Genomic DNA, 43,070 nt, shown 5'->3' with positions numbered 1-43,070 from the left:
GCGGGCGGGGGGTGCCCCCGCCGGCTCCGGCTGCGTCAGCGGTTTCACGACGCTGCCGGACAGCCAGACCAATCCGGCCACAGGCCACATTTCCTCGTTCGTGGTCAGCTCGCTCGACCGCACCTACACCGACGTCCTGCCGAGCTTCAACATCGCCTACGACCTGACCGACAGCCTGCTGCTGCGCGGTGCCGCGTCCAAGGTGATTTCGCGTCCGAGCTACAGCGACATCGCTGCCCCCGGCGGCCTGCAGTACTACAGCCAGGAATACGTCAACGACCGTCGCCTGATCGGTGGCGGCGACGAGGTGGGCTGGTACGGCGCAGGCAGCAACAAGAACCTGCAGCCGTACAAGGCCACCCAGTACGACCTGGGACTGGAGTGGTATTTCCATCCCGGTTCCGTGCTCGGCGCCGACCTGTTCCGCAAGAACGTCAGCAACTTCTCGGTGCCGGTGGTGCAGGACGTGTCGATGGATGTCGGCGGCCAGAAGGTGACCGTGCAGAACTACTCGACCACCGCCGGCGGCCGCAACGGTGTGTCCGAAGGCGTCGAACTGTACGCGCAGCACACGCTCGATTTCGGTCTGGGATTCCAGGTCAACTACACCTACAACAAGACCAACGAGGCGGCCATCACCCTCGGCGACGGCACCGCGATCGGCAAGTCGCCGCTGGTCGGCAGTGCCAAGAACCAGGCCAACTTCACCGTGTTCTACGAAACCGCCCGGTTCCTGGCGCGAGCCTCCTACAACCGGCGTGGCCAGGTGGTCGATGGCCTGGTCAACGGCCTCAACGTCTATGAGGAGCCATACCAGCAGATCGACCTCAATGCGGCGTACAACATCACCAAGGCGCTCAGCGCGTCCGCTTCGGTACTCAACCTGACGAAGGAGGAGTCGCGCTCGCATCTGGGCAACGACACCAAGGCCCGTTTCTACTCCAACGGGTACGCCGGCCGCATCGTCTACATGGGTCTGACGTACAAGTTCTGAGGCAACGGATCCTCCCGCGCCGGCAGGGCCTGTACTTTTGCAGGCCCTGCCGTTTTCATTCACGAACCTCATCCCGGGTGCAGGGGCAATGAACGACAACCGGATCAGGAACATCGTCGTCGTGGGTGGCGGCAGTGCCGGCTGGATGGCGGCGGCGACCTTGGCCACCTACGTCGGCGAGGGCGCCACGATCCGCCTGGTCGAGTCCGAGGAGATCGGTATCGTCGGTGTGGGCGAGGCCAGCGTGCCGCACATGCAGGCGTTCAACAGCACGGTTCTTGGCATCGAGGAGCGCGAGTTCGTGGTCCGTACCCAGGCCACGTTCAAGCTCGGCATCCAGTTCAACGACTGGGGGCACATCGGCGAAAGCTACATCCACGGCTTCGGCAAGATCGGCCGGGGGCTGGGGCCGCTGCCGTTCCACCAGTTCTGGCTGAAGCTGTTCCTCGGCGGGCGCGCGGGACCGATCGGCGCCTATTCGCTGCAGACCGTGGCGGCACCGATGGGCCGTTTCATGGCGAGTGCCCGCGACGTTCCGCCCGGCTCGCCGCTGAGTGACATTGCCTACGCCTACCACTTCGACGCGGCCGCGTACGCCCGCTACCTGCGCGGCCTGGCCGAAGGGCGCGGTGTGCAGCGGGTGGAAGGCAGGATCGTCTCGGTGAGCCGGCGCGCGGGCGACGGATTCGTCGATGCGGTGGTGATGGAAAGCGGCGAGCGCATCGAGGGCGAGCTGTTCATCGACTGCTCGGGCTTCCGCGGTCTGCTGATCGAGCAGGCGCTTGAGACCGGCTACGAGGACTGGACGCACTGGCTTCCATGTGACCGCGCGATGGCGGTGGCGTGCGAGTCTGTCGGCCCCCCGTTGCCATACACCCGCGCGACAGCGCGGCCGGCCGGCTGGCAGTGGCGCATCCCGCTGCAGCATCGTGTCGGCAACGGCTACGTGTACTCCAGTCACCGGATCAGCGACGACGAGGCAGCCGCGACCCTGCTGGCGAACCTGGACGGCCCGGTCTTGGGCGATCCACGTCCTTTGCGCTTCACCACCGGTCGACGCAATAGGTTCTGGGACCGGAACGTCGTCGCACTGGGGCTCGCCGCCGGCTTCATGGAGCCGCTGGAGTCGACCAGCATCTACCTGATCCAGTCGGGCCTGCAGCGGTTGCTGGGCCTGTTCCCCGATCGCGATTTCGACCCGATGCTGGTCGAGCGCTACAACCGCGAAACGATCTTCGAGTACGAAAAGACCCGAGACTTCCTGATCCTGCACTACAAGGCGACGGAGCGCGACGACACCCCGTTCTGGGATGCCTGCCGCACCATGGAAGTCCCCGCCTCGCTGCAGGAGAACATCGACCTGTTCCGCGCCAGCGGCCGCTTCTTCCGCGATGCAGAGGAATTCTTCGCGCTGCCGAGCTGGGTCCAGGTGATGCTGGGGCAGGGCATCGTGCCGCGCAGCTACCACCCGGTGGTCGACCGCATGCCCGAGGACGAGCTGGTGCAGTTCGTCGAGCGCGTGCGCCAGTCCATGGCGGAAGCCGCGGCGGCGATGCCGATGCACCAGGTGTTCATCGACCGCTACTGCAAGGCGCCGGCCCCTTGAGCCCCGCACGCCTTGCTGCGGAAGGTCAGACCTCGACCGAGGCCGCGTGCTCGCGCGTGGCAGAGAAGCGCACGTTCGGCCAGCGCTCCTGCGCCAGCTGCAGGTTGACCCGGGTCGGCGCGATGTAGACCAGCTCGCCGGCCGCATCCAGTGCCAGGTTCATCGCGTTCTTCTCGCGGAACTCGGCCAGCATCTTCTCGTCGTCGCAGTGCACCCAGCGGGCGGTGGCCACGCTGACCGGCTCGAAGCTGGCGTCGACGTTGTATTCGTCCTTGAGGCGATAGGCCACCACGTCGAACTGCAGTACGCCGACCGCACCCAGGATCAGGTCGTTCGACATCAGCGGGCGGAAGAACTGCGTGGCGCCTTCTTCCGACAGCTGCGCCAGGCCCTTCTGCAGCGCCTTGGCCTTCAGTGGGTCGCGCAGGCGCGCGCGGCGGAACAGTTCCGGCGCGAAGTTGGGGATGCCGGTGAAGCTGAGCAGTTCGCCTTCGGTGAAGGTATCGCCGATGGTGATGGTGCCGTGGTTGTGCAGGCCGATCACGTCGCCCGGATAGGCCGTTTCGACGATCTCGCGGTCGCTGGCCATGAAGGTGAGCGCGTTGGCGATGCGCACGTCCTTGCCGGTGCGCGGCTGGATCATCTTCATGCCGGCGGTGTAAGTGCCCGAGCAGACCCGCATGAAGGCCACGCGGTCGCGGTGCGCCGGGTCCATGTTCGCCTGGATCTTGAAGACGAAGCCGGTGAGCTTCTCCTCCTCCGGCGATACCTCGCGGGTGAGCGTGCCGCGCGGGCGCGGCGAGGGCGCGTGCTCGACGAAGAAGTCCAGCAGCAGCTGCACGCCGAAGTTGTTCACCGCCGAGCCGAAGAACACCGGGGTCAGCTTGCCGGCCAGGTACTCGTCCAGGTCGAAGGCCGGGGCGGCGCCCTGCACCAGCTCCAGCTCCTCGCGCAGCTCGGCCATCGCCTCGGCACCCACCGCTTCGGCCAGGCCGGGAGCATCCAGCCCCTTGAAGATCGTCGAGTCCTGCCGGGTGAAGTTCTTGCCCGGCTCGAACAGGTGCACCTCGTCCAGCAGCAGGTGGTACACGCCCTTCAGGCGCTTGCCCATGCCGATCGGCCAGGTCACCGGCGCGCACGCGATGCCCAGCACCGACTCCACCTCGTCCATCAGTTCGATCGGCGAGCGGCCCTCGCGGTCGAGCTTGTTGATGAAGGTCATGATCGGCGTATCGCGCAGGCGGCACACCTCCATCAGCTTGATCGTGCGCTCCTCCACGCCCTTGGCGCAGTCGATCACCATCAGCGCCGAGTCCACCGCGGTGAGCACGCGGTAGGTGTCCTCGGAGAAGTCCGCATGGCCCGGGGTGTCGAGCAGGTTGACGATCTTGCCCTCGTACGGGAACTGCATCACCGACGAGGTCACCGAGATGCCGCGCTCCTTCTCCAGCGCCATCCAGTCGGAGGTGGCGTGGCGTGCGGCCTTGCGCCCCTTCACCGAGCCGGCCATCTGGATCGCGCCGCCGAACAGCAGCAGCTTTTCGGTCAGCGTGGTCTTGCCCGCGTCAGGATGGCTGACGATGGCGAAGGTGCGGCGGCGGCGGGTTTCGGTCAGGTGGGTGGACATGGGGTATGAGTCGAGCTGGCCAACTGATCATTGTAGCGTGGCCGGGCTGCCATCGGCGGCCGGTCCCCGACCATGTCCGCATCCTTCCGCTCGCCGCCATTTCACACTTCGGCATCCCGCAATCGGGGATGATGGCAATGCCGCCAACGGCAAGACGAATCGATTCAGGAGGAATTGATATGCGCATCATGAGTTTTCCCGCCATGGCCATGGCATCCCTGTTGACCCTGAGCGGAGCCTGTGGGGCACAGGAAGTCCACCAGAACGTGATACCCACCGCAGTGCCGATCACCCCCAGGGCCACCCAGCTCAAGCGCTGCGAGAACTTCGGCAATCTGGTGCGGATGGCGGCCGATGCCCGCGATCGGCACGTACCGCAGAGCCGCTTCACCTCGCGCTTCGGGCCCCGGAAGCTGAGTCAGGGCATGTTGGGCGTGATACACGACGTATATGCAAGCAAGCAGAGCCCCGCGGCCCTGCAGGAGCAGATGCAGAAGCAGTGCGAGGCACGCGTCTCCTGAGCCAGTGCGTGCAGTGTGTATCGCGGTTGGTCGTGACGAAAGGCCCGGCATGCCGCCGGGTCTTTCGTTTTCCGGGGGCAGGCCCCGGCCGGATCACTTGGCCAGCTTGGTCAGCACCTGGTGCCAGAAGTGCAAGCCGGCGCCCACCTCGGAGACAGGCAGCTTCTCGTTGAGGCCGTGGGCGAAGGTGTCGTCGGGCTTGGTGAAGGCCGCGTCGGTGCCGTAGCAGGGTACGCCGGCGTTGCGGAAGTACATGCTGTCCGATGCCCCGGCGGACATGCCCGGTACGATCTCCACGTCGGGGAAGCGCGCATGCACCGCCTCGGTCACCGCGGCGATCACATCCGGGCGCAGCGGTGAGGCGGGGCTTTCCACCGGCTTCGGATCGAGCACGGTAATGGTCGCCGTCGGGTCGTCGATCACCTTGGTCAGGGTCTCGCGCACGCTGGCCACCGGGGTGCCCGGGAAGATCCGGCAGTTCACGTTGACGCTGGCGCTCTGCGGCAGGGCGTTCAGCGCGTGGCCGCCCTGCAGCATGGTGGCCACGCAGGTGGTGCGGATCTGGCCGACATAGGCGGGGTCGGCCGAGATCGTCGCCGCGGCCTGCGCGTCATCGGGGTGATCGGCGAAGCGGACCATGGCCTGGCCCAGCGCGCCGGGCGTGTGCGCGCCGGTGGCGCGCAGCGAGGCACGGGTGATGTCGTTGATCATCGGCGGAAACTGGTAGGCCGCGACCTTGTCGATCGCGTGCGACAGGCGGTAGATCGCGTTGTCCGGCGAGGGTTCGCTGGAGTGGCCGCCGGGCGAGGTGAAGGTGATGCGGAAGTCCGCGTAGGTCTTCTCGGCAGCCTGGATCTGGTAGACCACCGGCTTGCCGGTGGCCGGGTCCAGCGTGCCGCCACCGGCATCGGCGTTGAGCAGGAATTCGGCGTCGTGGTAACGCCTGGCCAGTTCGCGGGTGGTGGCCATGTCGGTCTCTTCGTCGCCCGACAGCAGCAGCACGATGTCGCGGCTGGGCTTGAAGCCTTCGCGCTTGAGCCGGATCAGCGTCTCCACCAGCACTACTACGGCGGTCTTCATGTCGGCGGTGCCGCGGCCGTAGAGGTAGCCGTTTTCCTGCAGCAGGGTGAACGGGTCGCGGGTCCAGTCCGCACGCTTGGCGGCCACCACGTCCATGTGGCCGGACAGGTAGATCGGCTTGCCGTGGCCGGTGCCGCGGTAGCGGGCGACCAGGGCGGCGGTCTCGCCGACCGGGATGATCTCGACGTCGTCAGCGGCGAAGCCGCCCTCCTTGAGCTTGTCGGCCAGGTAGGCGGCAAGCGCCGGCACCTGGTGGTTGCCTTTGACCGTGGGCACGCTGATCGCGTGGCGCAGCATGGCCATGGCCTCACCCAGTTCCCGGGTCTGCATCGGCGGCCCCGGATGCGCCGCCATCGCGGGAGCGGCGGTGAGGCCCAGAGCCATCAGGACGGCCAGGGGCCGCAGGGTGCGTGCTGCTTTCATTTCGATGGTTCTCCCCATGGTGCGTCGAGTGACGTTCATCCGAGTATGCGTGCCGCCGCGCGCGCTGCCTATGGGGGCCCGGCCCGTGCTGGCGCGTGGGCCGGGAGGACGGCGTCAAAGCTTGTAGTTCACCCCGAACATCACCGTACGCCCCCAGGTGTCGTATTCCAGCGGGCGGGCGACCTGGACGCCGTTGGGCAGGCCGGCGATCTGCTGGGTGGTGTCGGACGAGTTGGTCAGGTTGTTCACCTGCAGCAGCAGCGAGAGCCCCCTCATGCGTCCTTCGTCGAAGGCGTAGCCCAGTTGCAGGTCGGTCTGGCGGTTGGCCAGCACGGTGGTGTAGCCGAGCTGGTCGAACAGCGCGACGGCCTCGCCGGTGAACGAGGAGCGGTAGCGCTCGGCGATACGCGCGGAAAAACCGTACTTCTCGTAGTAGATCGCGAGGTTGGCCACCTTGCGCGACAGCCCGGGCAGGGTGTGCGGACCGCCCGGGATCGAGGACACCGAGCTCTTCGGGATGCTGCTGTTGGTCAGCGAGAAATTGGCCTGCACACCGAAGCCGTCCAGCGCATCGGCGAGCAGCCCGCCCTCCAGCGCGCCGGACAGCTCCAGGCCTTCCATGCGCCCACCGGTGCCGTTCTCCGGCCGGGTGAACGAGCCGTAGTTGCTGGTCGGGGTGAGCGTGGGGTTGTCGTTGGTGTAGTTGGAGAAGTCGTAGTGCAGCGTAGTCTGGTTGTAGATGTAGTTCAGCAGGTTCTTGTTGAACACCGCGACCGCGACGTAGCTGGACTTGCCGAAGTAGTTTTCCCACGACAGGTCGGTGCCGACCGCGACGTACGGCTTGAGCTTCGGGTTGCCGCCGCTGCCCGACCACAGCACCTGGCCGGCCGCCGGACCGTTCTGCACCAGCGACACGCCGGCCGAGGTGGCGACCTTCTCGTCGTCGATCCGGCCGCGGGCCATGGTCTTGGCCAGGCCGAAGCGGAGCACTTGGTGGTCGGTGAGCTGGGCGACCAGGTTCAGGCTGGGCAGCACGTTGGTATAGGACGCGCCGCCGGAGATGTGTCCGACCAGGGTGTCGCCGTTGGTCTGCAGCGCATCGGACGACTGGTTGGTGTGCACCACCTGCACGCCGACGTTGCCACGCAGCGGGATGTCGCCAAGCTGTGTGTCGATGTCGAACTTCACGTAACCCAGCGGCACCTTCTCGCGCACCGTGTAGTTGCGGTTGTAGTCGGCCAGGCCGTTGCGGGCGGTCAGGTAGAACTGGTTGTCCAGCGCGCCGAGCACGTCGTAGTAGACGATGCCGGGAATGCCGCCGTAGGCCAGCGAGGTGGGCGAGCGGATCAGGCCTGCGCTTATCGGTGCGCCGAAGTTGTTGTCGTAGGTGCCGCTGGTCGAGCCGTTGCCGTTGAGCCAGGCGAAATAGACGTCCGCCTGCTTGGTCTTGGTGCGTTCGGACCAGTCTGCGCCCAGCGTGAAGTCGGAGAATATCCAGCCGGCCGGATGCGTTGCCTCCAGCCGGATCGCGCGGATCGTGTCGCGCTGGCGGTCGAACTCCTGGCGGCCGTTGTAGCCGTAGTTGTCCGGATCGGTGAACACCACGTTGGCCGGGTTGGACAGGTCCACGCCGGTGCGGAAGTCCGGGTAGCCGTTGCCCACCGGGGTGTTGAACTGCACGCTGGTGGTGCCGCCGTTGGGCAGGCCGGTGAACAGGTAGGCGTCGCGCAGCTTTCGCTTGGCGGTGGAGTACGACAGGTCGGCCATCGCCTGCCAGCCGTTGCCGAAGTCGTACTGGTTGTTCCAGCCGGCGGAAAACAGCTTGTCGTGCTCGCGGTTGAACTCGTTCTGCATGATCGGCTTGATGCCGTCGATCGTCCCCGAGGTGACCAGTGGATAGGGCTGGTAGGGCGTGACACCGACGTTGCTGTAGGAGATGCCGTCCCACGGGCTGCTCGACCACTGCAGGCCGTTCGTGTACTGCCGCTGGTTGAAGGTCGAGTAGTACATGTCCAGCGTGGAGTGGTAGTGCTCGCCTGGCGCCCACTCGATCACCGCCATCAGGCCGTTGCGCTTCTGCCGCTCGGACTTGGCACGCAACTGCATGCCCTCCTGCGAGATCGCCCCGTCCGGCATGCCGGGCGTGTGCGGTGCGCCCCAGTTCTGTTCGGCGCTGCCCGGACCGTTGTCCACGCTCCACCACCACGCCTGGTACTGCTTCTCCTGGATCGGCGAATCGAGCTGGGCGAAGCCCACCGCCACGCCAAGCGTGTGGTCGAGGAACTGGTCGATGTACGAAGCGCTGGCGCGGTGGCCCATGTCGCCCACGCCGGAGCCCGGATTGAGCTTGCCGTTGGTGGTGTGCTCTCCGCGCACGTTGAGCACGATGGCGCGATGGGGCAGGTCGAGCGGGCGGATCGTGTGCAGGTCCACCGTGCCGGACAGGCCCTGGCCGATCACGCTGGCGTCCGGCGTCTTGTAGACCGTGACGCCGTTGATCAGCTCGGACGGGTACTGGTCGTATTCCACGCCGCGGTTCTCGCCGATGGTGGCCTGCTCGCGGCCGTTCAGCGTGGTGCCGGCGAAGTCGGGCGACAGGCCGCGGATCGAGATCATGTTGGCGCGGCCGTCCAGCCGCTGGGTGGCCAGACCGGGCAGGCGCGCCAGACTCTCGGCGATGCTGGCGTCGGGCAGCTTGCCGATGTCCTCGGCGGAGATCGCCTCGACGATGTCGTTGGCGTTCTGCTTGGTCCTGATCGAACTCTCGATGCTGCTGCGGATGCCGGTGACCACCACGGTCTGCAGGGTGGTGGCGGCGGGTTTGGCGGATTTCCCGGTGGCTGTCGCCGGCGTGCTCTGTCCGGCCGGTGGCGCGGCGGGCATCGCTGGCGTGTCTTGTGCCTGGGCCATGCCGACGCTGAGCAACCCGAGCAGTGCAGCCTGGCACGCGAGCGAGAGCCGCTGCCGGCGGGGCTGTGTGCGAGAGGCGGCGGTCGTGCCGGATGAATGGCCGGTGTGCATGGTGATCTCCCTGTCTGACGACGATTCGATGGGTCCGGCAATCCCCTGCGTCGCCGGTGGGCGCGGAGCATCTGCGAGCGCACTCGGCCTTGTCACCATGCGATGCACCAAGTGATGCGTGGGGCCGCTTGCGCGCCTCGCATGAGTTTGCGAAAGGCTCGATCAACAGCTCGAGACTGCTCCGCGGGCTTTTTCGGTCACCGGCCGTGAAGCCGGTGTAGTTGCGCAGGCGGAGGCCAGCTTCGCCTCCGCGACCATCATCTTGCCTGCCGTGTTCGCCGGCGCTTCCCCGTAGTGATCGAAGATCATCGTGAAATTTCCCGCGGTCGGAGGCAGGCAGTGATGGGAAGGGGCCCGGGGCACTGCACAATCCGACACGGCTAGACCCGCATCTGCGGTGCGGCTTCCATCTGTGTCATGGCGGATGGGGCGTGCATCTGCTTCTGTGGTTGCTGCGCCGGATCCTGCTCCCGCTGCAGGGCAACCTGCAGATACCTCTCGCTGCTCCGCTCCAGCGGCGTGCTGATGGCCTGCAGGGTGGATATTTCGGCTATCCGCTTGAGTGGCGACGTGTGCTGGGCGATGAACATGCTCGATCCGTCCTTGATGTCCGGTAGCAGCGCGTCGATCCGCGTGATGCCGTTGGCGAGCGCGGCGACGGCGGCAAACCCGGCGAGATTGTGGCTGCGCACATCGGGCGCTCGATCATGCTGGGCATCGAGAATCTCAACGTGGGCCTGCGCCTGCTTGAACAGGGCATGCCCGGGATGGTCCGGATCATCCATAAGGAGCGTGCTCCCGGCGCGATGTGCCCCGCTTCGTTCCGAAGCTGGCGCGGACGTTCGCTGGTCGGCATCGGCGCGCGGTTGATGCGCCCTGGCCTCAGCAGTCTCTGCCGCCGGTGAGTTCGCCGACTTGCCCAGCACGCCAGTCACCGAATCCGGCATCGGCCCATACTGCTTCCAGCCACGTTGCTCGTACATCGTCCGGTAACGCTCGGCAATGCTTCGGGGCTCCTGCGCGAGGTTGTCTGCGGCGACGGCGCCCGCCGCGATATCGAGCAGCGCGGCGCGCGCAGGCGTGGCGATGTCGACGCCGTAATGGCTCAAGCCACGCTCGGCGAAGCCGTCGACATACGAGCGTGACCATTGCTTCGTCTGCGCGTCGCGTATCCATGGCGGATCGCCTGGCAGGTTGGGATCCTCCGCGGTCGCTGGCTGGGTAAACGGATCGCCCGGGCTGGCCGGGTGTGCCAGTGCCAGTTCCACCGCCGTCGTGTTGGCCTGATAGTTGAGGCGGTCACCGAGTTCGGCTGGCGCGGGCTCTTCGTGCGTTCGGCTCAGACCGTGCTCGGCGAACGCGTCGGTGATGGTGCGGGTCCAGCCCTGGTGTGGCCTGGAAGGATCGTAGTGCCACGACTTGCCTTGATCATCGCTCTGCACGTAGATCTTGTGATCGTCGTAAGCATCCATCAGCTTGTTGCCACCGAACACGCCGATGCCGCCGCCGATCAGGGCACCTGTCACGCTTCCCGCCGGACCACCGGCACTGCCAATTTCCGCGCCGACCGCCGCCAGCCCGAACCCTGCGACGTTGCGGCTGGCGAAGTGTTCGATCTCGGAGGTGGCGCCGGTCTTGTTGTGCTGACGCAGAAGGTGGGACGCGTGCAAGGCGGTGCTGCCGGCATCGTAGGCCACCGCAACCGTCCCGCCGAGGGCGCCGGTATCGCGAACCAGCTTCGCTAGCCTGGCGTCACGCCCGGCCTGTGCCACTTCGGCCTCCCATGCGTGCCAATGCTGCTGCCCCGCCAGCACGTAGGAGCTGGGCGGCCCCATGCGGTCGGCCAATGGGCGCGTGCCAGTAGCAAAGCCTGGCTTCCGGCCCTGGATGCATGTGCCGACGCAGTACGCACGGCTGTCCAGCATCAGGAGGTCATTGTCACCATGCAATGGCGTGCCGGCATAGTTCACCGCCACGTTCAGTTGACCCACGTTGTCGCGGGCGCGCGCTACCACCATCTCGAAAGCAGCCTGGGTGCCGTGCGAGGCTTGGCGTGCGGCCAGCACGTCACGTGGTACGTCCTCGATGGTGGTGATGTTCGGATTGGCCAGTGCATGCGGCAATTCCACCGCGCCGAATACGCGATCGGGCCGCGCATCGCTGGCGATGATCCGCACTTCGCCACGGGTGGCATCGACGAACCGGGCCGAAGCATCGGCCCAGGGACCTTGCCGGGCGTCATAAAGCCAGTCGGTTGCGGGGCCGCGGTAGGTGCCGTTGATCAGCGGGCGTGCCGGAATTCCGTAGGTCTCAGCTACGGCATGATAAAAGTCGCGGGATTGAAGAAATCTTGCCGCCTGGCTGTTATCGATGACGCGAACGTCTTCGCCGCTGGCGTTCATGGCCTTGATGACATCCGACGACCAGACTTCCTTCGTCGTCGGTCCGCTGTAAAGCACGGTAAGCTTGCCTGAGGCATCTGCATCGATTTGCGACGCCAGTTCGCGCAGGTTTTCGGGTGTGCGATAAGCATCGGGATGCTGGCGCAGTAGCGTGATGGCTTGATCCGAGGTCAGCGGCGTGCTCATAGCGTGCACCCCTCGGCGATGTCGAGCGTGACGCTGTAGTCCGTATTGGTCGAATAGACGCCAAAATCCTTGTATGCGATCAGCGCCTCTTTAAGGATGTCGAGTATCTGTTCCTTTTGCGCCTTCAGATGTGCGGGCAAACCACTGCTGCCGCGGAGCCGTACCAATAACCAATGCGACCAGCCGGGTTCGCCGCGTCCTCCATGACCGTCCAGCAAATCAAGCCGTAGAACCAGCAGATCGCCACGCCAGTAAAGCGTCCACGTGGTCTGGTTGCGGATGTCCGGGTCGCCACCGCCACCGTTTGCGACATTACGGAGATAGATGTCTCGCTCGCGGTCTATAGTCCAGTCGCGTGCGTTGGTTCCGCCGACCACGAAGCGCTTGTCGATCTCGGCGAGGTGGTACTTCTCCACATCCTCGGGCGGGATGAATTCATTCACGAAAGCCATGCTGCCGCTCCTTGATGTGTCATCACGTCGACGTTCTCCCTAGGGCATACCCTTGCCCATGCTGTCAGCTCCCGGGAGTTTCGCCGCATGTCTGTTGCGCGTGCCCTGATCATCTCCACTCATCTGATTCATTGCATCTATTGCATCCGATGACCAGAGTTACGTTGTCGGCGATCGGCTTTGGAGCAGGTTGGGCAGTCTGGGGCACCCGCATCGATCCCGCGGGCCGGTGAACGCAAGTTTTGCGCCGTGCGATAGGCATCAGGTTGCCCGCGAAGCAGTGCTATGGCTTGATCCGACGTCAGTGGCGTGCTCATAGCGCGCAGCCTTCGGCGATGTCCAGCGTGACGCTGTACGAGGCGTAGACGCCCGAGTAGACGCCCGCTGCCTGATAGACAGTCAATGCTTCCTTGAGGGTGTCTAGAATCTGCGTCCTTTGTGACTTCAGATGTGCCGGCAAACCGCTGGTGCCGCAAACCCACACCAGCCGCCAGTGCGACCAGCCCGGCTCACCATGCTCACCGCGACCTTCCAGCAAATCGAGGCGTAGAACCAGCAGATCGCCTTGCCAATACAGTGTCCATTCGGTCTGATTGCGGATGTCGGGGTCGCCGCCGCCGCCTCTCGCTACGTTACGTAGATAAATGTTGCGCTCGCGATCGATGGTCCATTGGCGAGAGCTCGTTCCACCCACGATAGAGCGCCTGTCGATCTCCGCCAGGCGATACTTCTCCACATGCTCGGATGGGGTGAACTCATTCACGAAAGCCATGCTGTCGCTCCCTGATCGGACATCCTCGCCCGCGCCCTGCGGCCAGTGAGGGGCCAAAGTGCAGCGCAGCCGGTTGCGCATCGGATTTCCCCGGGGCCATGAGCAGTCCTTGCCGGAGACGGGATGGATCGGCTGGCAGGATAGCGTTCTGCCTCGGGCGATTCATGGCGAGCAGCCAGATCATTCGTGTAGGGGCATGGCGCTCCCATCATCCGGGTCGATGCCGACACCGGCTTCCGGCGAGCGATACGCACAAAAAAAGCCCGGGGATTGCTCCCCGGGCTTTCTCGGGCAACGGCCGTCAGGCGCGCTGCCCGCGGAAGCGAAGACTTACTTCGCTTCCTTCTCCATCAGCTTGTCGACCAGGTTCGCCGGCACTTCCTCGTAGTGATCGAAGATCATCGTGAAGTTGCCGCGGCCGGAGGTGGCCGAACGCAGGAAGTTGATGTAGCCGAACATCTCCGCCAGCGGCACGAAGCCCTGCACGTAGGCCTGCGGACCCTTCTGGCCCTGCTCGCTCACCGAACCGCGACGGCGGTTGATGTCGCCGATGACGTCGCCGAGGTAGTCGGCTTCGGTCACCACTTCCAGGCTCATGATCGGCTCGAGCAGCTTCGGCTTGGACATCCGCTGTGCTTCGCGGAAGCAGGCGCGGGCGGCGATTTCGAACGCCAGCGCCGACGAGTCGACGTCGTGGTACTTGCCGTCCACCAGGCGCGCCTTGAAGTCGAGCACTTCGTAGCCGGCCACCTGGCCCTGGCGCGACTCCACCTCGATCGCGTGCTGCACGGCCGGGATGTACTCGCGCGGCACGCGGCCGCCGACGATCTCATCGGAGAACACCACGCCCGAACCCGGCTCGCCCGGCTCGAAGATCATCTTCACTTCGGCGAACTGACCCGAACCACCGGACTGCTTCTTGTGGGTGTAGGTGTGCTCGACGGTCTGGCCGAAGGCCTCGCGGAAGCTGACCTTGGGCTTGCCCATGTTCGCGTCCACGCCCAGCTCGGTGCGCATGCGGTCGATGGTGATTTCCAGGTGCAGCTCGCCCATGCCCTTGAGCACGGTCTGCCCGGTTTCCTTGTCCACTTCCAGCTTCAGCGACGGATCGGCCTTGACCATCTTGTAGAGCGCGGTGGACATCTTGTCGACGTCGTTGCGGCTCTTCGGCTCCACCGACACGCTGATCACCGGGTCCGGGAAGCGCATGCGCTCCAGCAGCACCGGATGGCCCGGATCGGTCAGCGAGTCACCGGTCTCGGTTTCCTTCAGCGACACGAACGCGCAGATGTCGCCGGCGCGGACTTCGTCGATTTCCTTGGTGGCGTTCGCCTGCACTTCCACGATGCGGCCGATGCGCTCCTTCTTGCCACGGGTGACGTTCTGCAGGGTGTCGCCCTTCTTGATCACGCCGGAGTAGATGCGGGTGAAGGTCAGGGTGCCGAACTGGTCGTTGATCACCTTGAACGCCAGCGCGCGGGCCGGGGCGTCGTCGGTCACTTCCTGCTCGCCGAGGATGTTGCCGTCCTCGTCCACCAGCTGGATACCGCCGTTCTCACCCGGGAACGGCATGTAGTCGATCACGCCGTCCAGCAGCTGCTGCACGCCCTTGTTGCGGTAGGACGAGCCGCAGAACACCGGGACCAGCTTGCCGGCCACGCAGCCCTTGCGGATGCACTCCTTGAGCTTCTCCAGCGAGGGAATCTCGCCGTTGGAGAGGTAGGCGTCCATCGCCTCGTCGTCCATCTCGACGGCGGTCTCGATGCTCTGCTCGCGCAGCGCGGCGAGGTTGGCGACCCACTCCTTGTCGGCGGTGGCGCTGAGCGCCTGCACGCGCGGGTGGTTGGCCACTTCCTCCAGCGGGATCGACTCCCACTTGCTGTCCTTGTCGTCGCCCTGCCAGATGTAGCCCAGGCCGGCGATCAGGTCGACCATGCCCATGAAATCGTCGTGGCTGCCCAGCGGAACCTGGCACAGCACCACGTTGGCGCCGAGGCGGTTCTTGATGCCGTCGACGCAATGCTTAAAGTTCGCGCCGATGCGGTCCATCTTGTTGACGTAGCACATGCGCGGCACGTTGTACTGGTCGGCCAGGCGCCAGTTGGTCTCGGTCTGCGGCTCCACGCCGGCCACGCCGTCGAACACCACCACGGCGCCGTCCAGCACGCGTAGCGAACGGTTCACCTCGATGGTGAAGTCAACGTGCCCGGGGGTGTCGATCACGTTGATCTGGTAGCCCTTCCACTCGGTCGACACGGCGGCCGACTGGATGGTGATACCGCGCTTACGCTCCTGCTCCAGGTAGTCGGTCGTGGTCGAACCCTTGCCGTCCTTGGTGTCGTGAACGTCGACGATCTGGTGCTTCTTGCCGGTGTAGTACAGGACGCGCTCGGTGGTCGTCGTCTTGCCGGCGTCGATGTGCGCAATGATGCCGATGTTGCGATAGAGCTTGAGGGGTTTCTGTCGGGCCACTGTCGGAGTTCCGTAGGTGCGTTTTAAGGGAAGCGTGAGCAGGACAGCGCTCGTGCTGCCCCATGGAATATCGTGCGCTTTCGGTGGTTCGATGCTTGCAACGCGCCCGATTGCCCGGCGCGCAGGTGCGTCAAACTGCCGATTATAACCGGGTTTCTTGGCAAATCAGAGCCCTGCGTTCAGTCAGTCGGCTCGGACAGGGGGCGGTACGGCAGCGAATGGCGTCCAGGCCGGCTCCGGCGCGGTCCTCCGGCCGGATTATCCCGCATGCCGTGGTCCCCACCGCGCCGCCGGGTGGGTAGGGAATTTCACGGCCGGCGGGGCGCCGGGCGCCCGTTCAGCCAGTCACTGCTGCCAGGGGCTTGCTCCGGTGGAACGGGTGACCCGGATGTCCGGGATCGCGAGCCTGGCGGCGGGGCGGGCATCGAAAGTTCCGGGTGGATCGCCCTCTGGCCCCGGCTGCGGCTGGTTACCGAAGCGGCGGCGCCCGGCAACAGGCCCGGGGGTACCTGTCCGTCGACGCGGCGCGTGCGCCGGGCGTGGGCGAGCCGCGCCGCTGAGGCCCTGGCTGGGTCATGTTCCGCTGGCCCCGCGTGGACAGCTGTCCATGGCCTCGCGGGGCGGGGTGACCATGCAGGTGCTGGCGGCCCGGTGGGGGTGAGTCGCTCGATCTACGGTAGTGGCGCGACCGCAGGTATCGCTGCGCCCAGTCGGCGCAGCCAGCGGTAATGCGAGGCGATGCCGGCGAAAAACGTGCGATGCGCATGGTATGGCACGCCGAATTCGCGGCAGGTGGCTTCCACCACCTTCGCCACGGCCGGGTAGTGCACGTGGCTGATGCGCACGAACAGGTGGTGCTCCACCTGGAAGTTGAGCCCACCGATCAGCCAGCTGAGCAGGCGGTTGTCGCGCGCGAAATCGACCGTGGTCCGCAGCTGGTGGATCGCCCAGGGCGTTTCCATGCGGCCGCTGGCGCCGTCCGGGTGCGGAAAGTCCGCCTCTTCCACCACGTGCGCCAGCTGGAACACGATCGCCAGCAGGAACCCGGCCACCGCCGACACCGCGGCGTAGAACAGCACCACTGTGCCCAGCGGATGGAACGCCAGCGGCAGCCCGAACGCCAGCGTGAAAAACGCCAGCTTGCCCAGCACGAACAGCGTGAGGTCCCAGCCGCGCGGCCGCTCGAAGGGCCGCTCGCCGATGCGGCCGGTCAGCATGTCGCGGAAGTCGCCGTACAGGTGCCAGCGGATCGCCGTGACGGTGTAGAGCACCCACAGGTAGATATGCTGGAAGCGGTGCCAGGGGCGCCGTGGCTGGTCGGGCGAGAGCCGGCCGAGGATGCCCAGGTCGATGTCGCTGTCGTGCTGGTCGATGTTGACGTAGGTGTGGTGATAGCGCGCGTGCTTCCACTGCCAGATGTACGAGCTGCCGCCGACCAGGTCGAGCGTGAACGCCATCAGCTTGTTGACCCAGCGCCGCTCCGAATACGCCTGGTGGCCGCCGTCGTGCATGATGTTGAAGCCGATGCCGGCCGTGGCCGCGCCGAGCAGCAGGGTCAGCGGCAGCGCCTGCCACCATGTCCGGGCGAGGAACACCAGCCCGACGTAGGCAGCGATGAAAACGGCCAGGATGATCGCGGTCTTCGCGTACATCGAGCCGGCGTCGCGCGGGTCACATCCCCGCACCCGGAAATCGGCCTCGACCCGTCGCCGCAATTCGCGCTGAAACGTGTTGTCGCCACTGAATCCCAGTCGTTCGCTGGCGGCGGGCGGGGGGCGACGCGTATCGTCCCGGCGTTGGGTGGACCCGAGGGACATGTCGCTGCTTTCCAGGCGGAACGGATCCCGATGTTAGCCGCTATCCCGGTCGCCCCGTGTGAGCGAGGTGGTAGTCAGGCGTTACCGATCAGCAGCAAGGCCAGGCCCAGCACCGCAGGCGCGGCCTGGATCCAAAGCACCTTGCGGGTGGCGGTCAGGCCGCCGTAGAGCCCGGCCACCAGCACGCAGCCGAGAAAGAACGCCTTCACGTGCAGGCCCTCGGCGCCGCCCAGCCACAGGCCCCAGGCCAGCCCCGCAGCGAGAAAGCCGTTGTACAAGCCCTGGTTGGCCGCCAGCACCTTCGACTGCTCGGCGAATTCGGCGGTCAGCCCGAATGCCCGTCGCCCGGCCGGCCGGGTCCACAGGAACATCTCCAGCACCAGGAACCACAGGTGCAGCAGGGCGATGATGGCGATGACGATGGAGGCGGCGAGGGCCATGGTGCGAGACCGGCAGCGGGTGGCCGGGCAGTGTCGCAAGTCACCGCGGCAGCCGGCAAATCCTGGCCGGTTCTCCTCAGGCGGCGCGGAAGGTGACCACCAGCACGTCGCGATGGCCCGGTTGCGCGGGATCCAGCGGCGTGACCGGGGTGACGCCATGGAACACGCGGGCATCGTCCACCAGGGCGGCGTCCAGCGGGCGGGTGAGCGTGAAGCTGCCCAGCTCGGTCCCGTCGGGGGTGAGGATGGTGGTGGTCCCGCTGGCGATGTTGTGACGGTCGACCATCAGCACCAGCACGTAGTCCACGCCGTCCCGGTGCATGCCCTCGGGCGTCGGCTCGCCGGCCTGGTCCGGCAGCGCCTCGATGCGGAACTGGTGCACCTCCACATGCCACTGCCGGGTTCGCGGAGCCAGTGCGCCGAACAGGTCGCGGCTGAAGGCCAGGATCCGCTGCAGGCTGGCGCCTTCGGCGACCGCCGGCTCGATCGGCTCGAACCAGCGCTGGATGTCGCCCTGCAGCCGGTTGTAGGCCAGGCTCTGGAAGTGCGGCTGGTGGGGCTGGCGGAGGATCTCGCCGTCCTCGCCGACGGCGAAGGTGGCGTGGCGCCGGCGCCGATGGCGGCCCTGTGCGGCGAGATAGGTGTCGGGCGCCAGGTCGTTCCAGCTGGCGGCGAACGCCGGCCAGTCGCCAAGGGCGGCCGGGGCATCCAGCAGGGCGCCGGTGACCGGGGCGTCGAGGAAAGCGAAGCCGTCACGCCGGAGGCATTCGCCCAGCGCGGTGAAGTCGGGGATGGGGGGCATGCGCGAAAGCGTAGCAGCTGACCGGCGCAATGGGCTTCGGTCCGGCCGGCAGGGCCGCCATGGCCGCGCTGCCGGATCGTTTCAACTGCACCGGATTTCTACATGATCAAATCGCATATGGGCGTATAGACGTCTATACGTCTGTTGACATGATGGCGTCGGCGTCGATACAGTCCACTCCACTCATCGAGACCGGCGGAGGGACAGGCCCTTTGATGCCGGGGCAACCTGCAGGCGCAAGCCTGCGACGGTGCCAACTCCTGCGGGGTGCCCTCGGGCGCCACCGGTAGATGGGATGCCGCTTACGGGCGCCGATGGCGCGTCGCAACGGCAACTCACTCGGCTCTCCGCAGGTGCGATGTCACAGGAGAGTCCCGAATGTCCGCCCAGCTCGCCCACCTCCCCACCACTGCGTCGGCCCAACCCCAGGCCGTTGCCGCGTCACCGGTCCGTCCGTGTGCGCTCACCCGCCAGCGCAGCACGCGCCGCATCACGCTGGAGCCCAAGTACGGCGGCGGCGCGCAGGGTGTCGAGGTCAGCTACCTCTGGTGTGGCGCGCCGGATGCGCCGACCGTGGTGGTGCAGGGTGGCATTTCCGCCGGCCGCGACGTGGTGGCGCCGGAAGGCGAAGCTGCCGGCTGGTGGCAGGCGCTGGTCGGCGACGGCCGGGCGATCGACCTGAATCGCTACCGCGTGCTCTCGATCGACTGGCTGAGCCCGGCCGAGCTCGGCTCCACCGCCGTGTCCAGCGAAGACCAGGCCAATGCGATCAGTGCGCTGGTCGACGCCCTCGGTATCGGCCGCATCGCCGCCTTCGTCGGCTCGTCCTATGGCGCGATGGTCGGCCTGGCGTTCGCCCGGCGGCACCCGTGGCAGCTCGACCAGCTGGTGCTGCTGGCCGGCGCGCACCGCGCCCACCCGATGGCCACCGCCCTGCGCAGCGTGCAGCGCGGCATCGTGCGGCTGGGCCAGTCCAGCGGCCAGCTCGACGAGGCACTTGGCCTGGCGCGCCAGCTGGCGATGACCACCTACCGCGGCAGCGAGGAGTTCGCCCGCCGCTTCGCCGGCTCCCCCGAACTGCGCGAGGACCGCTTCCACTTCCCGGTGGAGGATTACCTCGACCAGGCCGGCCGCCGCTTCGTCGAGCGTTTCGACGCCGAGCGCTTCCTGGCCCTGTCCGAGTCGATCGACCTGCACGACGTGCCGCCGGAGCAGGTGCCCACCCCGACCACGCTGATCGGCTTCCCCTCCGACCGGCTGGTGCCGCTGGCCGACCTGTGCGAGCTGCAGCGCCGGCTCGCCGGGCTGGCCACGCTGGAGGTGGTCGAGTCGCCGTACGGCCACGATGGCTTCCTCAAGGAAACCGACCGCCTCGCTCCGCTGCTCCGCCAGGCACTGCCCTGAATCGACGTTGTGGGAGCGACTTCAGTCGCGACCGCTTTGCCCCGATCTCGCCGAAGGGGAAGAGCGTCGCGACTGAAGTCGCTCCCACAGAAGCGCGGCCATCCCCGTTCGACATCTGATGTACCGGAGAAACCCATGACCACCTCGGCCCCCAGCACCCGCGCCGTCCGCGCCGGCATCGAGTCGGACACCCAGCACGGCGCCATCGTGCCGCCGCTGCACCTGTCGACCAACTACAGCTTTACCGGCCTGGGCGGCAAGCGCGCCTATGACTACTCGCGCAGCGGCAATCCCACCCGCGACCTGCTCGGCGAGGCGCTAGCCGACCTGGAGCAGGGCGCCGGAGCGGTGATCACCGCCAGCGGCATGTCCGCGGTGGCGCTGGCGCTGGAGCTGGTGCCGGCCGGCGCCACCGTGCTGGCCGCGCACGACTGCTACGGCGGTACCTGGCGCCTGCTCGACGCATGGGCGAAGAAGGGCCGCTTCCGCGTGGTGTTCGCCGACCTCACCGATCCGGCCGCGCTGGCCGCCGGCCTGGCGCACCGGCCGGCGCTGGTGTGGGTGGAAACTCCGTCGAATCCGCTGCTGCGGATCACCGATGTGCGCCACGTGGCGCATGCCGCGCATACCGTCGGCGCGCTGGTGGTGGTGGACAACACCTTCCTCTCGCCGGCGCTGCAGCAGCCGCTGACGCTGGGTGCGGACCTGGTGGTGCACTCGACCACCAAGTACATCAACGGCCACAGCGACGTGGTCGGCGGCGCCGTGGTTGCGCGCACGCCCGAGCTGGCCGAACAGATCAAGTGGTGGGGCAACTGCAACGGTCTCACCGGCGGCGCCTTCGACAGCTACCTGACCCTGCGCGGCCTGCGCACGCTCGGCGTGCGCCTGCGCCAGCACGAGGAGAATGCCGCCCGCATCGCCGAGCACCTGGCCAGCCACGGTGCCGTGCGCAAGGTCTACTACCCGGGCCTGGCCGAACATCCGGGGCATGCGCTGGCCGCCCGCCAGCAGCAGGGCTTCGGCGCCATGCTCAGCTTCGAGCTGCATGGCGAGGTGGAGGAGATCGCCGCCTTCGTCGACGGTCTGGAATATTTCTCGCTGGCCGAATCGCTCGGTGGCGTGGAGAGCCTGATCGCCCACCCCGCCTCGATGACCCATGCGGCGATGGCGCCGGAGGCGCGCCGCAACGCCGGCATCGCGGACACCCTGCTGCGTCTGTCTGTCGGCATCGAGGACGGCGACGACCTGCTGCGCGATCTCGACGCCGCGCTGCGCCGCGCCGCCGCCGTCGGTGCCTCGAAACACAAGGTGCGCGCATGAGCGCGGTGGTGGCGGACAAACCGGGCGCGGCGACGCGTCCGCTCAAGGCCCCGGCGGAGGCCCCGGCGGTCGCCATCGTGCTGCTGGGCACGGGCGTGGTCGGCGGTGCCCTGCTCAAGCTGCTGTGCACGCCGGCCGCCGCGCGGATCCGGCTGGTGGGCGCGGCGAACTCGAAGCGCCAGCAGACCGATCCGGCAAAGCTCGCCAGCCGCCAGCTGCGCGAGCAGATCCGGGCCGAGGGCGATCCGCGCGACAACGCCGCGCTGCTCGCCGCGCTGGACGCCAGTGGCGTGGCGGTGAAGGTGATCGTCGACGCCACCGCCAACGCCTCGCTGGCCGCGCGCCACGCCGAATGGCTGGGGCGCGGTTATCACGTGGTGACCGCCAACAAGGCGTTGGCCGGCGGCGAGCTGACCGGCTGGCGCGCACTGCAGGCGGCCACCGCCTCGGGCGAGGCGCATTACGGCGACTCCGCCACGGTGGGTGCCGGCCTGCCGGTGCTGTCCACGCTGCGCCGCCTGCGCGGCTGCGGCGACGCCCTGCTGACGCTGGAGGGCGTGTTCTCCGGCTCGCTGTCGTACCTGTTCAACCAGTACGACGGCGGCGCGCCGTTCTCCACGCTGCTGGGCGAGGCGCGCCGGCTCGGCTACACCGAGCCCGATCCGCGTTCGGACCTCTCCGGCGAGGACGTGGCGCGCAAGCTGCTGATCCTCGCCCGGCACGCCGGCTTCGCGCTCAACACCGACGAGGTGGAGGTGGAGAGCCTGGTGCCCGAGGCGTTGCGTGGCCTGTCCACCGAGGCCTTTCTCGAGCGGCTGCCCGAACTGGATGCTCCGCTGGCCGCGCGCGTGGCCGAGGCGCGTGAGCGCGGCCATGTGCTGCGCTACCTGGCTCGCCTCAACCAGCGCGGCCACGCCCGCGTCGGCCTGGTGGAGGTGCCGCCGAACCATCCGGCCGCGCGCCTGTACGGCACCGACAACCAGTTCGCGCTCACCACCACCCGCTACAACACCCAGCCGCTGGTGATCCAGGGGCCGGGCGCGGGACCGGAGGTCACCGCCCAGGCCCTGCTCGGCGACGTGCTGGCGCTGGCCGGCGGCTGAGCGCGTCGCGGACGACTCAGGGGCGGGAGGCGTCGACCGCCGCCTGCCCCGGCGCCTGTGGACGCAGCAGAAGGCCGCCCGCCAGCGCCGCGACAGCGGCCGCAACGGCTCCGGCGAGGAACGCACGGTGGTAGCCACCATTGAGCGCGGCCAGCGTCGAGGCGCCGGTCCCGGTCAGGGTGTTCGTGGTGGCCGCTGCGAGACTGGCGAGTGCGGCCAGGCCCAGCGCACCGCCCATCATGAAGGCCGTATTGACCACGCCGGAGGCCAGTCCCGACTGGTCCGGCCCGACGTCGCCCATCGCCGCCAGCAACACCGGGTTGAAGGCGATCCCCGCGCCCAGGCCCAGCAGCAGCATCGCCGGCAGCACGTCGACGACGAAGTGCCCATCCAGCGGCGCGCGTGCGAACAGCGCCAGTCCTATGGCTGCCATCGCCAGACCGGCGGCGAGCGGCCGCCGGATACCGAAGCGCATCACCAGCCGCGCCGACAGCCCCACCGAGCAGGCCGCCATCACCAGGTTCGCGGGCAGAAAGGCCAACCCGACCCGGAACGGGCCGTAGCCCAGCACCTGCTGCATGTACAGCGCCGACAGGAAGAACCAGGCGAACATCGCCGCGCACCACAGCACGCCGATCAGGCTGGCCATGCTGAGGTTGCGGTGGCGGAACAGACCCAGTGGGATCAGCGGACTCGCGACGCGCGACTCGATGACCAGGAACATCGCCAGCAGGCCCAGTGCCGCGGCCAGCACCCCGAGCGTGGCCGGCGAGGTCCAGCCGGCCTCGTTGCCGTGGACGATGGCGTAGATCGCCAGGGTCAGCGCCAGCGTCACGCTGGTCGCGCCGGCCACGTCCAGCCGGCCTTCGAACGGCTTGCGCGTCCCGGGCACCAGCCGCAGGGTGGCCAGTGCCACGGCGATGCCGATCGGCAGGTTCACCAGGAAGATCCAGTGCCAGCTCAGCGTGCTGGTCAGCAGGCCGCCCAACAGCACGCCGATGCTGCCGCCGCCGGCGCAGACGAAACCGTAGATGCCCATCGCCCGGGCGCGGTCGGCCGGGCCGGTGAACAGGTCCATGATCAGCGACAGCGCCACCGCCGACACCACCGCACCGCCCAGGCCCTGCGCGGCGCGTGCCACTACCAGCAGCAGCTGCGAATTCGCCAGGCCGCACGCCAGCGAGGCCAGCGCGAAAGCGGCCAGGCCGATCAGGAACACCCGGCGGTGCCCGAGCAGATCGCCCAGCCGGCCAGCCAGCAGCAGGAAGCCGCCGTAGGTGAGCATGTAGGCGTTCACCACCCAGGCCAGCGTCGCCTCGGAGAAGCCCAGGTCGGCCTTGATCGAGGGCAGCGCGACGTTAATGATCGTGGTGTCCAGCACGATCATCAGCACGCCTGCGCAGAGCACGTAGAACGCCAGCCAGTCGTGCCGGGCGGGTGCGGCAGCGGTCATCGGGAAGCTCCTCGGGTCGCGGTCGTTCGGGCGGCTCACGGTTCCTGGATCGCCTCGACCTGGATGCGCAGTGTCACGCCCATGTGGAAGCCATAGTCCTTGCCGGCGCTCATGCCGTAGGCATCGCGCTGGAACGTGGCAAGGGCGTCGGCGCCGCATACCTCGCGCTTGAGCAGCGGGTGCGGCATGCACTTGAAGCTGCGGATCGCCAGGGTGAGCGGATGGCTGACCCCGTGCAGGGTCAGCGTGCCGTCCACGCGCGTGGGCGCGCCGTCGCGGAAGGCAGCCAGGTGGCCGGTGTAGTGCGCCTCGGGCCACTTGTCGGCATCGAACAGCTGCGGCCCCTGTGCGACCTCGTTGAGCTTGTCCTGGCCGAAGTCGACGCTGCGCATGTCGACGACGACGTCGACCGTGCCGGTGTGCTTCGCGCGGTCCATCGACACCGTGCCCCGGCTGTGGTTGAACTTGCCGCGCCAGGTCGACAGGCCGCCGAGGTGATCGGCTTCGAAGCTCGGGTAGGTGTGGTCCGGATCGATGCGGTAGGTCACCGCCGTGGCCGTGGCCTGGGCGGCGACGGACAAGGCGAGCGTGGCAAGCAGCACGGCATGGGACGGGCGAAGCGGCATGGAGGGACTCCGGAGGGCGGGTTCGCCGGAACGACGGGCGGCGGGTCGCCGTCTCGACATGCTGCCAAAAAAACGCGCGGCCGGAGCCGCGCGTCTGGATGGAGCCTTGCCGCTGCGATCAGCGGTGGCCGGTCATCTTCTCCACTTCGTCCTCGTCCGGCGGGATCTGCAGATCGTCCGGATGCGCGTGGGCCTCGCTGCGCTCGGCGACGATCGACGGCGTGCGCCAGCCCGACTTCACGCCCCACAGGAAGAACACCAGGCCGATCACCGCCACCAACGCCAGGTCCCAGCCGTAGGGGATGTAGTCCATGCCGCCGAACTTGGCGCTGCCGAACTTCGACACCACCGCCAGCGTGATGAGGTAGGCCACCAGCCACCACGCGCCCTTCAGGTGCGAGGCGAAATCCATCCAGCCGTGCTTGGCCTGGTAGTAGAAGTACACCGGCAGCGCCACGACCATCAGCAGGATGATCTCGCCGGTCAGCGGCCACTTGGCCCAGTACAGCAGCTCGGCCGACATGATGAAGGCGATCGCGGCGATGATCGGCAGCCCGGCCAGCCGGAACGGACGGTGCAGCTCCGGCGCGGTGCGGCGCAGGGTCATCACGCTGACCGGGCCGGTCAGGTAGGAAATGATCGTCGCCACCGAGATCACCGCGGCCAGCGAATCCCAGCCGCGGAAGAAGAACAGGAACAGGAACGACACCACCAGGTTCAGCCACATCGCCGGGCGCGGCACGCCGGACTTCGGATCGATCCGGCCGAAGATCGCCGGCAGCGTGCCGTTGCGCTCCATGCCGTAGATCATGCGGGCGGTGGTGGCGGTGTAGGTCATGCCGGTGCCGCTGGGGCTGACGAAGGCGTCGGCGTACAGCAGGATCGCCAGCCAGTTCAGGTTGACCAGCACCGCCAGCTCGGCGAACGGCGAGCTGAAGTTGATGCCCTTCCAGCCGGCCTTGGCCAGCAGGTCCGGCGGCACGGCGCCGAGGTAGGCGATCTGCAGCAGCACGTAGACCACGGTGGCCAGCGCGATCGCGCCGATGATCGCGAACGGGATGCTGCGGCCCGGGTTGCGGGCCTCGCCGGCCAGGTTCACCGGGCTCTGGAAGCCGTTGAAGCTGAACACGATGCCGGCCGTGGCCACCGCGGTGAGGATCGCCGCGAAGTCGTTCGCGTGGCTGCCGCCGGCCGCACCCACCGAGAGGTTCTCGCCGTGGAAGCCGCTGGCGATCAGCGCGATGCCGGTGGCCGCCGGGATCACCAGCTTGACGATGGTGATCAGGCTGTTGGAGCGGGCGAACAGCTTCACGCTCCAGTAGTTCAGCATGAAGTACACGATTACCAGCACCGCGGCGATGCCTAAGCCCAGGTGGCTCAGCTCGCCGTGCTTGCCCGGCATCGCGTGGTAGAGATCCTGCGCCCACTGCCACTTCCAGCCGGCCATGTACTGCACCGAGGCTTCGGCCTCGACCGGGATCACCGAGACGATCGCGATCCAGTTCGCCCAGGCGGCGATGAAGCCGACCAGCGAGCCGTGCGAGTAGTGGCCGTAGCGCACCATGCCGCCGGACTCGGGGAACATCGCGCCCAGCTCGGCGTAGGTCAGCGCGATCGACAGGATGATCACCGCGCCCAGCACCCAGGCCCAGATCGCGCCCGGACCGGCCAGCTTGGCGGCGTTCCAGGCACCGAACAGCCAGCCGGAACCGATGATCGATCCCAGGCCGGTGAACATCAGGGCGAAGGGTCCGACGTCGCGCCGGATCGAGTTCTGGTTTGCCATCGAGAAATCCCCACGCGGCGCGGTCCGCCACGGTTCAAAACGGCGATAGTGGCAAAGTGGACCGGGGCTGTCACGTCGCGGCACGGGGTGTTTCCGCAGGTAGCTTCGGTCCGGCTGGGGCAAGATGGGCACCTTGCCCGGGACGATAGCCAGATGTACGACGAAGTCCGCACCCACACCGCCACGCGCCTGACAGGCAGTCGCCTGCTGCGCTGGCTCGCGGGCTGCATCGGGCTGTTCGCTGTCGGCGTGCTGGCGGCGGCCGAGGTTCCGGCCGCCACGCCGGCACCGGCCGACCGGGCGATCGAGCTGCAGCAGTTCACCCCGGAGCAGGGGTTGGGCAGCCTGGCCGCCAACGTGCTGTTGCGCGACCGGCAGGGGGTGCTCTGGGTCGGCACCGAGCGCGGCCTGTACCGCTTCGATGGCATCGGCTTCCAGCCCGTGCACACCTCGGTCAACCCGCTCGACCTGGCGGTGAACGATCTTTACCTCTCCCCGGCGGGGCGACTGTGGGTCGGCACTCGCCGGCATCTCTACGTCTGGGGTGGCAGCGACCTGCACCGCATCGCCGACCTGCCGGTGGACGACCTGCAGCGCATCGCCGGCGATGGCGGCGAGGGCGTCTACGTGCGCCACCAGCGCCAGCTCTGGCACGTGACGGCCGACGGCCGGGTGCAGAAGGTGTCCTGGCCGCAGGCTCTCACGGCAGGGGCTCTCACCGATGGCCCGCTGTTGTGGCTGGACGGCAGCCTTTGGACCAGCTGCGGACCGGCGCTGTGCCAGCGCACCGGCAGTGCCACCCGGGTGTGGGGAACGGCCGACGGCGTACCTGCCGACGACTGGCTCACCCTGCATGTCTCACCCGAGGGCGAGCTGTGGGCGGGCGGCAATGCCCACCTGCTGTTCCGGCGGGCGGGCGACAGCCGGTTCGCCGCGGTGGCTGCGCCGCACCCGCTCGATGCGCTCGACCTTGACGCCGAGGGGCGCGTGCTGGCGGCCAGCGCCGGCGCGATATGGCGCTGGAACGGCAGCACCTGGATGCCCTTTTCCGACGATCGCACCCTGCAGCATGCCCATCTGCGCGACCTGCTGGCCGATCCGGCCGGCGCGGTCTGGCTGGCCAGTGGCGGCCGTGGCGTATTGCGCTGGCGCGGCTACGGCCAGTTCCAGAACTGGACCGCCGCGCAGGGGCTGGACAGCGCGCCGACCTGGGCGATCGCCCGCGACGCCGACGGCTGGCTGTGGTTCGGCAACCAGCGCCATGGCAACCGCCTGGCGCCGGGTGCCGCCGAGCTGACGGCCTGGCCGGCCGCGCTGCAGCGGCCGGGCTGGACCGATGCGATGGCGATCGTCCCGCGCGGCCGCCAGCTGTGGATCGTGTTCAACCACGGCGTGCTGGTGCGCTACGACCTGGACAGCGGCAAGGCCCTGCAGGTGGCGACCGACCTCGGCTGGGCCAAGTTCGCGCTGGCCGACGCGCAGGGGCGGTTGTGGATCGGTACCCACGGCATGCTGTGGCGGGTGGATGCCCCGGATGCGGCGAGGCCCACGGCGCAGGCGCTGCTCACCGGCTTGCCGTCGGATACCAGTTTCCTGGGGGCCGCCACGGACGCGCAGGGTCGCGTCTGGATCGCCACCACCCACGGCCTGCTGCGCTTCGCGGGCGGGCGCTTCACCCTGGTCGACCTGGGTTCGCACCAGCCGTCCGGGGGCTTCGCCGACGTCGCCGTCACGCCGGACGGGGCGCTGTGGCTGGCGCCGGTGAAGGGCGGTCTGCTGCGCGGCAAGGTGGCGGCGGCCGACCGCATGGACGTGCGCGATGCCGGCGATCCCTTGCTGGGCGACACCGCACTGTATTCACTCGATGTCGATCCGGTCGGCCGGCTCTGGGCGTTCCACGATGCAGGCGTGGATGTGTACGCGGGCGATCGCTGGCGGCGGCTGGATCACAGCGACGGCCTGGTCTGGAACGACCTGGCCACCGGCGCCTTCCATGCCGACAGCGACGGCTCGATCTGGCTGGGCACGGCCGGCGGCGTCTCGCATGTGCTGCATCCCGGGCGCTTCGCGGATACGAAGCTCTCGCCGACGGTGTTGCTCGATGCCCGCTACGGCGATGCGTCGATCCGCGCCGGCGTCGATGCCTCGCTGCCATGGAGCCGGGGCGTGCTGGTGGTGAGCCTGGCCCAGCCGGGCGTCACCCACCCCGGCGAGCAGCAGTGGCAATACCGGCTCGACCCGGTCGGCGCGCCGGCGCACTGGGAAACCTCCACCACGCCGTGGATGCGCTATCCCGCGCTGGCTCCGGGCAATTACAGCTTCCAGGCGCGCGTGTACGACCCGGCGATGCGCGCCTACGCGCCAGCGGTCGGCTTCGGCCTCGACGTGCGGCCGCCGTGGTGGCAGACCACGCTGGCCCGCCTCGGCTACGCCGTGCTGGCGGTGCTCGTGCTGTGGGCGGGTTGGCGTTGGCGTCATGCCCGCCTGCTGCGTCATCAGGCCGAGCTGGAGGCGATGGTGCGCGAGCGGACCGTGGCGCTGGAGCAGGACAAACGCGCCCTGGAGATCGCACATCAGGCGCTGCAGTACGAGGCCAGCCACGACGCCCTCACCGGCCTGCTCAACCGCGGTGCGGCGATCGAGGCGCTGGTGCGCATGTCCGGTGAGGATGGACCGCCGCGGCGACGCATCGCGGTCGCCTTGATCGACCTGGACCACTTCAAGCGCATCAACGACACCTGGGGCCACCTCGCCGGGGACGCGGTACTGGTGCAGTGTGCCGATCGCCTGCGCGCGCTGGCTCCAACGACCGCTGCCCTGGGCCGCTACGGCGGCGAGGAACTGCTGGTGGTCTGGCCCGGACTGTCTGGCGAGATGGACCTGGCCGGCCTGTTCGCTCCGTTGATGGAGGCGCCTTACCGGTTCCGCGACATCGACATGCACGTGACCTGTTCGGTCGGCATCACCTGGGTTCGTGCCGGCGACGACGTCAACGCCATCCTGCACCGCGCGGACACGGCGCTGTACGAAGCGAAGGAGCGTGGCCGCGCGCGGGTGGTGCGGGCGGACTGAAGCGTCCGGCCCGGCCCTCGATCACGTTCACCGCGAGGCCGCCGCGCGAGGTCGCGGGTCGAGCGGGATGCGTTGAAGCGCATGCCGCGGGTTTCGAGGGTGAGCCGTGAACCGGCGAACGGGGAAATGGGAGCGCAATCTCGCGCTCAGCACTCGATCACGTTCACCGCGAGACCGCCGCGCGAGGTCGAGAAGCCCGCGGGATGCGTTGAAGCGCATGCCGCGGGTTTCGAGGGTGAGCCGTGAACCGGCGAACGGTGAAGTGGCTACGCAGGCTCGCGCTCAGCACTCGATCACGTTCACCGCGAGACCGCCGCGCGAGGTCGAGAAGTCCGCGGGATGCGTTGAAGCGCATGCCGCGGATTTCGAGGGTGAGCCGTGAACCGGCGAACGGGGAAATGGGAGCGCAATCTCGCGCTCAGCACTCGATCACGTTCACCGCGAGACCGCCGCGCGAGGTTTCCTTGTACTTGTCCTTCATGTCGCGCCCCGTGGCGCGCATGGTGGCGATGACCTTGTCCAGCGACACGCGGTGCTTGCCGTCGCTCTTCAAAGCCATGCGGCTGGCGTTGATCGCCTTCACCGAACCCATCGCGTTGCGTTCGATGCACGGGATCTGCACCAGCCCCCCGATCGGGTCGCAGGTCAGGCCGAGGTTGTGTTCCATGCCGATCTCGGCGGCGTTCTCCACCTGGTGGATGCTGCCGCCCAGCGCCGCGGTGAGGCCGCCGGCGGCCATCGAGCAGGCCACGCCCACCTCGCCCTGGCAGCCGACCTCGGCGCCGGAGATCGAGGCGTTCTCCTTGTAGAGGATGCCGATCGCCGCCGCGGTGAGCAGGAACTCGACCACGCCGTTCTCGTCCGACTTCGGGCAGAAGCGGTGGTAGTAGTGCAGCACCGCCGGCACGATGCCGGCCGCGCCGTTGGTCGGCGCGGTGACCACGCGGCCGCCGGCGGCGTTCTCCTCGTTCACCGCCAGCGCGTACAGGTTCACCCAGTCCAGGATGGTCAGCGGGTCCTTCAGCGAGGCTTCCGGCTGGCGGCGCAGATCCTCGGCCATCGCTGGCGCGCGCCGTCCCACCTTCAGCCCGCCGGGCAGCACGCCGGGCGAGCGCAGGCCGCGGGTCACGCAGTCCTGCATCGCCTGCCAGATGGTCAGCAGGCCGGTGCGGGTCTCCGCCTCCGGTCGCCACACGCTCTCGTTGGCCAGCATCAGCTGCGCGATGGACAGGCCGTGCTGCTCGCACAGCTGCAGCAGCTGGTCGCCGCTGGCGAACGGGTAGGGTTGCTCGGTGGTGTCGGCGACGATGCGGTCTTCGGCCGCCTCGTCGTGGTTCACCACGAAGCCGCCGCCGACCGAGTAGTAGTCGCGCGTGGCCAGCTCGTTGCCCTGCTCGTCGTAGGCGGAGAAGCGCATGCCGTTGGTGTGGAACGGCAGCTTCTGGCGCTTGTTGAAGACCAGGTCGGCCTTCTCGTCGAACACGATCTCGTGCCGGCCGAGCAGGCGGATGCGGTGCGTCTTGCGGATGCGCGCCAGCGTATCGGGAATCGCGTCCGGGTCCACCGTGTCCGGGTGTGCGCCTTCCAGGCCCAGCAGCACGGCCTTGTCGGTGCCGTGGCCGCGGCCGGTCATCGCCAGCGAGCCGAACAGTTCGGCGCGCACGCGCGCCACGCGGTCGATCACGCCCTTTTCCTCCAGCCAGCGCTCGCAGAAGCGCGCCGCCGCGCGCATCGGGCCCACGGTGTGCGAGGACGAGGGACCGATACCGATCTTGAAGAGGTCGAAAACGCTGACGGCCATGAATACTCTGCGGAAGAGTGGGGAAGGACCGCTATTCTAGGCGCTCCTGCCGGACCGGCGTCTGTACGCCCGCGTGTGTTGATGAGCCACCTGATCCTCTACCAGCGCGACTACTGCCACCTGTGCGACATGGCGCTGGCGGTGATGGCCGAGGCGCGCGCACCGGATTTCGACAGTGCCTGGGTGGACGACAGTCCGGCACTGGAAGCGCGCTACGGCACCCGCCTGCCGGTGCTGCGCGATACCCGCGACGGGCGCGAGCTGGACTGGCCGTTCGATGCGGCGGCAGTGCGGCGGTTCCTCGGTTTGCCGGCGCCGTAGCGGCTGACGTCGGCCGCGCGCGTCGTTGTCGCCGCGACCGGGTGGCTCCCTTCGTTCAGGCTGCCTCGACACCCATCCAACACGCTGACGTTCAGACTCGGGCTTTCGTCGAGCGGATCATCGATCCCATGAAACAGCCACGCCGTCTGGCCTGGATCGTCTTCGTCGTCGCGTTGTTGCTGATCATCGCCGTGGGTTTCTTCCGCGCGGCCATGCATGACGAGGCACGTCCGGCATCCGGGCCGGCTCCGGCCGCGTCGATCGCCCGTTAAGTTCGCTGCCGACGATCCGGTATCAGCTCTCCGCGCCGATCGGATCCACCGCCGCGCCGTGCGCCAGCACGCAGGTGACCACGCCGGTGACCAGCAGCACGAAGGCCAGCGCCTCCAGCGTGGTCGGCAGGCGGTGCTCCCAGGCGAAGCCGTAGATCAGCGCGAACAGGGTCTCGAACAGGATCATCTGGCCGACCAGGGTGAGCGGCAACAGCCGGCTCATGCGGTTCCACAGGGCGTTGCCGGTGATCGATGCGAGCAGCGCCAGAGCTGCCGATATGCCGCCGAAGCGCAGCCAGTCGACGGAGGCATGGCGCGCCGTGTCGCCGAGCAGGGCGAACGGCACCAGGGCGAGTGCCAGCGCGCCGGTCACCACGCCGGTGAGCAGGCTCCAGTCGTGTGCGGAAATATCGTGCAGGCGCGCCAGCCAGCGGCTGTTGGACACCGCATACCAGGTCCACGCGGCCAGCGCGCCGGTGGCACACAGCAGACCGAGCAGGGCGCGGGTTCCGCTCGCATAGCCGCTCGGCAGCAGCGCTTGCCAGCCGATGCAGACTGCGCCGGCGATGCACAGGGCGATCGAGGGCAGCAGGCGGCGCAGCGGCACCGCGCCGTGGTCCCGGCTGCCGATCACGGTGACCGTCACCGGCAGGAAGCCGACCACCAGCGAGGTGATGGCGATGCCACCGAGCTGCACCGCGCTGGACAGCAGCACGAAATACACCACGTTGCCGACCAGCCCCAGCCCCGCCAGTCCCAGCCATTCGCGTCGCCCGAGCGCGCCAGTGGCCACCCGCCAGCGCGGTGCCAGCAGCGCCAGCGCGAGTGCGCCGTAGGCGGTGTAGCGCCCGGTGGTCAGCTCCAACGGCGTGAAGCCATGCAGCAGGGCGGGGGCGAGAAACACCAGTCCCCAGATCGCGCCCGCGGCCATGCCGTAGCCGATGCCGGCGGCGGTGCGCGACGAGGTGGAAGGCGAAGGCAGGTTCATGTCGGCCAGCGTGGCGCAGTGTCTGCGCCCGGTCTTGTTCAGGGCTCGCCCCGGCTTTGCCGGGACGCCTGCGCCTGCCGCCGGTAGGCCGCGGGCGGCAGGCCGACGGCCCGCCCGAACGCGCGGGTGAACGCGCTCTGGTCGGCATAGCCGCAGGCCAGTGCGATCTCCGCCAGCGGCAGCGACGTGTCTGCCAGCCACCGCTGCGCCCGCTCGATCCGGCGGTCGGTCAGCCAGGCCTGCGGGGTGGTGTCGAGTTCCTCGCGGAACACCGCGTGCAGCCGACTCGCGCTCAGTCCCACGCGGGCAGCCATGTCGGCAGCGGTCCAGTCGCGTTCCGGATGCGCTTGCAGGGTCGCCAGCAGGCCGGCCAGACGTGAGGCCGGTCCCGGCGCGTTGCGCTCGACCGCATCCAGCAGCAACGGCAGCCACCCTGCGGCGCGTTGCGGCAGGCCGTCGTCGCCGAGGCTGGCCGCCATGTACTGGATCAGGTGCGCGGCGGCCGGCCCGACCGGCAGGAAGCGCCGCGCGGCCAGCCGTTCGAGCGTCTGCTCGCCCAGCGACCGGGCATCCACGTCGACCACCAGGAACCGGTTCGCGATGCCGCTGGACTGCGCGTGCCTCGCCGTCGGCGCGACGAACGCCGCCCGCGTCCGGTCCAGCCACGCGCCGCGGCCTTCCACGTCCACCTCCATCGAGCCGCCCAGCGGCAGCACCAGCTGCGCGAACGCGTGTGCGTCGGCGGCTCCGTCCCGGCCGTAGCTGCGGATATCGAGCGAGAGGGGCGAGGCCGGATGCATGGTGGGGGCGACGGCGAACGGGGACGGCAAAGCATAGCCCGCCGCATACGTCACCGTGCGCCAGGGGCTGGGCATATCGGGCCTGGCCGGTGGCGCGGCCGGGGGGTACCAACGGGACGCCCGTTGACCCTGCCCGGGGCGCCTGCCTAGGCTGCATCGTTCGCTTCGCGCGATCCACACGGGGAACCACTCATGCGCGCACTTCGTCTTTGCCTTCCCGCCCTGCTGCTGGCGTCCACGGCGGTGGCCGCCGCCGACACGGCCATTCACGGCTTTCCGCCCGCGCTGCCGGCCGCCGATCTGGTGCTGCGCGACGCCACCATCGCCACCCTCGATCCGCTGCAGCCCGACGCGCAGGCGCTGGCGGTGCGCGACGGCCGCATCGCCGCGGTGGGCAGCGACGCCGCCATCGCCCACTACATCGGTCCGCGCACCCGGGTGCTGGACCTGCACGGCGCCTTCGTCACCCCGGGCTTCATCGAAGGCCACGGTCACCTGCTCGGCACCGGCACCGTGCTGACCGAACTCGACCTGGGCAAGGCGCCGGACTGGGACGGCATCGTGGCGATGGTGAAGGCCGCCGTGGCCAAGGCGAAGCCGGGGCAGTGGATCGTCGGGTCGGGCTGGCAGCAGAGCAAGTGGACGCATGCGCCGCAGCCGAACATCGACGGCCTGCCGCTGCGCGCCAGTCTGGACGCGGTGTCGCCGGACAACCCGGTACTGCTGGAGCACGTCAGCGGCCACGCCGTGTTCGCCAATGCCGCGGCGCTGAAGCTGGCCGGTATCGGCCACGACACGCCAGACCCGGCTGGCGGCACCATCGTGCGTGACAGGCAGGGCAACGCCATCGGCATGTTGCGCGATACCGCCGATGCACCGGTGTATGCGGCGTATCAACACCACGTCGACTCGCTGCCACCGGCGGTGCAGGCCGAGCGGCGCGAACATGCGCTGAAGCTCGCGATGCAGAACGAGGTCAGCAAGGGCATCACCAGCTTCGTCGACATGGGCGAGGATTTCGCCACGGTGGACTGGCTCAAGCAGCAGGCGGCCAAGGGCATTCCGCTGCGTCTGTACGTGAACATTGCCGAAGAGCCGGTGTCGGCGCTCGACGCGAAGCTGGCGAGCTACCGCAGCATTGATGACGCCGACGGTCACTTCACCGTGCGCGGCATCGGCGAGATCCTCTCCGACGGCGCACTGGGCACGCACAGCGCGTGGTTCCTCAAGCCCTACAACGACGCCCCCGGCATCGCCGGCAAGAACGTCGTCTCGATGGCGGAGATCCGGCAGATCGCCGAGATCGCCGCGCGCGACGGCTTCCAGCTCTCCGTGCACGCCATCGGCGACCGCGCCAATCGCGAGGTGCTGGATACCTTCCAGGACATCTTCACGAAGGATCCGTCGGCGCACGCGCTGCGCTGGCGCATCGAGCATGCGCAGCATCTGGATCCGGCCGACATCCCGCGCTTCGCCCAGCTGGGCGTGATCGCCTCGATGCAGTCGATCCACGCCTGTTCCGATGCGCCGTTCGTGGTGCAGCACCTGGGCGAGCAGCGGGCCCGTGAAGGCGCCTACGTGTGGCACACGCTGATCGACAGCGGCGCCATCGTGCTGGACGGCAGCGACACCCCGGTGGAGGACACCAACCCGATCGCCGGCTTCTACTGCGCCGTGACCCGCCGCGAAGGCAACGGCACCGCGTTCTTCCCCGCCCAGGCGAAGACGCGCCTCGAAGCCCTGCGCTCCTACACCTGGAACAACGCCTACGCCATCTTCGAAGACCACCAGCTGGGCTCGCTCAGCCCCGGCAAGCGCGCCGACCTGGCGGTGTTCTCCGGCAATCTGCTGACCATGCCGGCCGACCAGATCCTGCGCACCCGCGTGCTCTACACCGTCGTCGGCGGCCAGGTGGTCTATCAGCGCCCCGGCGCGCAGGCATGGAAACACGGCGAGCTGTTCGCGCCGATGCCGGAGTTCGATCACGTGAACTGATCAGGAGCAGGGCGGTGGTGCCGTCGGTTAGCCGCCGCACCTGCGTGGATGACCTGCGCGGGTGCGCGGCGCGGGCCCATCTACTAGATCTATAGTTGACAAAGCTGGCGCCCGGTCTAGTATCTACTACAACTCTAGTAGATGAGGGCGGGTGGACGTCATGAAGATCTCTCTCACCGACCGCGAGGCCGACGTGATGCAGGCGCTGTGGGATCGCGGCGCATCGACGGTGGCCGAGGTGCGCGAGCATCTCGCCGATCCGCTGGCCTACACCACCGTGCTGACCGTGCTGCGCACGCTGGAGGCCAAGGGCTACGTAGGCCACGAGGAAGCCGGCCGCGGCCATCGCTTCTTCGCCACCGTGAAGCAGCAGGCGGCGCGCAAGAACGCGGTGCAGCACCTCACCCAGAAACTGTTCAAGGGCTCCACCGAGCTGCTGTTCTCGCACCTGGTCTCCGAGCAGAAGCTCAGCGCCGACCAGCTCACCCGCATGCGCCAGCTGCTGGCCGAGCACGCGGACAAGGAGAAGCCGGAATGATCGCCTGGATGATCTACGCCACGCTGGTGGCACTGGCGCTGGGCGCGGCCGCGTTCACCGCCGAACGCGCGGCACGGGTGCGCCGCAGGGCCACGCGCTGGGTCTGGCTCATCGCGATGCTCGGCTCGCTGGCGCTGCCGGCGCTGATCTCCTCGGTGACGCTGCGCCTGCCCGGCATGCTGCAGTCCGGCGCCATGCCGCCGCCGGTCGTGCTGCGTGATGTCACCTCCATTCCGATGCCGGCCCTGCTGATGCCGCTGGATGGCTCACAGCCTTATGGCGCACCCGATCCCGTAGCGATGTGGCTGCGGACCGGTTGGCTCGTCCTCTCGGTGCTGGCGCTGTGTGCGCTGCTGGTCGGTGCGGCGCTGCTGCAACGGCGCAAGCGAGGTTGGCGCGAAGCCACGATGTGCGGCGAACACGTGCTGGTGGCGGCAGATGCCGGCCCCGCCGTGGCCGGCCTGTGGCAGCCGCGCATCGTGGTGCCGGCGTGGCTGCTGCAGGCGTCGGAGCAACAGCAGCGCGACGTGCTGGCCCACGAGCGTTCGCACCTCGAAGCCGGCGATCCGCGTCTCATTGCGCTGGCCGTGACGCTGCTCGCGCTGATGCCCTGGAATCCGCTGCTGTGGTGGCAGTTCCACCGGCTGCGCCGCGCGATCGAAGTGGACTGCGATGCCCGCGTGCTGCGCGGCGGCCGCGACCCCGTCGCGTACTGCGAAACGCTGCTGCACGTGGGGCAGTGCCAGTCCTCCCGCATCGGCCTGGTGCCGGCGATGTCCGAATCCGGCTCCTTCCTGGAACAGAGGATCAAGCTCATGTTGACCAGGCGAAACAAATGGGCCGGCGTATCGGCGCTGGTGCTGGTGTGTGCCTCGTTGGGCATGACCGTGTTCGCGGCGCAGGTGACGCCGCCGGGCGGCGCAGCACCGGAGGTGAAGGACGCGGTCACGCTGCCGCCCACCGTGCTGGATCGCTACGTCGGCTTCTACAAGATCGGCGCGATCTCCAGGGTCGCGGTCACCCGCTCCGGCAACGGCCTGGTCATCGCGATCAGTGCGCAGATGGCGGCACCCAGGCCGTTCTATGCGGTGCCGCTGGGCGCCGACCGCTTCGCGGTCCAGGGAAAGCCCGCGATCGCGCATTTCGTCATGGATGCCAGCGGGCACGCCCAGCGCATGGTTCTCGAGATGCATGGCGAAACCGTGCTGGACACGCAGCGCATCGACGCCACCGAGGCCGGGCGGATCGACGCCGCATTGGCCAAACGTATCCGCGACGAGCAGCCATACCCGGGTAGTTTGAAGGCGCTGCAGCTCCTGCTGCGCGATCCCGTCGACGGCGCCGGCATGAGCAAGGACCTGGCGAAGATCCGTCAGAAGCAGCGCACCTCGCGCGAACAGTACCTCGCCGAACTCGGCCCGGTGCTCTCGTACACCTTCACCGGCGTCAACCAGTACGGCGACGACGTGTACTCGGTGAAGCACGCCCACGGTACGGAAACCATCGCCCTGGTGGTCGACCCCGACGGCACGCTGGCGAGAGCGTTCCGCCACCGCTGATCCACCGCGCTCAACGGTTGCAAGCCGGGCGCTCCCCACGCCCGGCCTCGACCGACCTCCACCCGTTCATGCACCTCCGCGGCCGTCCCCCGACGACCGCCAGGGCATCGCTTTGCCCGGCCACTCCCCCACAGCAGGAGCCATGCCATGGAAAACCGCACCGTTCTGCATCGTGCCATCGCCGCCACGGCCACCAGCCTGGTCGCCTCCGCCGCCTTCGCCTCACCCGCCTCGCCGGGCCATCGGACCGACGAGGCCTGGCTACGCCAGACCCTCGCCGTGCGCGAAGCCGCACTGACTCGCGCCTACAACACCTGCAACCTGCACGCGCTGCGCGCCAGCGTGTTCGCCGGTACCCGCATTGCGACGCCCGACGGCCGCCGCGTCGACCCGCTCACCGAGGCGCGCAACCGCATCTGCGGACGCCTGCGTCGGGAGGTGGTGCCCGGCAGTCTGTCGGTGCGTGCGGTGGGCGACGACAGCGCGCTGGTCAGCGGGGTGCAGCGCTTCTGCGCCATCGACGGCCGCCCCTGCACCGTGCCGGGTGGGCGGTTCGTCCAGCTGTGGACGCTGGACCACGGGCAGTGGCGGATGGGGTGGATGAAACGCTCCGGCGGCGTGCCGCCCGCATCGGAGGCATCAACCGCCGCGCCTGCCCCTGGCCCGGAAGCGGCGCCCAGGAGCGCACCCTGACGCCTGCCTTGGCGAAGCATTCATCGAAGTCGAGGGATCTAGCCGGCGACCGCAGGAGCCTTGCCAACGAACAGCATGCTTGCCGGTGACCAGTAGATCACCGTCAACAACCACATGTGGACAAAGCCAGTCAGGCCACCGACGAACAGACTCAATGGCCCGAACACGGCCTCGCCGCGTAGTGGGGCAGCAAGTAATGCCAGCAACAATGCGACAGCCAGGAGGTGCCGCCCCCAGGTCCTGAGCATGAATGTGCCCACGATGCCAAGCGTCAGCAGGGCAAGCTGAGCCAGCGCGACGATCTCCAGCAGCCACACTGGAACGAGCAAACCCTGATAGTTCCAGGTGCTGGCACGGTGTGCGACGGAGCCGAGGTAGCCGTGTCGTTCAGCCCATATCGACAGCATGGTCGCTGCGCAAAGCATGCCGAGCGCTACGCAGGTCGTGCGGATCTGGGTGCGTGTGACCGTGAGCATGGAGATCCCATCCTTGAAGGTGATGCTTCGACGATAACGCCGAGCATCGGAGGCAGGAAAAAGCGGCCCAGAGCGCACGTGCTCATGACCGGGAAAAGTGCGAAGTCGACTCTGGACCCATTTGGGGTCGCTGCGCAGCATTCGAGTCGCGCGACAGGACGGGCTGCTGCCGGATCAGTCCTTGACCATCGCCTGGAACAGGTAGTGGTGCGAGCCGCCCTTGAATCCCTCCACGGCCACGCCACCCTGCGGCCGCCATCCCTCGCGCATGGCGCGGTTGACCTGTTCGGCCAGGTCCCTGGCGGCCTGCTCCACATCGGTCCCGAGGAATTTCGTCGCGTTGACCCGCAAGATCTGATACTGCATGCCTCATCCCTTCTGCCAATGCGTGTGCACTCACGCCACGGGTTCCGGTGGCGTGCTGTTCAGTCTAGCCGCATGGCATAACGCCGTTTGCCGAGTGGTCTGCTTGCGCGATGGCGTGCCGATACTCGTCCGGAGTGGATCCGATCGGGGCGACCGTCAGGTCGGACTGCGCCCTGGGGCCCTCCGTCCGATCGCGAGCGACCGTCCGAGGTCGAATCAGCGGCCTTCGTCCTGTTGGACGGGCGAGCTCTTGACGAAGCGACGCTCGTCGATGACGTACCCGACCGCCTGGTAGAACGCATGCGCCGCCGGCCGATGGTCACTACTGGTCACCTCGATACGTCTTGCCCCGGCACTCCATGCCCATGATTCGACTGCCGTCACCAGCATGCGGCCGAGGCCGGCTCCCTGCGCGGCCTTGCTGACGGCAAGCGCGGTGATGCGGACGAGGTAACCGCTGACGTGGAAGAGCGGCAGGCGGTGCGCGCTGGCCACGCCCATAACTCGGCCGTGGGCATCTTCGGCGACGAATACCTTGTCGTTGGCAGCGGTGGAGAAATCCCGCAAACGTTCGACCACCAGCTCCTCAGCTGTGTCGTATCCCAGTTCTGCCAGGCACGAAGCGATAGCCGCTGCGTCGTCAGGAACTGCTATCCGTACATGCATCGGCTTCTCCGGAAGCGGCGCCAGATTCACCTTGCGGGTCAGATAAGTGGGCCTGAACCCGTTTGCGTGAGTGGAAGTGCGCCGTGCGCAGCATGCTAGAGAACGTGGATGTCATCGATACGCGCCTCGTAGCGCCCTTCCGAAGATGCGACAAGCGTTAGTTCGAGCGACAGATCCGACTCCCCCTCCTGCGCGGTGAACAGGGGCGCAACCACCGACCAGGCGACCGGTTCCGCTGCTTGAATGCGAACGTAGTCAATCTCTTCAAGCCAGCCCAGCGGCGGCCGCACGAGCGTACGACCGTAATTCGCCACCGCTAGCTTCATGTCCCGAGCGCCGATGCGCGATGACGGTGCCGCTGCGATCACACCCTCGAAGTCGCCTTGCACCAATGCATCGATAATGCTCGACACCACTTCGTTCCGGGCCGTGAGATCAGCTGACTCGTCTTCCATGGGATTGGAACTCGCTGAGGTTGAACTATCTAGCGGCATCGACTGCGGCGAGGCAACAATGCCGTCACCGCCAATACAACTAGCGCCTTTGGCGCTCGGGCTACAGACTTGAGTCCGGAAAAAGGATTTCGCCAGGGTCGTCGCTGGCGTGGAAAAAGCCGACGCCATGCTTGATCGCCAGCTCCCGCATCTTCGAGTGAGCCTTGTCCGCCACGGACCAGGCGAATGCGGAATAAATGACGTGCCGCCCGATGCAATGGTCGGTTACCTCGGATCCGCAAGCCGCAGGGTCGGACAGCGGCCCATTCATGGGCGGAAAGAACGCGGCCATCTCGGCAAACCAACGTTGAAGGGCGGGAGACGTGACAGCAGGGTCGGCATAGCTGTGACCCTCGGACCATTCTGTCTGCTGCTCGTACCAATCCATAAAGGCGGCGCGACTTCTGGGCGCCGCAGCAGCGTCGAACACCATCAGATCAAAGCTCATTGAAGTCCCACTCGGGTATCTGATCTTGGAACGCCAGCAGGCTGGCTTGGATTCAGCGATTTCGCGCTGTCACTCGATTCTGGCTGCATTCTGTGCGGTGACTTGCAGCTAAGTGTGCAAGGTTCTCCTGCTCAGACGGAGAGGTATCTCCCGCAGGATACAAAAAGCGGTGGACACCACAAGACTGCAAATCGCCCCAATCAACAGTTCCGAGAATGGCCCCAGTGCCTCGGGCGCACCGGTCGCACTGTTGAGCCAGAACCACGCCAGTGCGCCCAGGGTTGAGGTGCCTGTGCAGAGACGGATGGCGTCGAGTGCGCGGAAACGACTGAGTACTCCCATGATGGGGAGGCAGATCAGCAACATCCCCAGATAGCCATAGACGAGTGCGCCGATGGCCACGAAGGGCAGTTTGACCAGCTGGTCCACGCCGTTTGCGTAGATGTTCATGACCACTGCGGTCAGCGGAATAGCCACCAGAGGTGTAACAAGGGGGGCGTAAAGCGCGGCCTGAAATACCGAGGTTCGTGCTGGCGGATCCGTCTGCATGCTGATGGTGCCACCCTCGGCGAGCCTTCTTGGCCCCGGCTATTTGCTCGGAGACGACCTGCCGCGTCAAGCGCTGGGACGGTCTTGCCGCGCCCGCAATCGCCTGAGAATCTCCTCCCGCGCCTCCCGCAGGATCGAATCCCGGTCCAGGCTCTCCACCACGTCCGCGACGGCGCGCTTGGCGCCGAGCGCGCCCCAGGATTTGCCGGCGACGAGGTAGCGTTCGGCGGCGCGGCCGATCAGGACGGTGGCGTAGTAGCCCATGGCGCCTTGCGCGGCGGCGGTGAACAGGACGGAGAGGCCGGCGCTGACGCCTTTCAGCGCGGAGGCGACGAGTTGCATGCCCCAGATCGCGCCTATCAGGGCGATCAGTTGCGCGGAGATGGTGGCGACCAGGCGGCCGGATTCGGCGCGGGTCAGCGGCAGGCCGTAGACGCGGGAGAGCTGCACCACCATCGCGGCATCGAGTCCTGCGGCGGCGAGCAGGTCGGCCACCGGCACCGGGTTGAGCGCGACGGCGAGGCCCTTGGCGAGCGCGTAGTTGCGGATGAGCTGGGCGGCGACGCTGCGGCGCGTTTCGGCGATGCGCGCGCTGACCTGGTCGGTGAGGCGGCTGGCGTGCAGGCCGGCGTTGAGCGCGGTAAGCGTGCGGCCTTCGCGCTCGGCGATGGCGCGCAGGCGTTCGCGCAGGGCGGCGACCTGCGGCGGCACCTGTTCCAGCCGTTCGCCGTTTTCGTCGACCACGCGCCGGGGCGCGGGGCGGGCGGCGACGGCGAGTACGTCGTCCGGCGCGACGAGGCCGGCGACCTTGCCGCGCAGGTGCTGCAGCAGGTCGGCGCGCTCGCTCTCGCCGTAGCGGTCGGCCTTGTTCAGCGCCAGCAGCAGCGGGCGCTGGGTGGCGGCGAGGGTGCGCAGGGCGTCGAGTTCGTCGCGGGTGAGGTCGCCGTCGCACACGAACACCACCAGGTCGCTGATCTCGGCGACCTCGAAGGCGAGCCGTTCGCGCGCTTCGCCGTCCAGTTCGTTGATACCGGGGGTGTCGACCAGCACCAGGCCATTGGCGGCCGCCTCGTCCAGCGGCGCCTGCGCCGCCTCGGTGGTGGTGCCGTGGAGCACGCCGACCGCGAACGCCTCGCGGCCGAGCAGGGCGTTGCCTAGCGCCGACTTGCCGGCGGAGACGCGGCCGAACACGGCGACGTGAAGCTCGCCGTGCTCCAGCCGCTTCAGCATCGCCTCGACGCGGGCGAAGTCGGCGGCCATCGCCTCGCGCACGCTGGGCGGGATCTGCGGATCGTCCAGCAGGTGGCGCAGGCTGTCGGCGACGCGATCGGGCGCGTCACCGCTCGCACGCGGCGCTGGCGCAACGGCCCGGACCGGTGTGAACCGGTTGCGCAGGCGTTGCCACCAGCCGCCGCCTCGCACGGTGGACCTATTTGGCGACGAGGTTGAGGTGCGCGCTGACCGTCACGTCGTTGGCGATCACCGAGGTGTCGGCGTAGTCGCCGCCGCCCACGCCGAAGTCCAGCCGCTTGACCGTGCCCTTCACGTCCAGCGTGGCGCCGGCGGTGGTCGGTTTGAAGTCGACGGTGAGGCTCACCGGCTTGGTCACGCCGTGCAGGGTGAGGTTGCCGTCGGCGGTGACCGTGCCGCCGTTCTGATGGAACGCGGTGGTGACGAAGTGCGCCTTGGGAAACTTGGCGACATCGAAGAAGTCGCTGCCGG

The 43,070-nt window shown here is 68.0% G+C and carries 37 protein-coding genes and 1 riboswitch (1 of these 38 only partly in view); of the genes, 13 read left to right on the top strand and 24 right to left on the bottom strand.

Features of this window, described 5'->3' with window-relative positions; genetic code table 11:
- Positions 1-994, top strand: a 994-nt coding sequence (locus C693_RS0120260) for a TonB-dependent receptor domain-containing protein (RefSeq protein WP_026107587.1), incomplete at its 5' end; no start/stop codon positions are given.
- An 88-nt stretch (positions 995-1,082) separates the two neighbouring features.
- Positions 1,083-2,600 carry a tryptophan halogenase family protein gene (locus C693_RS0120255; protein ID WP_017464111.1) on the top strand — a complete coding sequence of 506 codons (1,518 nt, stop codon included), beginning with the start codon at positions 1,083-1,085 and terminating at the stop codon, positions 2,598-2,600.
- A gap of 25 nt (positions 2,601-2,625) precedes the next feature.
- Here C693_RS0120255 and C693_RS0120250 read toward each other — a convergent pair whose 3' ends face one another.
- Positions 2,626-4,227: a peptide chain release factor 3 gene (locus tag C693_RS0120250; RefSeq protein WP_017464110.1), complete on the bottom strand. Its 1,602-nt coding sequence runs from the start codon at positions 4,225-4,227 to the stop codon at positions 2,626-2,628.
- Between the two features lie 179 nt (positions 4,228-4,406).
- Between C693_RS0120250 and C693_RS0120245 the strand changes: the two genes are divergently transcribed.
- Positions 4,407-4,748, top strand: coding sequence for a hypothetical protein (locus C693_RS0120245; protein ID WP_017464109.1), 342 nt, complete (start codon positions 4,407-4,409; stop codon positions 4,746-4,748).
- 93 nt (positions 4,749-4,841) lie between these two features.
- Here C693_RS0120245 and C693_RS0120240 read toward each other — a convergent pair whose 3' ends face one another.
- From C693_RS0120240 to C693_RS0120200, 9 genes are all read right to left on the bottom strand, one after another.
- Positions 4,842-6,251, bottom strand: a complete 1,410-nt coding sequence (locus C693_RS0120240) for a M20/M25/M40 family metallo-hydrolase (RefSeq protein WP_017464108.1) — start codon at positions 6,249-6,251, stop codon at positions 4,842-4,844.
- A gap of 114 nt (positions 6,252-6,365) precedes the next feature.
- On the bottom strand, positions 6,366-9,272 hold the full coding sequence (locus tag C693_RS0120235) for a TonB-dependent receptor (protein ID WP_017464107.1): 2,907 nt from the start codon (positions 9,270-9,272) through the stop codon (positions 6,366-6,368).
- A 380-nt stretch (positions 9,273-9,652) separates the two neighbouring features.
- Positions 9,653-11,860 carry an XVIPCD domain-containing protein gene (locus C693_RS0120230; RefSeq protein WP_020379887.1) on the bottom strand — a complete coding sequence of 736 codons (2,208 nt, stop codon included), beginning with the start codon at positions 11,858-11,860 and terminating at the stop codon, positions 9,653-9,655.
- Positions 11,857-12,312 carry a hypothetical protein gene (locus C693_RS0120225; protein WP_017464106.1) on the bottom strand — a complete coding sequence of 152 codons (456 nt, stop codon included), beginning with the start codon at positions 12,310-12,312 and terminating at the stop codon, positions 11,857-11,859. The genes C693_RS0120230 and C693_RS0120225 overlap by 4 nt, the downstream gene beginning before the upstream one ends.
- A gap of 313 nt (positions 12,313-12,625) precedes the next feature.
- On the bottom strand, positions 12,626-13,084 hold the full coding sequence (locus C693_RS0120220; protein WP_017464105.1) for a hypothetical protein: 459 nt from the start codon (positions 13,082-13,084) through the stop codon (positions 12,626-12,628).
- A gap of 330 nt (positions 13,085-13,414) precedes the next feature.
- A complete protein-coding gene (fusA, locus tag C693_RS0120215; protein ID WP_017464104.1) occupies positions 13,415-15,556 on the bottom strand; it encodes an elongation factor G in 2,142 nt (713 codons plus the stop codon).
- Between the two features lie 671 nt (positions 15,557-16,227).
- Complete coding sequence (locus C693_RS0120210) at positions 16,228-17,373, bottom strand: fatty acid desaturase family protein (RefSeq protein WP_100243760.1); 1,146 nt, start codon at positions 17,371-17,373, stop codon at positions 16,228-16,230.
- A gap of 74 nt (positions 17,374-17,447) precedes the next feature.
- Positions 17,448-17,813 (bottom strand): DUF1304 domain-containing protein, encoded by a 366-nt coding sequence (locus C693_RS0120205; protein WP_017464102.1) that lies wholly within the window; start codon positions 17,811-17,813, stop codon positions 17,448-17,450.
- A 76-nt stretch (positions 17,814-17,889) separates the two neighbouring features.
- The gene (locus tag C693_RS0120200) at positions 17,890-18,615 is read right to left on the bottom strand and encodes a 2OG-Fe dioxygenase family protein (protein ID WP_017464101.1); all 726 of its coding nucleotides are present in this window, start codon (positions 18,613-18,615) and stop codon (positions 17,890-17,892) included.
- A 180-nt stretch (positions 18,616-18,795) separates the two neighbouring features.
- Positions 18,796-18,912: riboswitch (SAM riboswitch) on the top strand.
- A gap of 81 nt (positions 18,913-18,993) precedes the next feature.
- Between C693_RS0120200 and metX the strand changes: the two genes are divergently transcribed.
- From metX to C693_RS0120185, 3 genes are all read left to right on the top strand, one after another.
- Positions 18,994-20,019 carry a homoserine O-succinyltransferase MetX gene (gene metX / locus C693_RS0120195; protein WP_017464100.1) on the top strand — a complete coding sequence of 342 codons (1,026 nt, stop codon included), beginning with the start codon at positions 18,994-18,996 and terminating at the stop codon, positions 20,017-20,019.
- Positions 20,020-20,154: 135 nt separating this feature from the next.
- Complete coding sequence (metB, locus tag C693_RS0120190) at positions 20,155-21,342, top strand: cystathionine gamma-synthase (RefSeq protein WP_017464099.1); 1,188 nt, start codon at positions 20,155-20,157, stop codon at positions 21,340-21,342.
- Complete coding sequence (locus C693_RS0120185) at positions 21,339-22,445, top strand: homoserine dehydrogenase (protein WP_017464098.1); 1,107 nt, start codon at positions 21,339-21,341, stop codon at positions 22,443-22,445. Before metB ends, C693_RS0120185 begins: the two co-directional genes overlap by 4 nt.
- Positions 22,446-22,461: 16 nt before the next feature.
- Here C693_RS0120185 and C693_RS0120180 read toward each other — a convergent pair whose 3' ends face one another.
- The 3 genes from C693_RS0120180 to C693_RS0120170 form a co-directional block, all read right to left on the bottom strand.
- Positions 22,462-23,898: a DHA2 family efflux MFS transporter permease subunit gene (locus C693_RS0120180; RefSeq protein ID WP_017464097.1), complete on the bottom strand. Its 1,437-nt coding sequence runs from the start codon at positions 23,896-23,898 to the stop codon at positions 22,462-22,464.
- Between the two features lie 35 nt (positions 23,899-23,933).
- The gene (locus C693_RS0120175) at positions 23,934-24,524 is read right to left on the bottom strand and encodes a YceI family protein (protein WP_017464096.1); all 591 of its coding nucleotides are present in this window, start codon (positions 24,522-24,524) and stop codon (positions 23,934-23,936) included.
- Between the two features lie 118 nt (positions 24,525-24,642).
- Positions 24,643-26,310, bottom strand: coding sequence for an APC family permease (locus C693_RS0120170; RefSeq protein ID WP_017464095.1), 1,668 nt, complete (start codon positions 26,308-26,310; stop codon positions 24,643-24,645).
- Between the two features lie 153 nt (positions 26,311-26,463).
- Between C693_RS0120170 and C693_RS0120165 the strand changes: the two genes are divergently transcribed.
- On the top strand, positions 26,464-29,382 hold the full coding sequence (locus C693_RS0120165) for a ligand-binding sensor domain-containing diguanylate cyclase (RefSeq protein ID WP_017464094.1): 2,919 nt from the start codon (positions 26,464-26,466) through the stop codon (positions 29,380-29,382).
- Positions 29,383-29,800: 418 nt separating this feature from the next.
- Here the strand turns inward: C693_RS0120165 and C693_RS0120160 are convergent, their stop codons facing one another.
- Positions 29,801-31,183 carry an L-serine ammonia-lyase gene (locus C693_RS0120160; protein WP_017464093.1) on the bottom strand — a complete coding sequence of 461 codons (1,383 nt, stop codon included), beginning with the start codon at positions 31,181-31,183 and terminating at the stop codon, positions 29,801-29,803.
- Positions 31,184-31,264: 81 nt separating this feature from the next.
- Here C693_RS0120160 and C693_RS0120155 point away from each other — a divergent pair, with 81 nt between their 5' ends.
- Entirely contained in the window at positions 31,265-31,504 is a 240-nt protein-coding gene (locus C693_RS0120155) for a glutaredoxin family protein (protein ID WP_017464092.1), read from the top strand.
- 128 nt (positions 31,505-31,632) lie between these two features.
- Positions 31,633-31,776: a hypothetical protein gene (locus tag C693_RS23915; RefSeq protein WP_017464091.1), complete on the top strand. Its 144-nt coding sequence runs from the start codon at positions 31,633-31,635 to the stop codon at positions 31,774-31,776.
- 22 nt (positions 31,777-31,798) lie between these two features.
- On the opposite strand, the gene C693_RS22320 is transcribed toward C693_RS23915, so the two are convergent.
- Together C693_RS22320 and C693_RS0120140 are read right to left on the bottom strand one after the other, a co-directional pair.
- Entirely contained in the window at positions 31,799-32,764 is a 966-nt protein-coding gene (locus tag C693_RS22320; protein ID WP_017464090.1) for a DMT family transporter, read from the bottom strand.
- Positions 32,765-32,802: 38 nt separating this feature from the next.
- Complete coding sequence (locus tag C693_RS0120140) at positions 32,803-33,639, bottom strand: helix-turn-helix transcriptional regulator (protein ID WP_017464089.1); 837 nt, start codon at positions 33,637-33,639, stop codon at positions 32,803-32,805.
- A 117-nt stretch (positions 33,640-33,756) separates the two neighbouring features.
- Here C693_RS0120140 and C693_RS0120135 point away from each other — a divergent pair, with 117 nt between their 5' ends.
- The 4 genes from C693_RS0120135 (at position 33,757) to C693_RS0120120 (ending at position 38,349) form a co-directional block, all read left to right on the top strand.
- Entirely contained in the window at positions 33,757-35,559 is a 1,803-nt protein-coding gene (locus C693_RS0120135) for an amidohydrolase (protein WP_017464088.1), read from the top strand.
- Positions 35,560-35,719: 160 nt separating this feature from the next.
- Complete coding sequence (locus C693_RS0120130) at positions 35,720-36,097, top strand: BlaI/MecI/CopY family transcriptional regulator (protein WP_017464087.1); 378 nt, start codon at positions 35,720-35,722, stop codon at positions 36,095-36,097.
- A complete protein-coding gene (locus C693_RS0120125) occupies positions 36,094-37,656 on the top strand; it encodes a M56 family metallopeptidase (protein ID WP_017464086.1) in 1,563 nt (520 codons plus the stop codon). Before C693_RS0120130 ends, C693_RS0120125 begins: the two co-directional genes overlap by 4 nt.
- 147 nt (positions 37,657-37,803) lie before the next feature.
- The gene (locus C693_RS0120120; RefSeq protein ID WP_017464085.1) at positions 37,804-38,349 is read left to right on the top strand and encodes a nuclear transport factor 2 family protein; all 546 of its coding nucleotides are present in this window, start codon (positions 37,804-37,806) and stop codon (positions 38,347-38,349) included.
- Between the two features lie 38 nt (positions 38,350-38,387).
- Here C693_RS0120120 and C693_RS0120115 read toward each other — a convergent pair whose 3' ends face one another.
- The 8 genes from C693_RS0120115 to C693_RS0120080 form a co-directional block, all read right to left on the bottom strand.
- Positions 38,388-38,825: a hypothetical protein gene (locus C693_RS0120115; protein ID WP_017464084.1), complete on the bottom strand. Its 438-nt coding sequence runs from the start codon at positions 38,823-38,825 to the stop codon at positions 38,388-38,390.
- 174 nt (positions 38,826-38,999) lie between these two features.
- Positions 39,000-39,191 carry a DUF1737 domain-containing protein gene (locus tag C693_RS0120110; RefSeq protein WP_017464083.1) on the bottom strand — a complete coding sequence of 64 codons (192 nt, stop codon included), beginning with the start codon at positions 39,189-39,191 and terminating at the stop codon, positions 39,000-39,002.
- A 216-nt stretch (positions 39,192-39,407) separates the two neighbouring features.
- Positions 39,408-39,887, bottom strand: coding sequence for a GNAT family N-acetyltransferase (locus C693_RS22315; RefSeq protein WP_157798676.1), 480 nt, complete (start codon positions 39,885-39,887; stop codon positions 39,408-39,410).
- 65 nt (positions 39,888-39,952) lie between these two features.
- The gene (locus tag C693_RS0120100) at positions 39,953-40,312 is read right to left on the bottom strand and encodes a DUF7668 domain-containing protein (RefSeq protein ID WP_017464081.1); all 360 of its coding nucleotides are present in this window, start codon (positions 40,310-40,312) and stop codon (positions 39,953-39,955) included.
- A gap of 100 nt (positions 40,313-40,412) precedes the next feature.
- Positions 40,413-40,799, bottom strand: coding sequence for a hypothetical protein (locus C693_RS0120095; protein WP_017464080.1), 387 nt, complete (start codon positions 40,797-40,799; stop codon positions 40,413-40,415).
- Between the two features lie 108 nt (positions 40,800-40,907).
- Positions 40,908-41,348, bottom strand: coding sequence for a hypothetical protein (locus C693_RS0120090; protein ID WP_157798675.1), 441 nt, complete (start codon positions 41,346-41,348; stop codon positions 40,908-40,910).
- A gap of 66 nt (positions 41,349-41,414) precedes the next feature.
- Positions 41,415-42,770, bottom strand: coding sequence for a GTP-binding protein (locus tag C693_RS0120085; protein ID WP_017464078.1), 1,356 nt, complete (start codon positions 42,768-42,770; stop codon positions 41,415-41,417).
- Positions 42,771-42,777: 7 nt separating this feature from the next.
- On the bottom strand, positions 42,778-43,070 hold the 3' portion of the coding sequence (locus C693_RS0120080; RefSeq protein WP_017464077.1) for a YceI family protein. The gene runs 256 nt beyond the window's last position; 293 of the gene's 549 nt are visible here — the last part of the coding sequence; its start codon lies off the right edge, out of view; the stop codon is at positions 42,778-42,780.

Origin of the sequence: Dyella ginsengisoli LA-4 (genome assembly GCF_000334915.1) — a bacterium.
GTDB classification, from domain to species: domain Bacteria; phylum Pseudomonadota; class Gammaproteobacteria; order Xanthomonadales; family Rhodanobacteraceae; genus Dyella_A; species Dyella_A ginsengisoli_A.
This window is presented reverse-complemented; position numbering and strand designations above follow the sequence as displayed.

What these genes read in the sequence shown, in the direction of transcription:
- C693_RS0120160 (WP_017464093.1), bottom strand. Translation starts at nt 31,183, where the DNA reads ATGGCCGTCAGCGTTTTCGACCTCTTCAAGATCGGTATCGGTCCCTCG.
- C693_RS0120095 (WP_017464080.1), bottom strand. Translation starts at nt 40,799, where the DNA reads ATGAGCTTTGATCTGATGGTGTTCGACGCTGCTGCGGCGCCCAGAAGT.
- C693_RS0120140 (WP_017464089.1), bottom strand. Translation starts at nt 33,639, where the DNA reads ATGCCCAGCCCCTGGCGCACGGTGACGTATGCGGCGGGCTATGCTTTG.
- C693_RS0120100 (WP_017464081.1), bottom strand. Translation starts at nt 40,312, where the DNA reads ATGGAAGACGAGTCAGCTGATCTCACGGCCCGGAACGAAGTGGTGTCG.
- C693_RS0120225 (WP_017464106.1), bottom strand. Translation starts at nt 12,312, where the DNA reads ATGGCTTTCGTGAATGAATTCATCCCGCCCGAGGATGTGGAGAAGTAC.
- C693_RS0120245 (WP_017464109.1), top strand. Translation starts at nt 4,407, where the DNA reads ATGCGCATCATGAGTTTTCCCGCCATGGCCATGGCATCCCTGTTGACC.
- C693_RS0120255 (WP_017464111.1), top strand. Translation starts at nt 1,083, where the DNA reads ATGAACGACAACCGGATCAGGAACATCGTCGTCGTGGGTGGCGGCAGT.
- C693_RS0120155 (WP_017464092.1), top strand. Translation starts at nt 31,265, where the DNA reads ATGAGCCACCTGATCCTCTACCAGCGCGACTACTGCCACCTGTGCGAC.
- C693_RS0120210 (WP_100243760.1), bottom strand. Translation starts at nt 17,373, where the DNA reads ATGTCCCTCGGGTCCACCCAACGCCGGGACGATACGCGTCGCCCCCCG.
- C693_RS0120130 (WP_017464087.1), top strand. Translation starts at nt 35,720, where the DNA reads ATGAAGATCTCTCTCACCGACCGCGAGGCCGACGTGATGCAGGCGCTG.
- C693_RS0120175 (WP_017464096.1), bottom strand. Translation starts at nt 24,524, where the DNA reads ATGCCGCTTCGCCCGTCCCATGCCGTGCTGCTTGCCACGCTCGCCTTG.
- C693_RS0120220 (WP_017464105.1), bottom strand. Translation starts at nt 13,084, where the DNA reads ATGGCTTTCGTGAATGAGTTCACCCCATCCGAGCATGTGGAGAAGTAT.
- C693_RS0120185 (WP_017464098.1), top strand. Translation starts at nt 21,339, where the DNA reads ATGAGCGCGGTGGTGGCGGACAAACCGGGCGCGGCGACGCGTCCGCTC.
- C693_RS0120230 (WP_020379887.1), bottom strand. Translation starts at nt 11,860, where the DNA reads ATGAGCACGCCGCTGACCTCGGATCAAGCCATCACGCTACTGCGCCAG.
- C693_RS22320 (WP_017464090.1), bottom strand. Translation starts at nt 32,764, where the DNA reads ATGAACCTGCCTTCGCCTTCCACCTCGTCGCGCACCGCCGCCGGCATC.
- metB (WP_017464099.1), top strand. Translation starts at nt 20,155, where the DNA reads ATGACCACCTCGGCCCCCAGCACCCGCGCCGTCCGCGCCGGCATCGAG.
- C693_RS0120205 (WP_017464102.1), bottom strand. Translation starts at nt 17,813, where the DNA reads ATGGCCCTCGCCGCCTCCATCGTCATCGCCATCATCGCCCTGCTGCAC.
- C693_RS0120250 (WP_017464110.1), bottom strand. Translation starts at nt 4,227, where the DNA reads ATGTCCACCCACCTGACCGAAACCCGCCGCCGCCGCACCTTCGCCATC.
- C693_RS0120120 (WP_017464085.1), top strand. Translation starts at nt 37,804, where the DNA reads ATGGAAAACCGCACCGTTCTGCATCGTGCCATCGCCGCCACGGCCACC.
- C693_RS0120125 (WP_017464086.1), top strand. Translation starts at nt 36,094, where the DNA reads ATGATCGCCTGGATGATCTACGCCACGCTGGTGGCACTGGCGCTGGGC.
- C693_RS0120165 (WP_017464094.1), top strand. Translation starts at nt 26,464, where the DNA reads ATGTACGACGAAGTCCGCACCCACACCGCCACGCGCCTGACAGGCAGT.
- C693_RS0120115 (WP_017464084.1), bottom strand. Translation starts at nt 38,825, where the DNA reads ATGCTCACGGTCACACGCACCCAGATCCGCACGACCTGCGTAGCGCTC.
- C693_RS0120170 (WP_017464095.1), bottom strand. Translation starts at nt 26,310, where the DNA reads ATGGCAAACCAGAACTCGATCCGGCGCGACGTCGGACCCTTCGCCCTG.
- C693_RS23915 (WP_017464091.1), top strand. Translation starts at nt 31,633, where the DNA reads ATGAAACAGCCACGCCGTCTGGCCTGGATCGTCTTCGTCGTCGCGTTG.
- metX (WP_017464100.1), top strand. Translation starts at nt 18,994, where the DNA reads ATGTCCGCCCAGCTCGCCCACCTCCCCACCACTGCGTCGGCCCAACCC.
- C693_RS0120135 (WP_017464088.1), top strand. Translation starts at nt 33,757, where the DNA reads ATGCGCGCACTTCGTCTTTGCCTTCCCGCCCTGCTGCTGGCGTCCACG.
- C693_RS0120180 (WP_017464097.1), bottom strand. Translation starts at nt 23,898, where the DNA reads ATGACCGCTGCCGCACCCGCCCGGCACGACTGGCTGGCGTTCTACGTG.
- C693_RS0120200 (WP_017464101.1), bottom strand. Translation starts at nt 18,615, where the DNA reads ATGCCCCCCATCCCCGACTTCACCGCGCTGGGCGAATGCCTCCGGCGT.
- C693_RS0120090 (WP_157798675.1), bottom strand. Translation starts at nt 41,348, where the DNA reads ATGCAGACGGATCCGCCAGCACGAACCTCGGTATTTCAGGCCGCGCTT.
- C693_RS0120235 (WP_017464107.1), bottom strand. Translation starts at nt 9,272, where the DNA reads ATGCACACCGGCCATTCATCCGGCACGACCGCCGCCTCTCGCACACAG.
- C693_RS0120240 (WP_017464108.1), bottom strand. Translation starts at nt 6,251, where the DNA reads ATGAAAGCAGCACGCACCCTGCGGCCCCTGGCCGTCCTGATGGCTCTG.
- C693_RS0120110 (WP_017464083.1), bottom strand. Translation starts at nt 39,191, where the DNA reads ATGCAGTATCAGATCTTGCGGGTCAACGCGACGAAATTCCTCGGGACC.